This is a genomic window from Natrinema sp. DC36 (assembly GCF_020405225.1).
Taxonomy (GTDB): Archaea; Halobacteriota; Halobacteria; order Halobacteriales; family Natrialbaceae; genus Natrinema.
In genome coordinates, this window is the sequence record NZ_CP084473.1 from 1 (window position 1) to 54,694 (window position 54,694).

Annotated in this window: 64 protein-coding genes and 7 pseudogenes (1 of these 71 cut by a window edge); 45 read left to right on the plus strand and 26 right to left on the minus strand. The window is 54.9% G+C overall.

Annotated elements, in window-relative coordinates; translation table 11 throughout:
- Window positions 1-67 precede the first annotated feature (67 nt).
- Window positions 68-937: a ParA family protein gene (locus LDH74_RS20980; RefSeq protein ID WP_226042718.1), complete on the plus strand. Its 870-nt coding sequence runs from the start codon at window positions 68-70 to the stop codon at window positions 935-937.
- A complete protein-coding gene (locus LDH74_RS20985; RefSeq protein WP_226042719.1) occupies window positions 934-1,350 on the plus strand; it encodes a hypothetical protein in 417 nt (138 codons plus the stop codon). The genes LDH74_RS20980 and LDH74_RS20985 overlap by 4 nt, the downstream gene beginning before the upstream one ends.
- 222 nt (window positions 1,351-1,572) lie before the next feature.
- Here the strand turns inward: LDH74_RS20985 and LDH74_RS20990 are convergent, their stop codons facing one another.
- The 8 genes from LDH74_RS20990 to LDH74_RS21025 are packed head-to-tail and all read right to left on the minus strand — an operon-like array spanning window position 1,573 to window position 4,295.
- Window positions 1,573-2,022 carry a hypothetical protein gene (locus LDH74_RS20990; protein ID WP_226042720.1) on the minus strand — a complete coding sequence of 150 codons (450 nt, stop codon included), beginning with the start codon at window positions 2,020-2,022 and terminating at the stop codon, window positions 1,573-1,575.
- Complete coding sequence (locus LDH74_RS20995; RefSeq protein WP_226042721.1) at window positions 2,019-2,285, minus strand: hypothetical protein; 267 nt, start codon at window positions 2,283-2,285, stop codon at window positions 2,019-2,021. Before LDH74_RS20995 ends, LDH74_RS20990 begins: the two co-directional genes overlap by 4 nt.
- On the minus strand, window positions 2,275-2,742 hold the full coding sequence (locus LDH74_RS21000) for a hypothetical protein (RefSeq protein WP_226042722.1): 468 nt from the start codon (window positions 2,740-2,742) through the stop codon (window positions 2,275-2,277). Before LDH74_RS21000 ends, LDH74_RS20995 begins: the two co-directional genes overlap by 11 nt.
- Window positions 2,735-2,887 (minus strand): ribbon-helix-helix domain-containing protein, encoded by a 153-nt coding sequence (locus LDH74_RS21005; RefSeq protein WP_226042863.1) that lies wholly within the window; start codon window positions 2,885-2,887, stop codon window positions 2,735-2,737. The genes LDH74_RS21000 and LDH74_RS21005 overlap by 8 nt, the downstream gene beginning before the upstream one ends.
- Window positions 2,888-2,942: 55 nt before the next feature.
- On the minus strand, window positions 2,943-3,359 hold the full coding sequence (locus LDH74_RS21010) for a hypothetical protein (protein ID WP_226042723.1): 417 nt from the start codon (window positions 3,357-3,359) through the stop codon (window positions 2,943-2,945).
- Between the two features lie 2 nt (window positions 3,360-3,361).
- Window positions 3,362-3,724, minus strand: coding sequence for a hypothetical protein (locus LDH74_RS21015; protein WP_226042724.1), 363 nt, complete (start codon window positions 3,722-3,724; stop codon window positions 3,362-3,364).
- Window positions 3,721-3,960, minus strand: coding sequence for a hypothetical protein (locus LDH74_RS21020; RefSeq protein ID WP_226042725.1), 240 nt, complete (start codon window positions 3,958-3,960; stop codon window positions 3,721-3,723). Before LDH74_RS21020 ends, LDH74_RS21015 begins: the two co-directional genes overlap by 4 nt.
- Window positions 3,957-4,295 carry a hypothetical protein gene (locus tag LDH74_RS21025; protein ID WP_226042726.1) on the minus strand — a complete coding sequence of 113 codons (339 nt, stop codon included), beginning with the start codon at window positions 4,293-4,295 and terminating at the stop codon, window positions 3,957-3,959. The genes LDH74_RS21020 and LDH74_RS21025 overlap by 4 nt, the downstream gene beginning before the upstream one ends.
- A gap of 113 nt (window positions 4,296-4,408) precedes the next feature.
- Between LDH74_RS21025 and LDH74_RS21030 the strand changes: the two genes are divergently transcribed.
- Window positions 4,409-4,618 carry a hypothetical protein gene (locus tag LDH74_RS21030; protein ID WP_226042727.1) on the plus strand — a complete coding sequence of 70 codons (210 nt, stop codon included), beginning with the start codon at window positions 4,409-4,411 and terminating at the stop codon, window positions 4,616-4,618.
- A gap of 27 nt (window positions 4,619-4,645) precedes the next feature.
- Here the strand turns inward: LDH74_RS21030 and LDH74_RS21035 are convergent, their stop codons facing one another.
- A complete protein-coding gene (locus LDH74_RS21035) occupies window positions 4,646-4,936 on the minus strand; it encodes a hypothetical protein (RefSeq protein WP_226042728.1) in 291 nt (96 codons plus the stop codon).
- A gap of 179 nt (window positions 4,937-5,115) precedes the next feature.
- Between LDH74_RS21035 and LDH74_RS21040 the strand changes: the two genes are divergently transcribed.
- From LDH74_RS21040 to LDH74_RS21075, 8 genes are all read left to right on the plus strand, one after another.
- Window positions 5,116-5,703, plus strand: a complete 588-nt coding sequence (locus tag LDH74_RS21040) for an HD domain-containing protein (protein ID WP_226042729.1) — start codon at window positions 5,116-5,118, stop codon at window positions 5,701-5,703.
- Between the two features lie 44 nt (window positions 5,704-5,747).
- A complete protein-coding gene (locus LDH74_RS21045) occupies window positions 5,748-5,951 on the plus strand; it encodes a hypothetical protein (protein WP_226042730.1) in 204 nt (67 codons plus the stop codon).
- Between the two features lie 168 nt (window positions 5,952-6,119).
- Complete coding sequence (locus tag LDH74_RS21050; protein WP_226042731.1) at window positions 6,120-6,314, plus strand: hypothetical protein; 195 nt, start codon at window positions 6,120-6,122, stop codon at window positions 6,312-6,314.
- A 159-nt stretch (window positions 6,315-6,473) separates the two neighbouring features.
- Window positions 6,474-6,749, plus strand: coding sequence for a hypothetical protein (locus LDH74_RS21055; protein ID WP_226042732.1), 276 nt, complete (start codon window positions 6,474-6,476; stop codon window positions 6,747-6,749).
- Between the two features lie 6 nt (window positions 6,750-6,755).
- Window positions 6,756-7,133 (plus strand): hypothetical protein, encoded by a 378-nt coding sequence (locus LDH74_RS21060; RefSeq protein WP_226042733.1) that lies wholly within the window; start codon window positions 6,756-6,758, stop codon window positions 7,131-7,133.
- Window positions 7,134-7,164: 31 nt separating this feature from the next.
- Window positions 7,165-7,308, plus strand: a complete 144-nt coding sequence (locus LDH74_RS21065; RefSeq protein WP_226042734.1) for a hypothetical protein — start codon at window positions 7,165-7,167, stop codon at window positions 7,306-7,308.
- A gap of 260 nt (window positions 7,309-7,568) precedes the next feature.
- Window positions 7,569-7,784 (plus strand): hypothetical protein, encoded by a 216-nt coding sequence (locus LDH74_RS21070; RefSeq protein WP_226042735.1) that lies wholly within the window; start codon window positions 7,569-7,571, stop codon window positions 7,782-7,784.
- 98 nt (window positions 7,785-7,882) lie between these two features.
- Entirely contained in the window at window positions 7,883-8,596 is a 714-nt protein-coding gene (locus LDH74_RS21075; protein ID WP_226042736.1) for a hypothetical protein, read from the plus strand.
- 514 nt (window positions 8,597-9,110) lie between these two features.
- Here the strand turns inward: LDH74_RS21075 and LDH74_RS21080 are convergent.
- Window positions 9,111-9,563 (minus strand): hypothetical protein, encoded by a 453-nt coding sequence (locus tag LDH74_RS21080; protein ID WP_226042737.1) that lies wholly within the window; start codon window positions 9,561-9,563, stop codon window positions 9,111-9,113.
- 60 nt (window positions 9,564-9,623) lie between these two features.
- Here LDH74_RS21080 and LDH74_RS21085 point away from each other — a divergent pair, with 60 nt between their 5' ends.
- The 5 genes and pseudogenes from LDH74_RS21085 to LDH74_RS21105 all read left to right on the plus strand — a co-directional run bounded on the left by LDH74_RS21085 (window position 9,624) and on the right by LDH74_RS21105 (window position 12,149).
- Window positions 9,624-9,767: a hypothetical protein gene (locus LDH74_RS21085; protein ID WP_226042738.1), complete on the plus strand. Its 144-nt coding sequence runs from the start codon at window positions 9,624-9,626 to the stop codon at window positions 9,765-9,767.
- 150 nt (window positions 9,768-9,917) lie between these two features.
- Window positions 9,918-10,259: pseudogene (locus LDH74_RS21090) on the plus strand (transcriptional regulator); the annotation flags it as partial.
- Between the two features lie 104 nt (window positions 10,260-10,363).
- Window positions 10,364-10,585 (plus strand): hypothetical protein, encoded by a 222-nt coding sequence (locus tag LDH74_RS21095; protein WP_226042740.1) that lies wholly within the window; start codon window positions 10,364-10,366, stop codon window positions 10,583-10,585.
- A gap of 558 nt (window positions 10,586-11,143) precedes the next feature.
- On the plus strand, window positions 11,144-11,710 hold the full coding sequence (locus LDH74_RS21100) for a hypothetical protein (RefSeq protein WP_226042741.1): 567 nt from the start codon (window positions 11,144-11,146) through the stop codon (window positions 11,708-11,710).
- Window positions 11,703-12,149, plus strand: coding sequence for a hypothetical protein (locus LDH74_RS21105; RefSeq protein WP_226042742.1), 447 nt, complete (start codon window positions 11,703-11,705; stop codon window positions 12,147-12,149). Before LDH74_RS21100 ends, LDH74_RS21105 begins: the two co-directional genes overlap by 8 nt.
- 1,308 nt (window positions 12,150-13,457) lie before the next feature.
- Here the strand turns inward: LDH74_RS21105 and LDH74_RS21110 are convergent.
- Window positions 13,458-14,525, minus strand: a complete 1,068-nt coding sequence (locus LDH74_RS21110) for a hypothetical protein (protein WP_226042743.1) — start codon at window positions 14,523-14,525, stop codon at window positions 13,458-13,460.
- A gap of 169 nt (window positions 14,526-14,694) precedes the next feature.
- Between LDH74_RS21110 and LDH74_RS21115 the strand changes: the two genes are divergently transcribed.
- The 4 genes from LDH74_RS21115 (at window position 14,695) to LDH74_RS21130 (ending at window position 18,070) form a co-directional block, all read left to right on the plus strand.
- Window positions 14,695-15,108, plus strand: coding sequence for a universal stress protein (locus LDH74_RS21115; RefSeq protein WP_226042744.1), 414 nt, complete (start codon window positions 14,695-14,697; stop codon window positions 15,106-15,108).
- Window positions 15,109-15,187: 79 nt separating this feature from the next.
- Window positions 15,188-15,697 (plus strand): HPP family protein, encoded by a 510-nt coding sequence (locus LDH74_RS21120; RefSeq protein ID WP_226042745.1) that lies wholly within the window; start codon window positions 15,188-15,190, stop codon window positions 15,695-15,697.
- A gap of 235 nt (window positions 15,698-15,932) precedes the next feature.
- Entirely contained in the window at window positions 15,933-16,964 is a 1,032-nt protein-coding gene (locus tag LDH74_RS21125; RefSeq protein WP_226042746.1) for a hypothetical protein, read from the plus strand.
- A gap of 269 nt (window positions 16,965-17,233) precedes the next feature.
- Complete coding sequence (locus LDH74_RS21130) at window positions 17,234-18,070, plus strand: formate/nitrite transporter family protein (protein ID WP_226042747.1); 837 nt, start codon at window positions 17,234-17,236, stop codon at window positions 18,068-18,070.
- Window positions 18,071-18,480: 410 nt separating this feature from the next.
- Here LDH74_RS21130 and LDH74_RS21135 read toward each other — a convergent pair whose 3' ends face one another.
- The 3 genes and pseudogenes from LDH74_RS21135 to LDH74_RS21145 all read right to left on the minus strand — a co-directional run bounded on the left by LDH74_RS21135 (window position 18,481) and on the right by LDH74_RS21145 (window position 21,076).
- Entirely contained in the window at window positions 18,481-19,002 is a 522-nt protein-coding gene (locus tag LDH74_RS21135) for a GNAT family N-acetyltransferase (RefSeq protein ID WP_226042748.1), read from the minus strand.
- Window positions 19,003-19,068: 66 nt separating this feature from the next.
- A pseudogene (locus tag LDH74_RS21140) lies at window positions 19,069-19,890 on the minus strand (IS5 family transposase).
- A gap of 754 nt (window positions 19,891-20,644) precedes the next feature.
- A complete protein-coding gene (locus tag LDH74_RS21145) occupies window positions 20,645-21,076 on the minus strand; it encodes a universal stress protein (protein ID WP_226042749.1) in 432 nt (143 codons plus the stop codon).
- A gap of 413 nt (window positions 21,077-21,489) precedes the next feature.
- On the opposite strand from LDH74_RS21145, the gene LDH74_RS21150 reads away from it, so the two are divergent.
- Window positions 21,490-22,671, plus strand: a complete 1,182-nt coding sequence (locus LDH74_RS21150) for a tellurite resistance/C4-dicarboxylate transporter family protein (RefSeq protein ID WP_226042750.1) — start codon at window positions 21,490-21,492, stop codon at window positions 22,669-22,671.
- Window positions 22,672-22,717: 46 nt separating this feature from the next.
- On the opposite strand, the gene LDH74_RS21155 is transcribed toward LDH74_RS21150, so the two are convergent.
- The gene (locus LDH74_RS21155; RefSeq protein WP_226042751.1) at window positions 22,718-22,885 is read right to left on the minus strand and encodes a cytochrome b/b6 domain-containing protein; all 168 of its coding nucleotides are present in this window, start codon (window positions 22,883-22,885) and stop codon (window positions 22,718-22,720) included.
- Between the two features lie 206 nt (window positions 22,886-23,091).
- Window positions 23,092-23,916, minus strand: a complete 825-nt coding sequence (locus tag LDH74_RS21160) for a UbiA family prenyltransferase (protein ID WP_226042864.1) — start codon at window positions 23,914-23,916, stop codon at window positions 23,092-23,094.
- 234 nt (window positions 23,917-24,150) lie between these two features.
- Between LDH74_RS21160 and LDH74_RS26515 the strand changes: the two genes are divergently transcribed.
- From LDH74_RS26515 to LDH74_RS21205, 10 genes and pseudogenes are all read left to right on the plus strand, one after another.
- Window positions 24,151-24,366: a PLP-dependent transferase gene (locus tag LDH74_RS26515; protein ID WP_255681007.1), complete on the plus strand. Its 216-nt coding sequence runs from the start codon at window positions 24,151-24,153 to the stop codon at window positions 24,364-24,366.
- 34 nt (window positions 24,367-24,400) lie between these two features.
- Window positions 24,401-24,643 carry a PLP-dependent transferase gene (locus LDH74_RS26520; RefSeq protein WP_255681008.1) on the plus strand — a complete coding sequence of 81 codons (243 nt, stop codon included), beginning with the start codon at window positions 24,401-24,403 and terminating at the stop codon, window positions 24,641-24,643.
- 421 nt (window positions 24,644-25,064) lie between these two features.
- Window positions 25,065-25,367, plus strand: coding sequence for a PadR family transcriptional regulator (locus LDH74_RS21170; RefSeq protein WP_226042752.1), 303 nt, complete (start codon window positions 25,065-25,067; stop codon window positions 25,365-25,367).
- 874 nt (window positions 25,368-26,241) lie between these two features.
- Complete coding sequence (locus LDH74_RS21175) at window positions 26,242-27,147, plus strand: phosphatase PAP2 family protein (protein WP_226040039.1); 906 nt, start codon at window positions 26,242-26,244, stop codon at window positions 27,145-27,147.
- A gap of 193 nt (window positions 27,148-27,340) precedes the next feature.
- On the plus strand, window positions 27,341-27,556 hold the full coding sequence (locus LDH74_RS21180; RefSeq protein ID WP_226042753.1) for a hypothetical protein: 216 nt from the start codon (window positions 27,341-27,343) through the stop codon (window positions 27,554-27,556).
- Between the two features lie 338 nt (window positions 27,557-27,894).
- Window positions 27,895-28,074 (plus strand): annotated as a pseudogene (locus LDH74_RS21185) (hypothetical protein).
- A 562-nt stretch (window positions 28,075-28,636) separates the two neighbouring features.
- Entirely contained in the window at window positions 28,637-29,200 is a 564-nt protein-coding gene (locus tag LDH74_RS21190) for a hypothetical protein (RefSeq protein WP_226042754.1), read from the plus strand.
- 230 nt (window positions 29,201-29,430) lie between these two features.
- Window positions 29,431-30,291 (plus strand): IS5 family transposase, encoded by an 861-nt coding sequence (locus LDH74_RS21195; RefSeq protein WP_226042755.1) that lies wholly within the window; start codon window positions 29,431-29,433, stop codon window positions 30,289-30,291.
- A 213-nt stretch (window positions 30,292-30,504) separates the two neighbouring features.
- Window positions 30,505-33,558 carry a PAS domain S-box protein gene (locus LDH74_RS21200; RefSeq protein ID WP_226042756.1) on the plus strand — a complete coding sequence of 1,018 codons (3,054 nt, stop codon included), beginning with the start codon at window positions 30,505-30,507 and terminating at the stop codon, window positions 33,556-33,558.
- 366 nt (window positions 33,559-33,924) lie between these two features.
- Window positions 33,925-34,416 carry an MOSC domain-containing protein gene (locus LDH74_RS21205; RefSeq protein ID WP_226042757.1) on the plus strand — a complete coding sequence of 164 codons (492 nt, stop codon included), beginning with the start codon at window positions 33,925-33,927 and terminating at the stop codon, window positions 34,414-34,416.
- A gap of 113 nt (window positions 34,417-34,529) precedes the next feature.
- On the opposite strand, the gene LDH74_RS21210 is transcribed toward LDH74_RS21205, so the two are convergent.
- Window positions 34,530-35,714 carry an aminotransferase class I/II-fold pyridoxal phosphate-dependent enzyme gene (locus LDH74_RS21210; RefSeq protein WP_226042758.1) on the minus strand — a complete coding sequence of 395 codons (1,185 nt, stop codon included), beginning with the start codon at window positions 35,712-35,714 and terminating at the stop codon, window positions 34,530-34,532.
- Window positions 35,715-35,913: 199 nt separating this feature from the next.
- On the opposite strand from LDH74_RS21210, the pseudogene LDH74_RS26685 reads away from it, so the two are divergent.
- A pseudogene (locus LDH74_RS26685) lies at window positions 35,914-36,081 on the plus strand (antibiotic biosynthesis monooxygenase); the annotation flags it as partial.
- A gap of 574 nt (window positions 36,082-36,655) precedes the next feature.
- A complete protein-coding gene (locus LDH74_RS21215) occupies window positions 36,656-36,856 on the plus strand; it encodes a hypothetical protein (RefSeq protein WP_226042759.1) in 201 nt (66 codons plus the stop codon).
- 17 nt (window positions 36,857-36,873) lie between these two features.
- On the opposite strand, the gene LDH74_RS26525 is transcribed toward LDH74_RS21215, so the two are convergent.
- From LDH74_RS26525 to LDH74_RS21230, 4 genes and pseudogenes are all read right to left on the minus strand, one after another.
- Complete coding sequence (locus LDH74_RS26525) at window positions 36,874-37,008, minus strand: hypothetical protein (protein ID WP_255681010.1); 135 nt, start codon at window positions 37,006-37,008, stop codon at window positions 36,874-36,876.
- Window positions 37,009-37,359: 351 nt separating this feature from the next.
- Window positions 37,360-38,085, minus strand: coding sequence for a helix-turn-helix domain-containing protein (locus tag LDH74_RS21220; protein ID WP_226042760.1), 726 nt, complete (start codon window positions 38,083-38,085; stop codon window positions 37,360-37,362).
- 80 nt (window positions 38,086-38,165) lie between these two features.
- The gene (locus LDH74_RS21225) at window positions 38,166-39,305 is read right to left on the minus strand and encodes an acyl-CoA dehydrogenase family protein (RefSeq protein WP_226042761.1); all 1,140 of its coding nucleotides are present in this window, start codon (window positions 39,303-39,305) and stop codon (window positions 38,166-38,168) included.
- Window positions 39,306-39,401: 96 nt separating this feature from the next.
- Window positions 39,402-39,809, minus strand: a pseudogene (locus tag LDH74_RS21230) (transposase); the annotation flags it as partial.
- A 333-nt stretch (window positions 39,810-40,142) separates the two neighbouring features.
- On the opposite strand from LDH74_RS21230, the gene LDH74_RS21235 reads away from it, so the two are divergent.
- The 6 genes and pseudogenes from LDH74_RS21235 to LDH74_RS21260 all read left to right on the plus strand — a co-directional run bounded on the left by LDH74_RS21235 (window position 40,143) and on the right by LDH74_RS21260 (window position 44,064).
- A complete protein-coding gene (locus LDH74_RS21235) occupies window positions 40,143-40,418 on the plus strand; it encodes a PadR family transcriptional regulator (protein WP_226042762.1) in 276 nt (91 codons plus the stop codon).
- A 93-nt stretch (window positions 40,419-40,511) separates the two neighbouring features.
- Window positions 40,512-40,817: a hypothetical protein gene (locus LDH74_RS21240; protein ID WP_226042763.1), complete on the plus strand. Its 306-nt coding sequence runs from the start codon at window positions 40,512-40,514 to the stop codon at window positions 40,815-40,817.
- 698 nt (window positions 40,818-41,515) lie between these two features.
- On the plus strand, window positions 41,516-41,746 hold the full coding sequence (locus LDH74_RS21245; protein ID WP_226042764.1) for a UPF0175 family protein: 231 nt from the start codon (window positions 41,516-41,518) through the stop codon (window positions 41,744-41,746).
- 128 nt (window positions 41,747-41,874) lie between these two features.
- Complete coding sequence (locus LDH74_RS21250) at window positions 41,875-42,168, plus strand: PadR family transcriptional regulator (protein WP_226042765.1); 294 nt, start codon at window positions 41,875-41,877, stop codon at window positions 42,166-42,168.
- A 287-nt stretch (window positions 42,169-42,455) separates the two neighbouring features.
- Window positions 42,456-43,423: pseudogene (locus LDH74_RS21255) on the plus strand (hypothetical protein); the annotation flags it as partial.
- Window positions 43,424-43,497: 74 nt separating this feature from the next.
- Window positions 43,498-44,064: a M48 family metalloprotease gene (locus tag LDH74_RS21260; RefSeq protein WP_226042766.1), complete on the plus strand. Its 567-nt coding sequence runs from the start codon at window positions 43,498-43,500 to the stop codon at window positions 44,062-44,064.
- A gap of 385 nt (window positions 44,065-44,449) precedes the next feature.
- On the opposite strand, the gene LDH74_RS21265 is transcribed toward LDH74_RS21260, so the two are convergent.
- Window positions 44,450-44,596 (minus strand): hypothetical protein, encoded by a 147-nt coding sequence (locus LDH74_RS21265; RefSeq protein WP_226042767.1) that lies wholly within the window; start codon window positions 44,594-44,596, stop codon window positions 44,450-44,452.
- 213 nt (window positions 44,597-44,809) lie between these two features.
- Between LDH74_RS21265 and LDH74_RS21270 the strand changes: the two genes are divergently transcribed.
- From LDH74_RS21270 to LDH74_RS21280, 3 genes and pseudogenes are all read left to right on the plus strand, one after another.
- Window positions 44,810-45,364, plus strand: a complete 555-nt coding sequence (locus tag LDH74_RS21270) for a hypothetical protein (RefSeq protein ID WP_226042768.1) — start codon at window positions 44,810-44,812, stop codon at window positions 45,362-45,364.
- Window positions 45,365-45,373: 9 nt separating this feature from the next.
- Window positions 45,374-45,817, plus strand: a complete 444-nt coding sequence (locus LDH74_RS21275; RefSeq protein WP_226042769.1) for a hypothetical protein — start codon at window positions 45,374-45,376, stop codon at window positions 45,815-45,817.
- Window positions 45,818-45,995: 178 nt separating this feature from the next.
- Window positions 45,996-46,469, plus strand: a pseudogene (locus tag LDH74_RS21280) (OB-fold nucleic acid binding domain-containing protein); the annotation flags it as partial.
- An 899-nt stretch (window positions 46,470-47,368) separates the two neighbouring features.
- Here LDH74_RS21280 and LDH74_RS21285 read toward each other — a convergent pair.
- Window positions 47,369-48,202 (minus strand): hypothetical protein, encoded by an 834-nt coding sequence (locus LDH74_RS21285; protein WP_226042770.1) that lies wholly within the window; start codon window positions 48,200-48,202, stop codon window positions 47,369-47,371.
- 887 nt (window positions 48,203-49,089) lie between these two features.
- On the opposite strand from LDH74_RS21285, the gene LDH74_RS21290 reads away from it, so the two are divergent.
- Window positions 49,090-49,950: an IS5 family transposase gene (locus tag LDH74_RS21290; protein WP_226042755.1), complete on the plus strand. Its 861-nt coding sequence runs from the start codon at window positions 49,090-49,092 to the stop codon at window positions 49,948-49,950.
- A gap of 121 nt (window positions 49,951-50,071) precedes the next feature.
- Here LDH74_RS21290 and LDH74_RS21295 read toward each other — a convergent pair whose 3' ends face one another.
- The 3 genes from LDH74_RS21295 to LDH74_RS21305 form a co-directional block, all read right to left on the minus strand.
- The gene (locus LDH74_RS21295; protein ID WP_226042771.1) at window positions 50,072-50,818 is read right to left on the minus strand and encodes an SDR family oxidoreductase; all 747 of its coding nucleotides are present in this window, start codon (window positions 50,816-50,818) and stop codon (window positions 50,072-50,074) included.
- A gap of 79 nt (window positions 50,819-50,897) precedes the next feature.
- Entirely contained in the window at window positions 50,898-51,389 is a 492-nt protein-coding gene (locus tag LDH74_RS21300) for an SRPBCC family protein (protein WP_226042772.1), read from the minus strand.
- Complete coding sequence (locus LDH74_RS21305) at window positions 51,386-51,724, minus strand: metalloregulator ArsR/SmtB family transcription factor (RefSeq protein ID WP_226042773.1); 339 nt, start codon at window positions 51,722-51,724, stop codon at window positions 51,386-51,388. The genes LDH74_RS21300 and LDH74_RS21305 overlap by 4 nt, the downstream gene beginning before the upstream one ends.
- A gap of 942 nt (window positions 51,725-52,666) precedes the next feature.
- Between LDH74_RS21305 and LDH74_RS21310 the strand changes: the two genes are divergently transcribed.
- Entirely contained in the window at window positions 52,667-53,419 is a 753-nt protein-coding gene (locus tag LDH74_RS21310) for a hypothetical protein (RefSeq protein WP_226042774.1), read from the plus strand.
- Between the two features lie 876 nt (window positions 53,420-54,295).
- On the plus strand, window positions 54,296-54,694 hold the 5' portion of the coding sequence (locus LDH74_RS21315; RefSeq protein WP_226042775.1) for a hypothetical protein. The gene runs 234 nt beyond the window's last position; only the first 399 of its 633 coding nucleotides appear in the window; the start codon lies at window positions 54,296-54,298; its stop codon lies beyond the right edge, outside the window.

Here is a 54,694-nt window from a genome sequence, read left to right on the forward strand (position 1 = left end):
AGCACAGCCAGTAACACTGGCCTGTCTGCCGAGTATTTATGTAGGCATAGGCCGACACTCTGCCTGTATGATACCCTACACGGTGTGGTCGGAGGCCGGCGGCGTCGGCAAGACGACGCTCGTCGCGAACCTCTCTCGCGCACACGTCAACCGCGGCCAGAAGGTGCTGGTAATCGACATGGACCCACAAGACGGCGGATTGACCCATCACTTCGGACTCGACGACGACAAGGGAAGCGCCGACGCGGACAATCTCGTGATGCACATGATCGGTCGGCCACGGGGAGACTTCGGCGATCTCGTGCGATCGAGCGAAGGCGTCGATGTAATCCCGAGCCACAATATGCTCGGGACGCTCGACGACCTCCTATCCAAAGCCCAGGAACTCGAGGAAGACACGAACCCGGACCCGGAATACGAGTTTGAAAAGGAACGCCAACTTCGGCGCGTGCTCGTCGACGCTGGCGTCCCCTCGGAGTACGACGTTATCATGATCGACCCGCCCGCATCGGAGGGCCAGCACTTGTACAACGCCGTCTACGCGACGGGCAACCTCCTAATCCCGTTCGAACCGTCCCCGAAAGGCGAGCGGAGCGTTCAGGGATTGCGAGACGTAATCAACGGGTTCGAGGACGAACTCGGCGATATCGACGTGGGCGTAATCGGAACTGTCCCGAATAAGCTCAGTGGGACGAACATCAACCAGAAGTATCTCGATGCGCTCAAGGATGAAGGACTCCCGATCGCGCCGGTATCGATCGGTGAACGTGGGTCCATGCTCGGCGAAGCGTGGGACAACCAGGTATCGATCTACGAGCTGGCAGAGAACGATTCGTACCGCGACCTCCGCGACTACGAGCAACCGACGATCGAGAAATTCGACGAACTAGCGGAGTACATCACCGAACAGTTCGCCGCAACCGAGGCTACAGCATGAAATCAGGCACAACCGATCCGTTCGCGAATGACGACGAGGACGAACAGACAGCAGAGTCAGACAGTACCGACAGTCAGACTGACGAGTCAGACTCGCCCGAACAGTCCGACAGTCAGATGGATCGCACCGACGAAAATCAATCGCCCTCTGGCGGTAATACCAGACAGTTTGACCGGTCAGACTTACCGCGAATACTCGGCCGCGAGAAGGTCAAAGACGACCGCGACGACGTGCATCAACTGTTCGTCTACGAGGACACCGACGAGTTAGAAAAACAGTCTCGCCGCGATCTCGAAGACCGATTCGACGACGACATCTACAAGCTGGACGCTCGAGAGGCGATCTACCGCGCGGGGATGGAGAACTTAGACGACGCCGAGAAGATCCTCCGCGAATGGGGCGCGGATTTCTGACTATCGGTTACTTTTGAACCTGCTGCTTGGGGCCGGCAGCAAAACACCTCTGCGAAGTAAGTCAACGAACAGGAAGAAAAGGAACCACAGGCAAAACAGCTGTGGAGCTAGGTCAAGAGAGACGAAATTACCGATTCCGTCTAGCAGGGCCGTTCCTGTATACATATCTGTACCAACTGGATCATTTGCATTAACTGTATAGGGTGGATGTGGTACGAACAGTCACTCGCCGTCGATTTCTCGTCGAACGAACTCCGGCGCATCCTCGAGACACACGACCCGCGACCGGTGGATCTGACACTCCAGTTCGCGGTCGTCCTCGCCGTAGACGTTCTCGAGGTTCGCATCCATCATCCCGCGGGTGTTCGCAACATGGTCCCACGACCCGCTCGGATAGGTCGACCACAGGTGATACGGCCCGTCGTAACCGTCGTACTCGCCGTCGCGATCGTAGGCGAGCCACCACTCGTGGTCGGTCGACGTTGCGAAGTAGACGGCCACCGCCGCGGCCTCGAGAGCGAGTCGCCACGCTGTCGGTTCGATCTCGTCGTTCCGATTGCGGCCGTCGATTACGCCGACGACCGGACGGACGTCTGCCGACGGCACGAACGGTGTACCAGACGATTCGACGAGCCGCTGGCGGGCCGTGGCGGGCTGGCGGTGGAGACTCATTCCGAATCACCGTCCTCGAGCACTTGCCGTTCCTCCCACTGTCGGGCGACCTCGCCCGCCGACGGGAGATACCACCCGGCGAGCACGGAAACGAAGACGATCAATGCGCCACCGATGGCGGCGGTGAAATACGGGTTGGGAACGTCGTAGACGCCAAGCCCGACAAGGGCCGCACCAACGGCCGACCCGCCGAAGGCCGACCCGACGATTCCGAAGGCAAAGGCCGTCCCGGTCCGATCATGGAGTGGGTCGTTACTTCCCATCCGAATCACCTGCTTGCACGATCTCGAGTTCGAACTCATCGACAGTGCCCGCATCGTCTTTCGAGACGACGCGATACGGCCCACCGTCTTTGACCATGTCGGGTGAGAGTTCGAACGTCACGAGGTCCGGGTACTCTTCTTCCATGAATCGGTCGTCGGATTCTCCCTCGGCGATTTGGTCGTGACCATCGAGTAACAACACCTCATACTTGAGCGGGTCGTAGTCGGCGTCCGTATCGAATCGAATGCCTAGTTGTAGGCCCTGATAGGTCTGGAGTATAATTGACCAGAGCATCTGTGCCTCGAATAGCTCGAAGCCGTGGTACACCTCGCTGTTGCCAACGCCCGCCACGGTGTAGTCGGTGATATCTATCTCGTCGCCACCCTCGTCCCCGCTGGCCGTACACCCCGCGAGTGCGACCGTGCCCGCGGTCGCGAGCAACGCACGTCTACGCATCGGAATCACCCCGCGTTTCCTCAGACACGAGCTGTGCCAGCGCCGCGCGGATCGCTTCGCTTCGATTCGGGAACTCGCCCGAGTCGACCAGGGCGTCGACGCGCTCGAGTTGGGACTCGGTCTCGCGGAAGGTCACCCGGTCCATCGGCTCGCCGGTCGTCTCACGGTCGCGGTGGGTGGTCGTGTGTTGGGTGGACATCTTAGGCGTCACCTCCGTAGAACCCGATGGCCTCGCGGAATGCTTCGACCGTCGCTTCGGGGTCGCAGGTATCCATTTCGAGATAGCACACCCATTCACCGTCGCGGAGTTCGTAGAAGCGCCAGCCTTCCCGATCGACGCGGACCCACACCTCCGCACAGACGGACTCGCCGTAGCGCTTGACTTTCGCTGCGTACTTGCGCTTCTTCGCCGCCGGGAACCGATTCGTTTTCACCTGAACGAATCGAACCGGCCACGGATCTTTCGCGGCGAGTACGTCGATGAACCCGAGCGGGTCGGTATTCGAGTAGGCGTCGACCTTATCGACGTTACCTTTCCCGTAGACGCGACCGAGGATATTGGCCGCCTCGCGTTCGTTCCGTGCGCCCTTTTCGTTCGTGGATTCGGTTGACGACATGATTAGGCCTCACCCTGCCCCACCCAGGCACCGATGAACGACCGGCGTCGGTGTTCGACCGTCTTCAACGGCTCGCCACACTCGAGACAGATATCGTACTGTTTCGTCGTGACGAGTTCGGCACGCACGCGCCGGAGTGGCGTGGCGTCGGTCGCGAGTAACTGGAGTTCGCCGTTTGGACCGGGTGCATGCAGGAGGTATTGACCGTCGCCCTCGAGCGCTTCGATTCGCAGTTTCGGGCCGTAGTATGTCGGAATCCGCTGGAGAACCTCGCAGGCCCCAAGCGTCTCGACGCGGATCTCGTCGGTTTGCTCTGCTCGCATCATGACTGTCTTCGATCCGTGGCTCGTCTCGCCGTCGCTCATGCTGTCACCTCATGCCGAGCGCGGACGTGCTCTGGTAGCTCCGGGTGCCGGGTCATATGCCAGCGCGGGAAGTACCGCCACTTCCGGTAGGTGCCGACGCCGACACTTCGCCCGTCGCCCCACCGATCCGGGCTCGCATCCGCCGCACACGAGCGACAGGTTTTGAACGCCCAGAACAGGTAACTCTCGTCTTCGACGGATTTCCCACAGCGGGTACAGCGGCGATCGTCGCTCATACCGAACCACCGGGGAGCACCGGATTCTCACGTTCGGCGGCGTTCGGTTCGACCTCCCGCCAGACCGTCTCGTGACTCTCGTCCTCGAAGGTCTCCAGTCTCGTTTCGTGGCTGTTCTTTTCCTGTTGGACGCGCTGTTTCACCGAGTAGCGATCCGACGAGCGGCCGGACTTGCGGTATGACCACTCGCAGTCGAGACACTCACCGACGAATACGACGGGCTCGCCGGTACAGTCGATACAGAGGAACCGGCCGCCGGAGACGCCCGCGGTCTCGCCGTCGGCTTCGTGATACTCCCCACACTCGGCACAGTGGCTGCCGCGTTCGTTACTCATCGTTTCCCCCGGAGCGTTCAGTACCCGTATGAAGTGAACGAACAGAGCGTTCAGAGAATTGGTCTGAGATTTCATGCTGGTTGCTTATCTTGAGCAGAAGCGTGCATCCCGCTATGGGTGAATACAGTGACCGCTTAGTGATACTGTTAATCGCAGCTACTGCCCTCATTGGCCTCTTGGTAGGATTGATAGGCAGCTTCGTGGAAGCCTCAATAGGCGGACAAACAGAAGACGCGATATTCGTAGCTCTTGGCGTCTTGCTTCTGATTATATTAGCAGGGATCTGGTTCGAATTCAGAACAACTGAAGACAAAAACGGCTGAACAGTACCGCTCGAGGAGTGTGCGCTGTCACCCATCGATCTCACCCCGCTCCCGCTCGAGTTCCCACTTACCAACCACGTCCACTTCAACGCACGAGTGCGAGCAAATCAGACCGACCTGCCCGCGCAGCACCACGCTGCACTCGAAGTCGAACAGTTCGTGGTATCTGACCGTCTGCCCGTCGGAGTCCTCGAAATACCACTCGAGGCCCGACTCACTATCTCGACACCAGAGGACCTCGCCGTCCCCACAGTCGGCCAGCATCGGGCCGTCGGTGTGTTGCTGTACGCCGCCGGTTCGCTTCGATTCCGTGCTCATGTCTGAATCTCCGATTCCGGCCGTCTCGTGTGTGCGAGCGGCCCGAATCCTATGTATATTCTATGTGAATCTTATGTAAAAGTGTATCCCCGACAGGCGGCACGCTCGGATGGTCGAGACTAGCGAAAACGCTGTCTGTCGGGGGAAGTATTTTCTAGTAGCCTCTCGGACTGGTTTCTATGGCAGACTTATCGGCCGACGAGACGAAGCGACGACTCCCGACGCTGGAACTTATCGACGATAGTGCCACCAAGATGGTCACGACTGCGATCTCGAGTCAAGCGCCGGATTATTTTTGGACGGTCCCCGCAAGCTCATCCGGGTACCATCATCCCGCCTGTCGCGGCGAGCGCGGGCTGTGGGCGCACACGCTCATGCTCTCGACTGTCGTGGACCGACTCGCGGATACCTACGTCGAACAGGGACTCATCGAAAAATCGGAGGTCCCGCTGGCACACGCGGCCGTCGTGCTCCACGACCAGCGAAAGAACGGCGACCCGGCAAATCCCGAACCGAAATCGACGCAAGACCACGAACTCCGAATGGCGCGCGTGATTCGCAACTCGGAACTCGACGTTCGGGTGGCCGACGCCGTCGAGAGCCACATGGGCGCGTGGTACGCGGATACGCAACCCGAAACGCCGCTCGACCAGCTCGTACACACCGCTGATATGGTGGCGAGTACCGAGTCGATCACTCCCGGCGTTCAGGGGCCGATTCCCGAGGAACTCGAGCACTGCAATCTCGAGGCTGTGGATCTGCGATAGTCTGACGGCAGCAGTATTTTGGTACGCGGTTGTGACCCTTTAGTATGGCCGACGACTCAACGACCGTCAACCCCGGCGCGGAGGATATGATTGAGTTCTCAGTCGCTGAGACCGAGTACGAATTTCCGAAATCTCATATCCCAGCGCTGAAAGCGCTGTTCGAATCGATCGAAATTGAGGGTGCTGATGAACCCGATATTGAGTGGTCGGCCAACGGCGTCCGGGCAACGACTGTGGACGAAGAATAGCTACTCTCACCCACTGAATCACGCCCGAAGCGATATTACACATGGCATTGCGTCCCCACACGGCCGGCCGTGGCGACCGGCCGAAAAGGGACATCCAGGGACACCACGGCATCCGCCGTTCCCCCTTTCGGCGATGGAACTACGACCACAGAGCCCCGACTATCGCGTATGTCCGAGATCCCCGACACCGACGACCTCGAGTTGCTGGATACCACCGAGGGAATTGAGTTCTACAAAGACGGCGAGAACGTCGTCGTTTCGAGTGAGTCCATCCGCGCGGGAGAGGACGGCGTCCAAATCACTTACAACTCGCTCGTGAACGCCGTCGTGGAACTGCGAGACCAGTATCGAGAGAGCGAGTGAGTATCTCTCTCACCCACTGAGTTTCACCCAAACCGATATCCCACGGGACATGAACACTCTGCATGGCCGGACGGTCGGCCAAACAGGGAGACGACGCAACCACGGTCCCCGCCCGCTTTCGGCGATGGAACTACGCCCTTCGAGTCCCGACTCTCTCGTATGTCCACGCTCCGAACCCAACAGTTCCGCGGTCGCTCGCCACCCGATCGCGATGGCTGGCAGGTCCCAACAGTGGCTCGTCGAACGACCAACCACGACGGGTCGGCCGTCTGTGCCGTCACGGGCGAGACCGTCCCACTGACCGAGACGCACTTCTACGTGACGCTGCGACGGCAGACGTCGTCACTGACCCGTTCCGACGAGTACGAGTCACTGATTGTCGTCGACGGCGCGCTCGGCGAGCTGGATGAATGGCTCGAGGATGGCGAGGAGTAGGAGTGGATGGTTGAGCTATCGATTCAACTACTCCAGTTCCTCGGAGTACTAATTCCAGTGATGTTTGCGTCGATCCGCTTTGTCCACAATCAGACAGGGGACCAGAGAGTTCTGAAGGGTGAAACTCTCTCAACTACCGAGTCTGAGGACGGCATAACCTCCAAGACGATCCTTCCGTATTCGTCGATTCAGTTAGGTGCCACATTTGTTCTGTTACTACTCTCGCTATTGTTGTTGCTGGCAAATATTGGACGCTACGTGCTTTTAGGGCGGACCTCGGATATTGTCTTACTCCTCGCAATTGGAACTCTTTTTCTCGGCGTGGTTGCACTTGGCATATTCATTCTAAACTCACTTCCCCGGAGCAAAATCGGGTTCATGTAGTTTTTATCGGAAGCCGAGCCCAACCCCGCCGATGCGAACTCCACAAGAAGACTTGCTCGTCGTCGAGGCGTTCGTCGAATACCACGCGGATCGAATGGACGTCCAACCCGAACGGGCGGCTCGAGCGTGGGTGCTGGCCGGCGATCTCGCCGGCCAGATACTGCAGATATTCTAGCGGAGAACGTCTTGATTCAGGGTTTTACCACACGCATCAGCGAAGAACTTCGGACCACCGATCTCCATGACAATCCCGAGCACGATGATGTACCGTTTCCGGGCCATGAATACTATCGTAAGTAAATGAACGCACTCGATTACTGCACAAACGACGCAGTTTACGTCCTCCGGCGCCTTCGTCATCATTTAATAACAACTGTTTTTTAACTGATGGTATGAAAAGAAAAACATAAATACTATTAGTTATGTCTGTAAGTCATGGCTAAGGACCATATCCCCGCCGGTGGCAGTGCTGGACGAAGAAAATTTCTCCAACTGGCTGGAACAGGAATAGCCGGTACAGTTGCTTTTAGTGGTATAACAGCAGGACAAGTTAGTGATGGTGATCAGCCACAAAAAAATGGTTTGTTCGTGACGCAACTGGTGATCCAACGGCGTCACATCAATTCGTTCTTAATCAGTCAACTAGTTTAATGTGGTATGGTGCCGCCCTTCATCCAGTCGGTGATCGGTATGTTCATGACTTTGCACTAACTACCACCCAAGTTGGTACTACTAGCGGTGGAGATGTCATGAATGACCATATTAGTGGCACTTCATGGGAAATGACAACCCTTCAAGGTGGTGATTGGCGTATTTCTCCAAAAATAAGTCAGGATTATTCCGGAGTCGGCCCAAAAAATAACGGCGATTTTGTTCCTGACTGGTTTGAAATACCCTTTGATCTCACTCTAGGAGCGTTACATCCTGCTGTTGCTACCCTCCTTGTCCTTGACGATGTTATGGAAATGACAAAGGTAAGCAATAATCTCCAAGAGAAAAGCGATGGATGGACAATGAACCACACATCGGCAATCATCGGAAACTGGAAAAAGGCTAGCCATTGTCAACGCTTTACAGTTGAAGTTCCGATGGATTATGATCCATATGCAGATCATCTGGAGGTCATATCTAGAGGAAAAGAAAGTGGTATTAATGGTTCTAGTGCTGAGGTAGCTTTCGAAGTATCATTTGGTTCTGATGAATTGAGTGGGCCTATAGTGGGACTACAGAGTACAAGTAGAACGAACCTGAGTGCTGATGGGTCGAGTACTACCCTAGCTCCTGATAAAATTGAACAGTCAGATAAATTCAAGACAAAGATGGTTGATCCCTCTACTCTTCCTTCAAATCTACAGCAGGAGGTTGTTGGGGATCAATCTGAATTAAGTACTCAAGGTACTGTAGATGAAGTGATGTTTATCTCTGAATGGCCAATTGGAATATCGGCCTTCACCAAGAACTGAATAGACTATTAGTGACTTTTTTATTGAGCGGTTTCAGATGTAGGTCTATCTTCAACCCAGTTTCAACTCAACTGACTAGAGAAAAAGTGATGATTATAACACCAATTAGAACCTGCAAATAACCAAATAATTGATACATTCGAACACCTCCACTTTTCATTTCCATTTCCTTAGATACTCCTGGCCAATTTCTAATACGGAATACAATCTGAGGATGTTTTATCCAAATGTAACCCAATGAAATGAACACAACTCCTGCTAATATATGCCAAATCATTTCGGTTACACTACGTCTTTCTTTCTATTAGCATTTTCCATTTCAACGTGTATAACTATTTAATATTTCCCTCTAAGCAGTAGGCGTATTCCTGTTCCCCACTTACAGAGGTAATCGTAAGTGGCGACTGTGGCGTTCTGTTTGTCTGAATACCAATTAAATTCGACGTTGTACCGCTTCGGCCACGAATCCACGGTCGACATGATCGATTTGATTTATGTGTTACAGTAGTAGGAGTCAGCGTTTGGCTCTAGCGTCGACGTAGTGTTGGACCAGGTGCCGGGGCAGCTCAATGACGACTATGAAGTCCATGAGGCTACCTGCCCGTTGAACCTCAACTTCGAAGTTCTTGCGCCCCAATCCCAGCGATCCAGCCAGGTCCTCGAACGACTTGCGCTCAACGGCGGCGAGCCCGACCGATCGACGCCAGGGATGTGCGGCTCGAGTGGCGGGTACTCGACCATCCTCATTTGGAAAGACGCCGCGCCGGTTCCGCAGGGTTACGCCGGACGGAAATATCACGCCCTCCGGTGTGCCTGCCGTCGACAGCGTGAGGACTGGGGTTGAGGGACGGTGAAACCGCTCGCACCGGCGCTCGGCTAGATTCAAGCGTATACTGAACCCGGCGACCGCGTACTCGTCCCGTGTGCCGGCACCGCGCTGGTCGCGATCGACTGTGGTGTTGCTCATTCCCTCAGAGGGATGGAGGAAGCGTGTACAAGCAATACACGCTCTCCAAGACTGATCATTATGCCACTCCTAGACGTATACGAACACACGTTTGACGAAGACGTCCCCCTCTCTCGACAGCCGCCTGTCGGAGACGGGGACAGCGACGAACAGATACTGCCCTACGACCGCCACAACGCAGACAGCAACGCCGAGGAGGATTGATCCTCACCATGACGATTGAAATCCAGAACAGGATGGCGTGGGTGGCGGCGAGCGTGGGGTCGAAGATGGTTGGGGTGCACGGGGAGTGACTTTGAGCGATATATTTTGCCCAGAGGAAGAAATAGGTGTTCCAATTTCGTTGATAGGAGTATGACAGACGATGTCCGTCGCGACGTCCCACCCCCGTTCGATAAAGCATTCGAAGGCGAGGACACGAAGCAGCGCGTGTACGGTGCGGTGTTACACGCTCGAGAGCCGATGACGGCCGCCGAGATCGCCGAGCGGGCAGACTGCTCGGGGGAGTCGGCACGGACAGACCTGTCCTTCTATGCCGACCTCAGCATCGTCATTCGGCATGAGGGCCGGCCAGTCAGATACGAGCGCAACGACGACTATTTCGAGTGGCGGCGGGTCAACAAGCTGGCGCGGGAGAACACTGTCGACGAGTTGCAGGCCCGCCTGTCGGAGTTGACCGACCGGATTGAGGAGTACTGCGGGGAATGATGGATTTTGTACAGAAAAAATGTTCTCCGAGAACTTATAATATGCCGGACCAATGTCGAAATATGCGTTCGAATATGGGAAAGCGACGGCACGTGTCCGACGCAACGTGGCTCAAGCTGAGTAGTGAAACTCTGAACGGGATGATGGTCGCTGCACTCCTTGCTACAGCAGCGTCCTTCTTCCTCATTTCCTCTGGGATGCCCGAAACAGCGATCATACCGATCGTCTCAGTCATCGTCGTGATGGCGGTTGGATTTGCTTTGGTCAAGGTTTTCGAGCATTTCAGAGTTGAAGGAGCACCGCTGACTGCATAAGCCTGGCTTTCAATATGTCCAGAATACCGTTTTCTCGCAGGTAGTTGTAAGCTCGTTTGGCCTTCGGTTTTTCAAAAAACTTGCGCTGATACCCACACGTCGAACAGGAGTAGATAGCTCTCGAGCCCATAGTCATCCCCCGAACGCCCCCGCAAGCCGCTCGCGCATGTACTCACCTGTGACGGTTATGGGCTCGTCGTCGACACGATTGCGGCGTCGCCGGCGTTTCACGCCGGCTTCCAGTGGGACCTGCAGTTCCGTCCGGCTCACGCGGTTCCGAGTCGAACTCGACCATCTCGAGGGCTCGCTACAGCTGTGTGCGAGGTGTAGTCCCGGTTGGCCAGCTACTACTGGACACGTGACCTCAGGAGCACGTCGTGAAGACTGACTAAGTACTGGATGCGGACGTGAGAACATGCTGGAGATTCCTGTTGAGAAAGAAAATACGTCGATAGTTCTGAATAGAGAACGACGTGACTCGCTGAACGAAACAGAAATAATTCAGCATGCGGTAGATATATGGCCGATCATATCGTAGTTGGATGTAGGTGAGCACTGATGGACTTAACTGATACTCCCGGCGACATTCGCGATTCAACTGAGAGTCCGCCTGATTTTACCGAATGGGACTCACCTGAGGAGGTCTTGAAGGGAGGCCCAACACGAGAACGATTGCTCAGTGTTATTTTACAGCTACGGACTCCGACGAAAGTGTCCGAAATCGCAGAGCAAGCAGACTGCGATACTGAGACTGCAAGGGACTACCTTGACTGGTTCACCTCGATGGGAATGACCCGTGAGATTTCGGGGCGACCTGTGAGATACGAACGCAACGAATCGTATCTACAGTGGCGCAGAGTTGAGCAAATCCGAGACCAATATTCTGAGGCAGAGATCGTCAAAGAACTCAAAGAGACGATGAAACAAATCGAGGAATATCGTGCCCAGTTCGATGCCGACAGTCCGGAAGACGTGTCTTTCATGGAGAGCACCAAGGAAGCGTCGGTCGAAGAAGTGTGGGAAACACTGAGTGAGTGGAAAACGCTCAAGCAACGTGCAGAGCTGTTAGATACAGCGCGTCAGAACGGCCATCCCTCGAGTGGCGGTGCCAAAGTCGATGCCTGAACGCCGGCCAGCTGACGACGATACTGCCCCAGAGGTCGGTGGCATCGATACCGACATTCTCGAGCAAATCGGGCTGCATCTTGAACGAACCAACCGCTTTGCAGAGACCGTCTTTCAGCCGGAGTACGCACCGAGTTCAGTCGTCGCAGAATACGACATGGGGTACTTTCCAACTGCTATCGAACGTGCGTATCTTCAGGTCCGATGGTATGAGACAGACGATTTTAACATCCACTACTCCGAACAATACGACACTGAAGACCACTGGGAGTGTCGGTGGGACCGCCATCCAAACGATCACAACACCCGCTCGCATTTTCATCCACCTCCAGATGCAGCGACACCTGGGGACGATGTAGAGTACGCAGAAGACTGGCGAGATATACTCTCGGACGTACTCGGCGACTTAGACGATCGAATCGAAGCGTTTTGGGAATGATAATCGCTAAGACCATTGTCGAGGCACAATTCGCCGACTCAACGGTAACGGGTTTGCTTCCGATAACCATCTTAGATCTTTTTCACTAAGCTCTGAGCTCAAGCAAGCCGCTCTAATTTCGATGTGAGAGGGATCTATCTGATCGACTGGCGCTGTTTATCGCCCCAAAAGCGGTGAAGGGGCTGATCAGTTGTCCTCTTCGGAGTTATCGATGGCAACGAGAGACATCTACACGACGACGTTTGGCGACGGCGTTCAGACGACTGCCCGGACTGTGGCGGCAGCGTACGAACAACTAACTACGAGACGATACGCGAGTAGTTGGGAGAATACTGTTTGGAATTGGAAGGCTTACGATCCAAGATTCTCACGGGTTAACAACAATAGTTGCTGCTATCGGACTTGCGTTGCTTGTTGCTGGAACTACGTATACTGCTGCTGCTGACGGTTCCATGCTGTTACGGATGCTACTTGCCTTTGGAGCGCTTGTCGCTGTTCAACTCCTATTTTTCAGCAGCATCCTCTTCTGGGTGGGTGTCACCGCGCTCGCGTTGATACTATTCAGCATTATCTATAGCAGAGTCAACTAACATATATTTGTCGCTATTGTCAAAATTTATCAAACCGATTTGGTCAACGTTACGGTTATAGAAACACAATGCTAATCAGGTGATCGCCACGTCATGGCGACGGCCAGGCCACGTTGATAGTAGCGTCCTCTTCGCGAAGTACGGCTTGAACTGATCACACAGGTCTCGAACTGTATGAATCGAGCAAGCGGGTGCGACGGATACTCGAGGCTGCACCTGCTTCGAACACCGATGCCAGCTCCGGATCAAATCCGTTATCATCGATACCCATTATACTGGTTCTGGCCGTTCAATATAATAAACAAAGTGTCTCATCAGTCGTACACATATTGTCATACGTCCAATTATCAAGCCAAGTTGTGTTGAATTAGTCTTCAAATATGGATTTAGCCGCAAGGACTATTACATTCGGAAATAGAGGACGGATTGCCCAACAGGGTTTGCACACACCCCTTCGCGTCGCTCTCGATCCGGCGCGCCAGTGAGGACGATCACACGTCCTTATTTCCATTTACTATCCACTACTTAGTAGATTCCAGATCGATCAGTACTTAACAGTAGAAAGTATCACAGTTCCTTTATTCAGAATGTTCCGTGAAGTTCGCGGTAAGTACAGGTCAGACAGGTAACGGAGAAGCGATCAGTCTTACTGCCATCTATTTTCATACTCTTGTAATTTGAACACACCGGTCGACAAGCGAGAGAGCGGCTCAATTTGTCATTCCTCGTCGTCCCTGAGGGCCATCGCCTCCTCAAAGTCGACGCGCGGTACGAACGGGCCGAAGTCGGCGGTTCGTGACGCGATTGAGGCTATTCGGAACGTGTAGACCACCAGGACGGTAAACGGGAGGAAGACGAAGGTGACGACGCCGCTGACGATGAGGACGAGCATCGACGGTGTCCCGGCAGTCTCGATAATCGTCGGATACGTCATCATGAAAATCCCACCCCCTAGCAGCGTCGGGAAGCCGACGACCAGCAGCACCTTCGAGAGGTGCGCGAGTTCGTACTGCATGTACAGCGTCTTGAACGTCTGGCGGGCGATCGCGAGCTGCCCGAGCAACTCGACGAGCGAGTCGAGAGTTTCGAGGTTGTCGGCCGAGAGGTCGTCGGCGTAGTGTGCACGGATCTTCCGGGCCGCGTACAGGTGAGCTCCGTTGAAGTGGCCGAGCACCGCCGACAGCGTATCGAAGGTCCCGAAGTCCGCCCCCTCGAGCGACGCCGAGACGAGTTCGCCCTCGGACTCAACCGCTTTGACGAACTCCCTGACGACGGTACGGTCCGGATCAGCCAGCCGACCGGTGGCCGGGTCTAGTTGCCCGGTTCGATCAATGACGGTGTCGACGAGTAGCTGGAGGAAGTCAGCGGGGGCTGCCGGACTGACCGGCGTCTCCGTTAGCGATTCGACCTTCCGCCGGTAGGTCGCCATCTGCTCGAACCTGTCGGAGAGGTCGCCGGGCCAGCCCAATTCCTGGGAGAGCACCAGCTGGTTGATCGCGAGCACGATCGTGATGAAGGGAAGGGTCCCGCCGACGATCACCGCGACAAGTGTAGTCGCGGTGGCGGGATCGGTGACCGGGATGTACCCGGCGAAACCGATGCTCGCACACGTGGTGAAGACGAACAGCGAGAACAGCGCGGTGATGACGTATCGGTTTCCGTCGAGCAGGAACCACCGTTTGACCGGCGACTCGCGGAGCCGTTCGTGGACGAGGTCGCTCCGGCTTACCACCGCGTCGATCCGTTCGCCCTCGTCAGGATCGGTCGCGTTCGCGTCCGTGGTCATGGTATCGACATCAATACAGTGGCGGAAAAGTGTGAGCGCGGCCGCTGCTCGCTCCGGGATCACCGCGTACCGACGAGGCAGATCGACCGATCGAGGACCGAGAAGGAGTCGGAACGTCAACGGAGGTTCCGGGCGACGACTGAAGGCCCCCTCGGTCGTAGGGTCTAGTATGGACAGTCCCGATCACGTACTTGTTCCGATGGACGACTCCGAGCCGGCGCGAGCGGCCCTCGAGTACACGCTGGCGGTATTTTCGGCCGAGGTGACCGTCGTCCACGCGGTCGACGACCTCGAGGCGGCCTACGCCGGCCGCGCGCAGGTGACGAGCGACGGGGATGACGCTGACAAGCCCGACTTCTTCGCCGACGTGAGCGAAATCGCTGCCAAGCACGACCGGTCCGTTGGGACGGTCGTCATCGAGGGCACGTCGGCGGACGCGATCCTTGAGTACGCCGACGCCAACGACATCGATCAGATCGTGATGGGCAGCGAGGGTCGATCCGGCGTCTCCCGGATGTTGTTGGGCAGCGTCGCGGAGGCAGTCACCCGTCGGGCGACGGTGCCGGTGACGATCGTCCCGTAGGCGACGGCGTCCGATTTCGGTCGCGTCGCCCGGCACGCCGAATCATCGATATTTTGGCCTCGAGCCCTCACTGTCTGCTATGGACGATCAGTTGGGGACGACACTCCATACCGGCCTTCTCATCTCGACAACGGCACTGATGGCGTGGCTCTCCGGCTTGCCGATGCTGTTCCCGAGTCTCGGGCCCTCGGCGTTCGTGCTCGCTCTGTTTCAGGACAGCGACGCGACTGCGCCGCGGCGGGTGATCGGCGGCCACGCCATCGGCGTCGCCGCTGGCCTGCTGGCCTATCACTCGCTCGGCGTCACGACCTCGATCACGGCTGCGGCTGAGCCCGGATCGCTCGAGGCTCTCGCGCTCGGCGCAAGTGGCGTCGTCGCAACGACGCTGACCGCGGGCGGGATGCTCGTGACCGACACCCGCCACCCGCCGGCCTGTGCGACGACGCTGATCGTCTCGCTGGGCCTGCTCTCGGGTCCGTTCGAGGGGGCGCTGATCGTCCTCACCGTTGGCGTGCTCGTCGTCGCCCACCAGCTCCTGCTGGCGACCGAACGCGCCGGCGCGCGCTATGAGCAGAGGCTCCGGTCGTAGTCCGCTGTCTTCCCATTTTCGTCTCCAATTCCCTACCAGTGGTTGGTAATTCGGTTTCTGTATTTAGAGTGGTTTGTGAAACCCATGTTCAGTACAGATGCGTACTGGTCGCGAATCATCCTATCTGGTAGCCGTGATGTCTGTAGCTCCGTGCTATCAGTGAGCAGTGGAACAAGGGACGGAACGCCAGTAATTCTACCATGATTATTTCCAATGACACCCTGTAGCAGTCACTGTGTCTGAATCAGAGAATATCTCGCCAGTGGATTCGGTGACCGACCGCCTGATGCGGTGGATATTACTTACCGGTGATCGATTCCGAATCACCGTCGCTATCACTGGGTTGGTTTTCGCCATTTTTCTTCTGTTCGGGTTCACCGGATTCATTTCGCTATCCGTCTCGGAACGGGCTGTCTGGTTTCTCAGCGGGACGATGAGCGGTCTCCTCACGCTCATCGCCATCGCCGTTGGTCTCAATCAGATCGTTCTCTCGCAGGAATTGGGCTCGCTCGATGATCTGTACGACCGGACGAAGGGAACGTTCGATGTCCATCAGCAAATCGGGGATACCACGAACGTCTCCGTGAGTTCACCACAGGCGTCAGAATTTTTCCTGCAATTTTCAAACGCCATCAACGACCGAGCGGGGGAGCTCGAAGCGGCGGGTGAGAAAGCCACCAACGAACAACTGCAAGAGGAGATCAGAGACTATACCGAAACACTCACCGAACAGACCGACAACATCAGCGCCGATCTCGAAGACCTCGGTTTCGAGCTGACCGATACACTGATCGTCCTGCTTGATTATCACGATTCGTGGCAACTCCACACGGCGCGTCGTCTCGATGCCACGTACCAGAATGAGCTTTCGGAGACCGCGATCGAGGCGCTCGACGAATTAGGGGATCTCTTCTTGGAGCTCGACGCCGCACGCGATTATATCAAATCGTTGTGGATACAGCGAGAACTCGCAGAGCTGTCGCGAATGATGCTGTACACCGGACTTCCGGCGGTCATCGTCACCACACTCGGCATCTTTATCGCCCCAGAAATACCCGGTTTCACGATTGCACGCCCGATCATTGTCGTCTTCCTCAGCGCGACCGTCGCTGTCTCTCTCGTACCGCTTTCGGTCCTTCTCGCGTACGTGGTGCGTATTGCGCTCATCGCCCAGCGAACGGCAGCGTTCGGCCCCTTCATCCCGGAAGACGAACAGCAGCGAATCAGTGGTCAGGTCACGACGGAATCACAGAAATTGGACGAGTAATACCGTGAGGTGTGGACAGCGATTATTGACTGAAGTGGGATCTCCCGCTGCTCCGTTGGCACGGTGGCGGCGATCACCGTGGGACTAAACAAGCGAAGATCTCGATTAGCTCTGTATTTTATCAGTAGATAGTAGCAGGTTCCTTTATTCAGAACATTCCGTGAAGCTCGCGGTGAGAAATGGATTTGTTGGTTATTCTCGGGCTTCTCAGCTAACTCCATAAACACCCAACTTCAAGCCCGTCCCACTGAAATCAATTTAAACAGAAAATGGACGCAGAGTCTGATGAGCCGGAGGGCGCTTCACTCTCGTATAGAAAGATCCTTGAACGGGAGATGGAAAGTGCACTTAAGGAGATTAATCGCCCTCCCAAAGGCGTGTTTCTCTCCGCCTTGTCGGCAGGGCTCAACCTGAGCTTCGGTGCCTTACTCATGGCGATGGCACTGACCTTTTCCGGGGGATTCGAATCAAAATTGGTACAGCAAGTCACGTTAGGGGGTGTGTCTTCGATTGCGTTCTTGTTCGTCGTCATCGGGCAAACGGAACTGTTCACCGCCCATTCAACGATGGCCATTCTACCGGTACTCGATGGACGAGCGACAATCGGCGAACTATGTCGCGTCTGGAGCGTCACATTCGTCGCAAATCTCGTCGGCTGCGCGCTATTTGCTGGTCTAATCACTCTTGTTGGCCCACCATTGGGAATCATCAACGCAGACGCCTTCGGAACATTAGCGTCTGCATTGCTCCCATACTCGTGGTGGGTAATCTTCCTGAGTGGGATGATTGCTGGCTGGCTAATGGGGTTAGTGACGTGGCTGTCTGCGGCTAGCCGGGACACGGTCAGTCGAATTTTCTTCGTAATTATCGTCACAGCGGTCATCGGCTCGGGACCCTTCCATCACAGCATTCTCGGAACGACGGAAGTCCTCTCCGCGATATTCTTAGGACAGGATGTCACTCTCGGTGAGTACAGCCACTTTCTCCTCTGGACGACATCCGGCAACATCGTAGGCGGAGTCGTCTTTGTCGGGCTACTCAACTATGGACATGTAGCGCTAGCCGGTGAGAAACAGGATATTGAATTCGAAGCAACAGAAGAGTAACCCCCAACTATCGCTCTGTATTCAACAGGCCGATTTTGACGGCATCCAGAGAAGCAGAGTCCTGTACCGGTAACTGTACTATCTGTACTAAGCGATTAGGCTGCCCTCTGAGTGGGCGTCATTCCATGCTACATTCGCGCGCTGCATGCAGCAACGCCTTCACCAACTACTCAACCACTGTCAGGATTGACGTGACCGATACAGAGGATGGATGCAGCAATCCGACTCCATTAGTTCCAACCAGTCTGCGATGAATCAGCCGTGAGAACAAACCTGCTTGGCTCTGTTGAAATCCTCTTCTTTAGGGACTTATCCACGTAAATCTACTGTACACTACGCGTACGTATTGACCACGGAAATTTTTATCAGGTCAAAGACGAGTTTACAGAGCCTCGTAAGATACAGCGCGCTTATCGCTCAGATTCTAAGAGGCCGAATCGGTACTCATCGACATATCTGTCGTAGCCTAACCAATGCTCTCGAAGTACGCCTTCCTGCTGGAAACCCAACTTCTCCAAGACTCGTTTGGATCCCTCATTGTCTTCGACCGTCCGCGCCCAGACCTTGTGCAGGCCTAGTTCATCGAAGGCGTGTGCCAGACAGAGTTCGGCGGCTTCCGTTGCATACCCGTTCCCCTGCTCGTCCGGCGTAATCCAATACCCGAGTTCAGCATTCCGTCCCTCCAAATCGACGTCAATGAGGTACGCGCTCCCGACGGGCGTTTCCTCCCGATAGGCAAGAAACGCATGAAAATCGTCGGCTTCTTCAATTCTTTGTTTGATGTCCTTTGGTGTGATGGGGTTGCGAATATCCTCGAACCCGCCGTGTCGCATGGACGGGTTCGTGAAATGGCGCGCTACGAACTCATAGTCCTCCGGTTCCAATGTGCGTAGCGTCAACCTTCGCCCTTCGAGGAAGACCGGTCCCGGCATACGTCAGATATCAAATGAAGACTATATAACTCATGGGGCTGGGAGACTCACCCTCTGTACTGGTCATTAGATGGCTCGGTCAAGATTGTGGACGATACACGCAAGGGCGAGTTCACGAAACTGCTTCCACCAGCGTCGTGAACGGACGAATGCACCGTATTTTCGCTTGAGACGGGAGTTCACCGTTTCGCTCTGGCTCCGTTGGCCGTAGAGTTCAGTATCCAGTCGGGCGTTCCATGCTTTCTGCAGTGATGAGAACTCACGGTGTTTGATTAGCGGACGAATCGAATTTTCGCGGGCCATCCCCCGAATCTGCTGATCATCGTATCCCTTGTCTCCAAGTAGAACTTCGACTTCAGATGCGTTGCGGTTGATGAGTGATGGTGCGATCTGCGTATCGTGTTTTCGGGTCGTTGTAATGTGGAAATTGAGGATAGCGTTCGCTCTGGTATCGACTAAGAGCGTGACTTTCAGCTGCTGAATCGTCAACTTCGCCCGTTACGTGTAGTGCTTCGAGGCGTGATTGCGGTCAAACCCCGAGGCGTCAATCCCCACAATACCGTTAGTCGGGAGCAGTGAAACAGAGAGATTGAGTAGCACTCGCCAGACTGCCATATCAAGCCTATCGAACGCTTTGCACAGCGTTGATTGGGCAGGAAGTTCAGTGAGGTTGATCGCGTTTCGAATACGAGGCATCTCGATGAGTTCGTCGAGGAGTGTACGATACGTTGTGTTCTTCCGAACTTTGAGACAGAGGAGAACGATATGCTGATGGAGCGTGTAGCGTTGTTTCGAGAACTTCGAGGAGTATCGAGCCACGGCACGTTGAGCTAACTGAAATGCTTCCTCGACAAACCGGAGCAGCCGTGACTTCGGGGGAGTCTGCATTCGGTCACACTACTGGCTAAACGTGTATCTTCTCAATGATTCCAACAGATCCTAGAAGGAACAAAAACGAATTCGGTTGGATTACAGTGGAAGAGACCAATCGTGGCCACAATCTGTGCACTCGAAGTCTGCTATTGTCCTCCCCCAGAGACGTATTTGTCCATTTGTTCTCCAAGCCCGTCATCGCATTTGGGACAACGAGCACTGATCACTCTTTAAAGACTGAAAAATTTCCTACCTTGTTATTTCTTTGGTGATCATTTTGGGTAGTACATCTCTCAGAACTCTCAGACTACTCTACGATAACTGTCTCACTTGAACTGAGCGATCTCCATCTTCACAAATTGAGGCGAATCTCGTGCTACAATCGCCGGCTGTATCCAACAGACGACTTTTGGTAGATTTTAGAGAAGTCAATAGCTGATCCGGCAGCTGGCTCGCCTGCACTGATCAGCGTAATCTCTCCAAGATGGGGTAAAGCGAAACGCAGCGACCTGCTCACTACAGGTATGAGCAGAGCCAAGCCCACGAGGTGCAGAGTTAGATAGGAAAATTATTTTCCCAACCAACTTTCTTAGTTATATGGCGTAAAAGCTACACGACTGAATATACTGCCTCTCCTGTGAGAACGCGAATATCAGCCTCCTCGCGTATAACACCATATTTAGTCTCCAGTGCTACGCTTGTTGAGTCACGGGCGAGTTCGAGTTAGGTAATTCTCCACTTCACGAACTCAGTACGGAATGAAGCCACCTTATCGAACTACAGTTACCGACAGCGGGGCTTTGCTGACAACTGTAGTTGCAACGGTACCAAGCAGCCTGTGTAGTGGACCGGGTTTTGGCCCCCCATGACCACCCATTACGACATGATCAATGTTACTTGTATCAATATAGGTGAGAATCGAGTCTGCCGGTTCACCAGTTTCGACTGCTGTTTCGATTGATCGATTCACAGCCTCACTCTGACTACGAGCGCGCTCAATCAGTCGATCAGCTCGGGTATAGGCTTCATCGAGCCGGGAATCCTCTACTTCTAAAACGCCTCCTTCACTCATGTGTGTATCAAGTGGTGTCACGACATTCAAGACGGTAATCTTACAGTCGAATACCTCAAGGGCATGTTCGAGAGCATCCTCAGCCAAGGGCGAACCATCCAGTGGAACAAGAACATGTGACGGGGCCATAGCTCCTGTTCAACGACGAGTGTATTGTATCTCACCCGGTAGTCTACTCTCGATTATTCCTATGACTGTCAATATATGCACTACCTGTACTGAACGATACCTATGTATGTTCTCTGAACTGTATACTAATCAATTTCAGTACATGAAAGAGGATAATCGATTTTCCGATAACAGGGTTAACACATATGGATGTACTATCCCGGAAAGCAGAGGATACTCAAAGTTATCCGTGAATGCGTGGAGGGAGGATAGCCATCGCTTGTGACAGGAGCTGTTGATCGAGACATTTCGGACTTGAATGAAGAACGAGGACGTTAGCTGCGTCTCAATTCTCAAACGTTGGTGACCTAGTAAGGAACGATAGTCACTTCTTTGCTGCCAAGTGAGTGAAATACGACCGAATATTTGATAGTATGAGGAACAACGACCACTTTGGGAACGACGCTTCTGAATCCGCTTCGTCGGCCACGAGCAGTCCCGCGACGACGCTCCGTGAACTCGATCCGGCGTACTTCGGGCTCGTTATGTCAACGGGAATCATCTCCATCGCGTTCCACGAGCTAGGGATCGAGACGATCTCATGGCCGTTCGCGGTGTTCAATCTCGTCTGCTACATACTCCTGATCGGCCTATTTGCATTCAAAGTAGCACTATTTCCAGGGCGTATCGTTGCTGAACTCCGCGATCGTGAGCGCCACTGGGGGGCACTCACGTTTATCGTTGGGACCAATACTGTCGGTGTACAGCTCATCCTGTTCTTCGAGGCGATTGGAATTGCGACTATCCTGTGGCTGACGACTGTCGTCGCAACACCGCTTCTGCTCTATTACTTGTTCACGACGGAGTTCATCGGCACCCGGAAATCGGCCGTGAGTGAACGCATTGACGGTGCCTTCCTCCTGGTTATCGTCTGCATGCAGTCGCTTGCGGTTCTGGGTGGGTTACTCTCGACCGAGCTCCCGTCGTACGCGGCTGATATCGTCCTGTTGAGTATGGGCTACTTCGGCGCAGGGTATGTGCTCTATTTCGTTATCGTCACGGTTGTGACCTACCGGCTTCTCGAGGGGAGTGTCCGTCCGGCGGACTGGACGGGTCCGTACTGGATCACGATGGGGGCAGCGGCAATCACGACGCTGGCTGGGTCGACGCTCGGGCCACGCCTCGAGTCGGTCGCCGCTTGGGAACCGTATGTGCCGGTGATTCTCGGCGTTACGTTCCTCGCGTGGGCGATTGCGTCGTGGTGGATTCCGTTGTTGCTCGTCATTGACATCTGGAAGTTCCTCACCGGTGACATCGAGGACAGTCCACCGGTATGGGTTGTCCTCGTTCCTTGGTCGCGGCTGGCGTTCGGTCAACGCCTGCACGTGTACGATCCGGCGGCGTGGGGACGAGTCTTCCCGATGGGGATGTATACTGCTTGTACGTTGAATCTCGCCGGGATCCAGACGTTCAGTGCGCTCCGAATCGTGCCCGAGTTCTGGGGATGGTTTGCGCTGGTTGTCTGGGCGCTTACGCTCCTCGGTGCGATCAGAGCGTCGGGACGCGCGCTGTTGCGGACGACGTTCGGTGCGATCGAGACCACTGGTTCACCATAGTTTCGGTCAAATGGTGAGTGTCAACAGCAAAACAAGGGTGTAGATTTCAGATGTCCGCGCTGCTGGGATAATAGTGGAGGACGTCGTCGCTCCAGTAGAATTTCGGGTGGCTCATGAGGATCTTGTACCCACTTCGGAACAACAGGATGGTGAAAAAGAAGTTGAACCAATGCGTGATCCGGAGCCACCAAGGGTACTCGAGACCAGTCGCCATAGTCATATTGTCGGCCGGCTGTACAATAAGACTGGTCTCTGCAGTTAACCTTCTCGGAAACGTTATGAATTCGTATAGTGTGACTCGCCCTCGAGCAGCCCGACGAGGTTATCCGTCAGATCCATGGGCTACACACTCCATTATTATGATCTTGTGTTGGTCTGTCGTACTTGGTACCGTTTCCACTCCTAAAAGATTGAAACATCCTACCAGACGAGCCACTCGGTTAACAACACGATGACCATAAGGAATACATGTTCGCCGTCGACGACAAACCCGTAGTATAATGGGCCGCGGTCCGACGTTGCGAAAGGGATATACATACTGACGTATGCGTTCATCGCGAGTACAACTAGGTACCGTCGCGGGAGCATGCCAGCTGCTATGAGGAGGACGACTGCAGCGGCGATAACGCCTGTGGCAACCAAAGAACTGATACGGGCCCACCCCGGACCGAAGCGGTTGGGGACTGTCAAAATTCCCTCTGCGTGGTCCCCCTCAATGTCTTTTATGTCGAAGATCACTGCAGCGATCGTGATCATAGTCGTGATATAGACGAACAGAAACAGAACCTCGAGTGAGCGGAGTTGGCCGTAATAGTAACCGACGCCCAATGGGATCGTGCCCCAGGCGAGACCGACAACGAGATTTTTCACGAAAAATAGTCGTTTGACGCCGCCGACAGAATACAGTAGGACGACCACCAGCGGTAGGAATAGGTATGCAGCCCCAGACAGGCCGAGCGTAATCGCAACGCCGACAGCGGCGATGTAGAGCGCAATACCGGTGACCAGCCAGTACCGACCGTACCGCTTCGTAAACGCTGCACGCTGGGGGACATTCTGCTTGTCCTCCTCGATGTCAGTGAACCGATTGACTGTATAGACGAACATCGTAGCCGCGAAAACGATAAACAGTGGCAGCGGCTCAAGCGGAAGATTCGCAAGAAAGATCGTCGTGACGGCGACACTGACCGTCGCCAGTGAGATGAAAAGGTTGCTATGAACCAGGAAGCGAAGGACGGAAATTATCAATGACGTCAAGCCCCTCCTCCACTGTATTCTGGTTGGATTATGCACGGAAAGCCTCGTATACCCTATGGAGAGGCTGACTTTGAATGCTGTGCCGGCCTCGCACGAAGTTGGGCGACACCACCGTGTAGCTGGAGCCGGTCGTGAGCATTGTTCGACTTAGGGCTGATCGGGTTCTCGTATGATCATTACGCTTCGTTTTTGAATACGCGGATAGTCGACTCGTGTAATCATATGGTGGATCCAGATAACCACCCGAAACATGGTACCCACTTCAATTGGACTAACATCGGTGCGACCAATGCCGGCGACGTCGTCTCGCCGATCCACCTTTCAACGACCCACGATATGCACAGTCCTAATGACTCGAATCACGGCTACAAGTACACCCACTTCGGAAACCCCACGCGTGACGTCCTTGAGGACCGGCTCGCCGAGGTGTGTGGCTGAACATGCAATTGCATGTGCGTCCGGAACCGCTGCGATGGCAGCGACCTGCCTGTCAGTCGTCGAGGCCGAAGATCACGTCGTCGCCTTCGACGGAATCTACGGCGGGCGGCGGTTGCTCTTCGAGGATCTGCTCGTCGATTCACTCGACGTTACACTCGACTACGTGGATGCGACGGATACGGATGCCGTCGCCGCGGCAGTTACCGAAGATACGCGTTGGTTTGGATGGAATTACCGACCAATCCGTTACTACAGCTTTGCGACCTCGAAGCCGTAGGCGTGATCGCAGCGGACGTCGGTGCGACGTACGTTGTCGATAACACGTTTGCAACACCATACTTCCAGCGACCGCTCGAGCACGGGGCTGACGTCGTCATCCACAGTACAACGAAGTATCTGAACGGCCATAGCGATTCGATGGGGGTGCTATCCTGACTGACGACGATGAAATAGCAGATTCGGTGCGGCACACACAGGCTTACAACCTCGGTGGAACGCTTGCTCCGTTCGACTGTTATCTCACCCTCCGTGGTCTCCGGACGTTCCCACTTCGAATGGATCATCACGAAACCAACGCCGCCGAACTCGCGCGGTACCTCAACGATCATTCCGCAACGGTACAGATCAATTATCCCTGAAGCGCGTTTTCTTTCACCAGTTCTCGGAACGCTTATAGCACTATACTCAATAATTTCGATATGTACGATTTGACTGCCTTTCAGCGTGATGTCTTGTATGCGATCGCCGGCCAAGACGAGCCCCACGGGCTTGCGATCAAAGACGAACTCGAGAAGTACTACGAGACAGAGATTCATCACGGTCGGCTGTATCCCAATCTCGACGAGGTCGTCGACAAGGGCCTCGTCGAGAAAGGTGAACTCGATAAGCGAACGAACTACTACACGATCACTGCCCGCGGCCAGCGCGAGCTTAGGGCCCGACGCGAGTGGAAAGACCAGTACGTCGATGGATTCGACTCAATCACGAAGCTAAACCGCTGAAACAGCATCTGACGCGTGAAAATTTGGCCGTTCAACGGTTCGTTCGGGTATCGGGGTTGTCGAGTACCCCTACGGTAGGTGCCCCTAAGGGGGCAGGGCAATTGCGCGGCGCGCAGAACGCACGCCGCGCTAGCGGAAAGTAAGACTGGCCGATTTGGGACAGTACAACGGTGCTGCTCCACTAGTAGGAGAGGATGGAACCTCGATAATGATTGTTGTCAAGTCTGCTTAGGAGGGAAGAGATTGGACTATGACCGAACGGCAAGTACAGGTAACCTACCTACCAGTAAATTCGAAATCAGTGCCGCCACAGTCTGGGCAAGAATCCACTCTCATAGGTTCTGGCTCAGGAGAATCTTCAGCAAGAAGAACAAACCTGCAGCCACGGCACTCTATAAACTCCGTAAGAGCGGCCATTTTTCGTAGTGTGATTTATCAGGACTTTCCTGATAAGGCTTCACCTTGCCTCTGAATTTTCCGTTTATAAATTTCAGATTCTAACCAGGAATTGCCGACCCGAAGTAGGGATTTTGGAGTGATATCGGCCTCGTACTGGTGAAAGTAGTAAGTACAGGTGATTTATGTTCTGTAACAGCATATAATGCATTGGCGGCCTCCACAAGTGGTTGGAGTCTTGGGAGCGTCTGAGGCCATCGCTCCCACTAATTTCTAATAGCGGGTGAATAGCTTCTCCGTGTTCTGATACCAGTCTACCGTTGAGTTCGCAGCTGAAGTTACCGAAAGCGCTGCGTCTGAGAACACAGACAGAGCCGGACAGTCAATTGTGATTAGCGGTCAGTACAGACGAAGCGCATATCGATCAGTACAGACCAAGGTCTTAACGGAACTGAAGCCGATATATTCTCGTACGAGTATGTTCGGAGGTGACCGTGGTCTCGGGCTGGCCGAGGTGCTTCACGAGTCAGCGTCAGAACCCGTTCTTATAGTCTTCGCTCTACTAACCCAGCTCGGCGACGTTTGGTTTCTCTTCCTGTTGGGGGGTCTTCTGTACGTCGCCGGCGATCAGTTTCCGCGGTGGGGGATCGATCGGCGGCGTGGCCTGTTTGTGCTCGGTCTCCTACTCACGTACGTGGCTCTCATCGGGGTGCTCAAGCATTTCTTTCTGCTCCCTCGGCCCCCGGGAGCGGGTGAGCCACCCGTCATTGCGTGGCTTCCAGCCGTCTTCCAGGGCGTGTTAGCTTCGATCGCGACTGGGTCGGGCCCCGGATTTCCGAGTGGCCACGCCTTCGGGAGTACGATCGTCTGGGGTGGGTTCGCACTCGTCGTCTTCGAAGACAAATTTTCGCCGGGGTGGCTCGGAGTCGCAGCCGTCGTCGGTCTCGTCTCGCTCTCACGACTTATCTTGGGCGTCCACTATCTCGTTGATGTCGTAGTCGGGGTCGGTTTCGGAGTGGTGGTGCTGGGTGTGCTCTACGTGATCGCCGATCGAGGTACTGCCCCTGCTCGAGTACTCCTCATCGCGGTCGGTGCTGGCGCCCTGGGACTAATCCAGGGAGCCACCTTCGAGAGCGTGGCCGCGCTCGGAAGTGGCGTCGGCGGGTGGCTCGTCTGGCGTGGCATCGCCGATTCAACGCCCGCTCACCCGTCAAACCGCCGAGAGGCAGCTGCTGGATTCGTTGTGTTCGGATTGGCAGGCGGTTTCTTCGCGCTGATGTATGCTGTCGAACCGCCACTACTGGCCACGTTTTTCGGCTCCGCGATCGCCGTCGGTGGGGCCGTTATCGCCCCTTTGGCCGGTGAGAAACTCCTTGATTGGTGAGGTGCGTGACTACGCGGCTAAGAGGAAGCCAGGGCGGTCGTATCCATGGACGAACAATACGCATCTGTAGTTACCGAATTGTACGTATCAGTTTCACGTCCGATTCTACGGGACCGCAAGGGCCGCCCCGATACCGGTGGGGCGTCTGGATGGTTCCAGGACCTCAAGCAGGCCCGCGACGAACTACTCAAGGATGACTGACTCAGACTGCCATTCCAGCATTCGGATCTACGAGCGTTCATCGCCCGACGACTACGACTTTACGGCTGGTGGCGCAGCTGCGCTCCTCGAGCACGTCAACACCGAACACGCCGGGGAGTATCAACGGGAGGACTGGCCGGCTACCGACATCGCCCAGGAAGAACGGCACTTGGACGAGGACGACAACGACGGATCGACCGATAAGTAAACGAGGCTTCTCTTCCGTTCATCCGCTGGTAACATCGTTGTTACCAACATATCCAGCCAATAGAGTTATTCGAGAACGGACCCGAGATGATGATGACGAGGGGGAATGGGTTCTAGTCGTTGCCCGACAGAATCCGCCCGACCCGAGACATACGGTCCCTCGTCTTCCGAGATCGGATCACGTTCCGACGTGAAGCCAATAGCCAAATTGTCAAACCTGATCTCGGACCCACCCAAGTCGATACCCATTGACGTTGGATGGGGGCTCAACGCTGACATCCCCTGTCGGCGTTTCTGCGACGCGAGAATTTATATACGGAGCCGCGGCCAACGCCGGCGATGTCCCCCACCAATCGTCGCGAAGGTCTCTTGATCGCCGTCGAACTGACCGAGTTCAGCGTTCACGACGAGGATGCCGATTCCGAACTCGCCGAGCACGCCTAGCAGCTGGCCGCCGATCGCCTCGTCGATCACGATGTTGGACCTGCCGAAGCCGTCGACGCGCTCGAGATCGGGTAACTATCGCTAAGCGTATAATCGCCTCGAGAAACCTCAAAAGGCCGCCCGGATGGGCGCAGGGGGATGGCCGCCGGACGGAATAAGGACAAGGTCCAGGGTTGGGTGCTGTTTGGATCGTGTCGCGCGGTGGGAACGCGACAGTGAATATGTTCGTCCGGTCCTATATCAATCCCGCTCCGATTCCAAGTGTGTTGGAACTGTCCTCCTGATCCATTCAGATCCCGCCGAGTTCGGGAAGCTACTCTTCTGTAAGTTCGAGTTCGACACACCAGCGTTCGCCCTGGTAGCCGGTGAACGACAACTGTCAGTTCTGGATGAGATACGCCCCTGCTTCGAAGCCGGCCGCTTCCGGCGCATCGATCGTCATCGTCTGGGTGCCCCCACTCGAGTCCTCGACGAAGGACTTGCCGTCCGGAACTGATCGCTTGAGGAGCGAATCTGAAGGAACGGAGACCGCTCGTTCCAGTCAGAAACTGCTCTCCTCCACCAACAACTCGCTCTCGATAATCGTTTTTTCGCGCCTGATGGGTGAGGCGCGACAATGTGTGCCTCGAGAGTACCCATGAGTACAGATCGACCGATCCATCGCGAGCAACACCAGGACCACCACCATGATTGCAACGACACCAGTGACCGAGAGCGACGCTATTCCGGCGACGTCGCTCAACTGAAAAGGCACGAACTCGTCGCCATCGACGAGTGGCTGCCAGGTACAGATCCAACACCGTACGAGATCGACCTCACCGATGGTTGTGAGTACCGCACACGGTACTGGCGCTGCCGGAACTGCGGCCAGGAGCGAAATCGTCGTAGCCAGTTCATCGACCACTGTGAAACACCAGATCCACCGACCCCACTCGAGGCCGGTGGCTACTCGATCGAGGATTCGCGAACCCGGCGTGCATTGAGCGAGGAGATGGACGTCCGGTTCGCTAGGGTGGGCTCGATCTACGAGGTTGTCAGCGAGAGCGGGAACACCTACGAAGTCGACGTTGAGACGGAGACGTGTACCTGTCCTGATTGTGAACAACGCCAGCCCACTGGTGGGTGCAAGCATCTCAGACGTGTCGACCTCGAGATCCGAACTGGGATCACCCCCGCTCCGGATGGAACGTTCAATCGATAACAGTAGTTGGTAATACGATTTCTTAATTCAGAGGTGGGCAGGAAACCCGCGTTCAGTACAGGTGAAGGAGTTACCAGAGTGATTACCAACCTCTCAGAAGGATGCCAGAAATGGTGTACTGAATACAGAGAATGGGCCTTGTTTAGACGCTCAAACTTCAGCTGTGTAGAGCCGATCGTATTAGTATCGTCGTGCTAGTAGATCCAGGGAAATGCCAAATCTACTAGGAAATGAAGCGGGACGAGTTGGGTGTGCAAACCAAGACCGCCCGCTTCACGAAAACCGTTGTATCGCTTGCTCAAAAAGCCGTCGCTGGAGATCCTGAACCGGCCTATCGTCCGGGCAAGGACGGATACGCTGATTGGGTAATTCTCGCCGTTCAGGGGTTGAAAGAGTATCTCGGACATCCCTACAGGAAACTGCTCGATGTCCTTAAAGAGATGCCGCGAGTTGCGAAAATGCTTGAGCTGACGGCTGAGACGTTGCCGCACTTCTCGACTGTTTGTACACGAAAACAAGAAATCCCGATGAAGCGGTGGCGAGCAATTCTTGATTCTTCGGTTGACTTGTACGAACTCGGTGATATCCAAGCAATCGACGCAACCGGCGTCGATCGCGTTCAGGCCAGCCAGCACTACGCAAAACGGACGGACTATACGTTCGAGGCAGTGAAGACGACGCTGCTCATCGATTGTGAAACCAGTGCGATTATCGACATACATTGTTCGATGAAACAACCGCATGATACACAGGTCGGCTGGCAGGTGTTAGTGCGGAATTTAGACGAATTGACGACTGTCGCTGCCGATAAGGGCTACGACTGGGAGGAGCTTCGTACGAGGTTGCGTGCGGAAAGTATCATACCACTGATTCCGAAACGAGATCCTGGGTTGCGGGGTTGGGCGAGAAATTCACTCATCAAGGATCGGGCGTATCACCAGCGTTCGAACGCTGAATCGGTGTTTTTCGGGCTCCGACGCAGATACGGTGATACGCTCTGGTCGAGAACCTGGTTCGGCCAATTCCGTGAACTTGTCATGAAATCAGCCGTCCGCAACATCGAACGCGCCATCGAGGACTCACACCTGTGAAATTACGCGTTCAAACAAGGCCCAGAGAATGAGTTTAGCTCAGTGGCTCCGACAACGGTGCCCTCAGGAGACCCGCTCACCAAGCGCAAGACTGATGCCTGAAACCCAAAACGAGAGAGCAACCCGTCATCTCACGGTATCTAATCCAAGAGCGGTTCCAAACTCGATCAGTACACGACGAACTTATCCAATCTGGGATTCACCATAGTTCATATGAGCGATCAAGCAGGGTCTCCAGGGGGCGGATTTTGGGCGGACGCTGCCGGCGAACGTGCACTCGATCACTATGCCACGCTCGTTAATATGATCGACGATGGCATCTATCAGCTTGACGCCGAGGGGCGGTTCATCGCGGTTAACGACACCATTGTTGAATTAACCGGCTACTCTCGAGAGGATCTCCTCGGCGAGCACGCGTCACTCGTGCTAATCGACGAGGAGGTCAGTCGTATCCAGCACGAGATTGACCGGCAGCTCACTGACGACCGCCAGAACGAGGCTATCGAGTTCACAGCCTTGACGGTTGACGGCGACACGATCCCGTGCGAGTTGGAGATGCACCTCCTCGTTGAGGACAGAACGTTGCAGGGGTCCATAGGGATTGTGCGCGACATCACCGAGCGCAAGCAGGCGGAACGCGAACTCCGACAGGAACGCGATCTCGTCAAAGGAATCGTCGAGACCAGTCCCGTTGGAATCGCAGTCGTCGACGCCGATGGCGAGGTGACCTTCGCCAATGAGCACGCCGAGGAGATATACGGTCGCTCCCGCGACGAGCTCGGTGGTTTCTCTCACGACGACCCTCGTTGGGATCTCGTCAACGAGAACGGTGAGCCGCTTGAGACCGGGGAAGCACCGTTCGACCGCGTGGTCACGAAGGAAGAGGCGATCTATGATCAGGTCCTCGGCCTTCGCAAGCCCTCCGGTGAGCGCGTGTGGGTGTCAGTCAACGGCGCCCCGCAACGGAACGAAGACGATGAACTGGAACAGGCCGTATTCGCGTTCGAGGATGTGACTGAGCAACGCGAAAACGAGCGCAAACTCGAGAAGAGCGAGCGTCGGTACCGGACGCTCGTCGAGAACTTCCCGAATGGATCGGTGGGAATGTTCGACGAGGACATGCAGTACACCGCCGTTGGTGGACAACTTTTGAATACGCTCGATATGGAGCCGGAGAACCGAATCGGGAGCACCATCCACGAACTCCATCCGGACAGCCTCGTCGAACAAATCGAGCCATACTTTCAGGGCGCACTCGAGGGAGAGACCGATACCTTCGAGATCGAATTCGAGAGCCGACACCTCCACGCACACGCTCTCCCGGTTAGGGACGCCACAGACGAGGTGTTCGCCGGTATGCTCGTCGTCTGGGATGCCACCGAGCGCAAGGATCGCGAACGCGAACTCAATCGAAATAAGGAACAGTTCGAGACTCTGTTCGAAGTGCTCCCGGTCGGTGTCGTCGTCGCGGAGGCTAACGGGGAGATAATCAAGGCCAACGATACCGCACACACTATCTGGGGCGGGGACGTGTTCGACGCCGACTCCATCGAGGAGTACGACCAGTACCCAGTTCGATGGGCTGATTCGGGCGAGCCGGTCCCCCCGGAGGAGATGACGCTGGCCCGCGTAGTCGATGGTGAGGAGGTGACCGAGCCAGACATCTTCGAGATCGATACTACTGACGGCAAACGACGGATCATCCGAGCGGAGGGCATGCCGATCCGGGACGAGACTGGCGAGGTGATTCGCGGAGTCGTCACCCTGAGCGACATTACCGAGCGCAAGAAGGCCCAGCGTCAACTCGCAGAATCTGAGCGACTCTACCGCACATTGGCCGAGAACTTTCCGAACGGGACGGTCGGCGTCTACGACCACGACCTCCGGTACATGCTGGCGGCAGGGGAGAAAGTGGGAGGTCCCGCACCCAGCGCAGAGGAAATCGAAGGGACACGAATGCCAGAGCTATACCCCGACGATGCCGTGGCGGATCTCGAGCCGTTGTTCCGGACTGCCATCGAAGACGGCGAGACCGGAACTATCGAAACCGAGGTCGTCGGTCGTGACTGGCGGGTGTGGGCCACGCCGTTACGGGATGCGGACGGCGAGATATACGCCGGATTGAGCTTCGCCCAAGATATCACCGAGCGCAAGGAGCACAAACGCGAACTTGAACGGGCGCTCGACTTGCTCGAGCGGACTGAGCGCATCGCGGACGTTGGCGGTTGGGAGATCGATCCGCAGACCCAGGACGTGTTCTGGACTGACCACATCTTCGAACTCCTGGAGGTGCACACCGATGAGGAACCGCCCCTGGACGAGGCGCTCGACATGTACCACGAAGCGGACAAGCCGATTGTCGAGGAGGCCATTGAGGACGCGCTCGCCTCCGGAAACCCCTTTGATATCGAGGTGCGGCTACGGACAGCAGCTACCGATGAGATACGCTGGCTTCGACTTCAGGGGGCTCCGGAGACCGTCGACGATAAGGTTGTCTCGTTCCGCGGGGCGGCTCAAGACATCACCGAACGTAAACAGCGCGAGCAGCGACTCGAAGAACTGATCGCCAAGCTCGAGGAATCCAACGAACGCCTCGAACAATTCGCCTACGCCGCCTCCCACGACCTCCAAGAACCCCTACGGATGGTCTCGAGCTACCTCCAGCTGTTAGAAAATCGCTATGCTGACGACCTCGACGAGGACGCGCAAGACTTCATCGAGTTCGCGGTCGACGGTGCTGACCGAATGCGCAACATGGTCGAGGGGCTCCTTCAGTACTCACGAGTCGAGACACGGGGTGACAACTTCGAGCCAGTCGATCTGGACGCCGTCATCGCGGACGTCTGCGATGATCTTCAAGTTCGGATCAAGGAGGCCGATGCTGAGATCACCGCTGACTCGCTGCCCCATGTCGACGGAGACGAGGAGCAGTTGCGTCAAGTGTTCCAGAACCTGCTGGACAACGCCATTGAGTACAGCGGCGATGAACCGCCCAAGGTGGACATCTCAGCCGAACGAAACGGGTCTAAATGGGTTGTCTCGGTCAGCGACGAGGGGATCGGTATCGAGCCGAAAGACACCGACCGCGTCTTCGAGGTATTTCAGAGCCTCCACCCCCTAGACGAACACTCCGGTACCGGGGTCGGGCTCGCGTTGTGCGAGCGCATCGTCGAACGTCACGGCGGCGACATCTGGATTGACTCCGTACCTGGAGAGGGGACGACATTCTCGTTCACACTACCTGTGGCGAGTGACCACGAAGGGTAGACTATCTATAATAACCGGTTTCTTAAATTCGGTTTATACCGTGCAGAATGATGAATACATACTCACTATTCAGCAGGGCTCGTCAGACATCACCTGAAACTGGTAGGAACCCCAGCAGTCACTTCGCACACGTAGTTACCGTTCAGTACTGGGCAAACAGTTACCGGAACGCTCTTCGATCTCCGCAAGAACTGTCAAAATTGACCTGCTGAATACAGAGGATGAGTTCAGCGGGGCGGCTTCGTTTGTTTCACTCGGTAGCCAATGAACCAGCAACCCAGTATGATTTTCGGACATACCTCTGGGTTACTTGTCAACAATACCCACATCCGAGTGTTTATACTGTGCTAAACGCGCATAGCACACATGACCGGGAATGGCACTGTCGAACGAATTTTTATCGCACCTGAAGCCGAAGCGGAGATGGAAGAACAGACCGACGTTGAAGCAGTTGCCGGAAAGGGACTCCGAGGTGATCGCTACTTTAGCGAGATTGAGACGGGAACCTTTGTCGAGTGGGAGCCAGATGAGGAACGCCATGATGGGTACGACCTCACGTTGATCGAGCAAGAGGCTGTAACAGCAATCGAACGTGAAGCGGAAATCGAACTCGCACCGGGAGAACACCGACGAAACATCGAAACCCGTGATGTCGCACTCAACCATCTCGTTGGACAACGATTCCGAGTCGGTGACGTCATCTGCCGAGGAGATCGACTGTGTGAACCCTGTAATCATCTTCAGCGCATCACTCAGGACGGCGTATTGCAGGCACTCACTCACCGAGGTGGACTCCGAACGGACATTCTCGAAGATGGGATGATTCGCCCCGGAGACGTAATCGAACCGCTCGAATAATCTGCACTCTCTCGTTTAGATACAATTCATATTCCCGCTGTCGGCTGCCATATCTGGTGGACAATCGACGCGCTTGCGGATCGGGACAGTCGGGAGGAAAGGGGAACATGTACCTATGGTAGCGCCTTCTGGAAGTCTTCGCAGAGGTCATCGGCGTCTTCGAGGCCAACGGATACCCGGACCAACGTCTCGGGAATCTCCGCTGAATCCTCACTACGACTGAACTCGTCGGGGATCATTAGTGACGGTACCTCAACAAGGCTCTCGGCCCCACCAAGACTAGCCCCCGGCGTGAATACCTCAAGTCCCCCGACGAACGCCTCAAGTTCGATGAGTGTACCATCAAACTCGAAGGACAGCATCCCGCTGTACCCCGACATCTGCTCACTCGCAAGATCGTGTTGCGGGTGGCTCTCAAGACCCGGATAGTGGACACGAGCGACCCGGCCGTGGCTTTCGAGGAACCGGGCAACTACCATCGCGTTCTTCTCGTGATGTTCCATCCGCGCGGGAAGCGTCTTGATGCCTCGCGCAACGAGGTAGCAGTCGAACGGCGAAAGCATATTCCCAAGCCCAACCCGCTGCGTGAACGCTAATTGCTCGAAAACCCCACTGTCGTCGGTGATAACGGCACCACCGATCGAGTCGGAGTGCCCGTTGAGATACTTGGTGGTGCTGTGAACGACGACGTCAGCACCCAGTTCGAGTGGGGCTTGGTAGTACGGACTCGCAAAGGTACTGTCCACACCGAACAGAGCATCATGGTCATCAGCGATGTCGGCTATCGTTTGGATATCGCACAACCTAATCAAGGGATTCGACGGTGTTTCTGCCCAGATCAAGTCAGTGTCCGCGTCGACTGCATCGGCGACGTTGTCGGGGTCACAGGCGTCAACAAAATCGATGTCAACGCCGAGATGTCCGGCCATGTGTTCCGTGAGCAGTTTTTCGGTTCCGCTATAGATGGTATCCGAAGAGACGACGTGGCCTCCCGGGGGGACCAGTGACAGCATTGTCGTCGATGTGGCAGCCATTCCGGAGGCGAACGCCAACCCATGTTCGCCGCCTTCGAGGCGGGCTAACTGCTCTTCAAGAGCTGCCCGCGTCGGATTGCTCTCGCGCGAATAGTCGTGTTCATTGGCGTCCTCCCCGCTGGCCCACTCGAACGTAGTCGAAAGGTGGATCGGCGGGACGATGTCGTTCGTTCCATCTCTGTGAAGATGCGTTTCGGTTTCAGCTGCGCCGACTGCGATGGTTGCGAATCGATTCCTGTCGGACTGGCTATTGTGTCGTGTCATCAGATACTCACCACGGGACCCGCTCGGACCCGATTTAGAGGGGGGTTCATAGGAATGTTCTCAGTTGCAAAGGATAGGCGTGAAGTTCCCGGCGAGGGTGGCCAGAACCCAAACCCGACTTGGGCGTGGGTCAGCGAGTCATTGGTTGCTAACCGTTGTATGCTCCGAGTGGAAGCGTCTTGTTCGTGGGCGAGTGAAACACTACTGGGAGTCGTTGGACGCAATCGAGTCGTTTGGAGCGGATGCGGACCACAAACGCGCGAAACAGCGGTGGATGGAGTGGTACGATGCATATGAGGTCACCGTTACGAAAGTCATTGAGACATATGGAAGTAGGTTCGGTGACGATGCGACCCCACTCGTGTAGGGGATCACCGACTGGTTTGATTAGTGAAGTCCGCAAGCGGACAACGAGTTCTTCCCTGTACCGGCCAATTCAATAGCCCCGATCGAAACCTCCTGTTTCTGCAAGATACGCGCCCTGTATGCAGCACAACTCGCCAGACATCATTTGAAAAGGGTAGGATCCTCAGCGGTCACTCTACATCTGGAATTACCGAATTAGGCGATCCGGTTTCAGGAATCTTTCTGAATAAAGAAACCGTGCCACTATCTACTGATACACTGCGAGTTGAACTGGTCGTTCGCTCGATACGGTTTGTCGCCCCGAAAAGGGGTGTGGGGGTTCAACTGAAGCCCACCGCAGCAATCCATGCGAACACCTGATGTAGCAACAGCGTCGCCAAACGCAGAGACGACTCAGTTCCTGAAGCGAGGTGTCGCCAGATGACCGACGGCAACGCGTGCCGAATGCCGAGGTGTTCGGCACCCACTCGCGATCAGGCAGGATACACTGGCTGGTTCTGCTCAGATAGCTGTGAGGTCCGGTACGAACACCTGCAGGCGGACGCTCGAGATATGGCTCAGGAGGCTGCACCCTGATGCTCAAGCAGATCGACCACCGTGGCAAGCGCTTCACGATCGATGACAACGATGTCGTCGATGGCGAGAGAATCGACCGCTGTCGTCGGGCAGACGCCCTCGAACGGCAGGCCCAGCAAGAGCTTCGCGGACTCGAGCGTGCGAAAGCGGTCGCTGGGCCAGCTGGTGCGAATCCCGACGTCGAGGTACTCGATCGATGACGCCAGACGAGCCCGATCTACAGGACGTCCCTGAGTTTGACCGAGCTCATGGTGTCGACGATCCGGTTCCCGACTCGGCGTACAGTGATCAGGGGTCTCACCCAGAGCGTGGCGCCGTGGATAGTGGTCAGATTCCCGTCGACGATCTGCATGAGGCACTCCTCGCGGGCGTGAGTGAGGATACGCTACAGCGGAGGGGTGCGGGAGCTAATTCACAAAATCATAGATGTTTATCCGATATCACTGATACTATCACTCAATGCGCCGACTTACTGCGGTCGCGATCGCGGCACTCGTTCTCGTTTCAGTTCTAGCTGCTGGTTCAAGCGTGGCGGCTACCACCGCGACAACGCAACTCAGAGACACTACAACGGGAATTTCGTATGGGCCGGTCACTGACAGCAATATCGAGAATTTCGGCTCTGTTGAAATCCTATTAGTTAGACACTATTTATGGTAAAACGGGTGTTAGGTAGATCGCCGAACACAGCTTTCGAAGGACACTATGCGAGTCGCGTCAGACCGTTTCTCCCTAGTAAGACCGCCTCCACCTTGTGAAGGTGTTCGTGGAGCGTTGATGTGGTAATTTCCAATTCATCCGCCAATTCGCCAGCTGTCGTTTCCTTCGGGTACTCGTAATACCCCTGCTCACGAGCGAACTGGAATACCTCTAACTGGCGCTTCGTGAACTGATCCACCGGAAGTGTGGTCGGCGCAGTTCCAGGGCTCTGCTGCTTCATACTCCGCACATTAATCTCCGCACTCATCTGCTCACGAACCTCATCAAGCTTGACCTGAACCGTCTCCCGGTCATGGTTCGTTGCGAGACTCCAATACTCCCGCCCACCCCGAATGTCGATCGGTCCTGTACACACGAACCCACGAGAGGTGAGCGGCTGGCTGATCTGCTTTCGCCCATCGTGAACGACAAGGAGCTCGCGCGTTGCATTTCCTGGCTTCGGAATCGAGGTCTGCCGGAAGCCAGACGCCATCTGGGAGACAGAATGAACATTTTCAGACGCGCGAATGGCCTCAATTCCCTCTGTAACCGATTCGTGATCGTCCGCGTAGATTGTGAAGAGCGTCGTAACCTCGCTGCCAGTCATATAGATTCCATAGCCGAGAATCCCGACATCGAGACGCTCCGTAATTTCGATCTCCCAGCAATCAGGGTACCAGAGGTCGATAGATACATGAAGCGCTTCGTCAGATCGCTCAGGAGATGTCATCGTAATCGATTGTAGTTTAGAACTCTATTGACAACTGGATAACGGTTCCGTGAACAGTGAGACACAGCTGCTCGATTGCCTCAGTCGTCGTGTTGCTCGAAGGCTGCCTCAGCGAGCGTGTTCTTGTGACCTTCGTTCGGGCCGCCGGCAATCGTGAGGAGTTTCGCATCACGCAGATACCGCTCGACATCGTGTTCCGTAGTGTAACCGATACCACCGTGGAGTTGCATTGCCTCGTTAGCGTTGTCCACGGCGGCTTGTGTCGCATTGATTTTCGCCATACTGAACTCGCGTGTGACGTCGTGTCCGCGATCTGCACGGTCGGCTGCGCGGAGGGTGAGCAACCGGGCGGTATCGACTCGTTCGGCCATCTTGCCGACTTCCCAGCCGACTCCTTGGAAGTCGCTGATGTGCTGGCCGTACTGCTCACGACTGCTCGTATAGGCCACCGTGTCTTCGAGGGCAGCGCGGGCGATACCGACGCCGCGAGCGGGGACATTCACGCCAGTATGTAGCTCTCCACGCTGGACGTAGCCTTCGCCCTGTTCGCCGATGAGTCGATCATCGGGAACACGAACATCCGAGAGAGAGACGCGCGGGGACTTCACACTGTTCGCGCCCAGCGTCTCCCACACCGTCTCGACTTCGAAGTCGTCGGTCGGGACGAGAAACGTACTGATGTTGTGTGGCGTGTCCTCATCGGGACCGGTCTTCGCGTACGTGAGGACGTAGTCCGTATCGAAGAAGTTCGTCACCCACTGCTTATGGCCGTTGAGAACCCACTCATCGCCGTCACGTTCGGCGGTAGTCTCCATCTCCAGTTTATTACTCCCTGCGTTCGCCTCACTCAAGCCGAGAGCGCCGACAGTGTCGAAGGACGCCATCTCGGGGAGGAAGTCCTCGCGCTGCGCCTCGGTTCCGAAGCGCTCGACGACTTCCGCAACTCCGAGATGGAGTCCGATGGTGCTCGCCACGGACATCAGCCCAGCCGATAGCTCTTCGATCACTAACGCGAGCTCGACGAAGCCTTCGCCCCGTCCCCCGTACTCTTCCGGGATCGTCACGCCCGTCAAACGGCGTTCGCCGAGTTCGTCCAAGATCGTGCTCGGATACTCCTCCTCCCGGTCAAGGTCTCTCGCCTTTGGTTCGATCTCTTCTTTTGTGAACACCCGAACCTCATCTCGAAGAGCCCGTTGATCCTCGGTCAGGTCAAACCTCATATGTCATGGGGGGTGTCCATCGCCGAGTAAACCTAGGACCTGCTATAGCAGGCTATCTGGGGAACATCCGTGACGGGGACAATCTGTATCTACCGATTAGAGTGATCGGTCGAGGTTGTGCGTGAGGCAGGTGATGGCGAGTTCTCGAAACTGTTTCCACCAGTGGCGTGAGCGGATGAACGCACCGTACTTCCGCTTGAGGCGAGAGTTAACTGTCTCCTTCTGACTTCTCTGTCCGTAGAGGTCAGCGTCAAGTCGAGCGTTCCACGCTTTGTGGAGCGACGAAAACTCGCGGTGCTTGATAAGCGGGCGTAGATTCTCCTCGTGGGCTAACGCTCGAATCTTCTGGTCGTCATAGCCCTTGTCACCGAGGAGAATCGCCACCTCACCGGTGTTCCACTTGATGAGTGACGGTGCGATCTTCGAGTCATGTTTTCTGGTCGTCGTCACGTGAAGATCAAGGATGGCATTCGCTCTCGTGTCCACGAGAAGTGTGACTTTTACAGAGCCGTCCAGTCGGGCCGCACCCACAGTAGCAGAGAAGGCAGAGACGAGACCACTCGAGTGGCTGCTCAGTTCGACGCGATTGTGGCGTTGTTCGTCCCTCACGAGAGGTCGAAGGACAATATCTCAGGAATAACTCTTCATTCTTGCACCTAAGCCAGGTAGGTACGCTATCCACAGTTGGTAAACGAACCACCCTCCGCTACAATTTTCACTATTTGATTGAGCGTAAAACATATCCACCAGGGCACAACATTCTACCTTCACAGTGCGAAGACATACAATACTCCGTTGAAAGAAGTCAAATGCAGCATCGTTGAATACTCTCGTAATATGGATGACCTCACCGGCTTCCAACGAGACCTCCTGTACGTGATCGCAGGCGCCGACCGCCCGTCCGGCCAAGGTGTCAAGGAGAATATAGATGAGTATTATGAGAGCGAGATCAATCACGGCCGGCTGTACCCAAACCTCGACACGCTTGTCAACAAGGAGTTGGTCGAGAAGGGCGAACTCGATCGACGGACGAACTATTACGCGATCAGCGACGCAGGAGAGCAAGCAATCCAGAGTAGACGAGAGTGGGAAGATCAGTACGTCGAGTTGTAGTCCAACCCATATTCGTTCGTTCGAGAGCGTTGGAAATTCCGACCGTTTTGCCAATGATAAGGCTTATACTGGCAAAATTGAGTCTACCACTGTATGCCAAGTGAGAGAACGATGACAAATATCGTTACAGTAATCGGTCGTGGAGTGCCATCCAACTACGAAATTAGCGTCGATGGTGATATCGAACCAGTTGAGGCTGACCCGCTCGAGAAAACCATAGTAGTCTCGGAACATGCTGTCGAGGGGACGATCGAAACCGGAGTCCAACGGTTCCGGTTTTCTGGAGAACTGGCGAACGTGCATGTTCTCGATTGGAACGGAACCACTGCAGCCGAATCACCGAGCACACCGGAAGTCCACATCGATTACGGCGTCCCCGTCCGGAAGAACAACAGCTAGTAAATCCTACGGAGTTGTCTGAGAAAGCGCTTGCTGCTCGAGCGGTGGCCCATCTGCACGGCCTGGTTGTTTCCGGTAGATCCTGTTGCTATGAGCGCAGCTGCTAGTCGCAGCCACGGGCCAACTCGGTGGCGACCTTCGACGTTCCACGCGAGAGCGTACTTGAGAACCGAGGAAACGTGCAACCTGAATATCCCCTTCGGGGAATCCTCGCCCTTTAGGGCGGGGAGGATGTCAACTACAGAAACACAGGACCGGATCATCACGAAACTCGATGATGTCGTGTCCTCGGAGTGGCGCGAGCCAGCTGACTTCCTTAAGCCATTGACTAATTCGCCGTACAAGAAGTTACGAGTTGGGACCTATCGACTGGGGTGTCGACTCCAATCGGAAGAACGCATCGTACGCGTAGAGAGTGTTCGGAAGCGAGATGGAGCGTATTCAGCGGATTATTAATAAATAGATGACACTAATAGTGTGGAGACTTCAACGATAATACCGGAGTGAAACGTTCTAATGGTTACTATAGTCCTCGCTTCTTGGATCGATAGCTGAGCTGGGCACTCGTAGTATGGAGTAGCAGCCTCTCGAAACACACTCGTTACTGGCATATTCAGGAATTGCCAGTCAACTCAAATCGGCCACGCCAGACGAGGACACACTAATGACGCTGCCGCTCGAGTACACACCTATAACCCGTGACAACTGATCATTGCAGCCCCCATATCGACCACACTGAGGAGTTCGCCACTACTATCGGGTTCTACGTTCTCGGTGAAATTTTCCTTGGGAAGGCTGCAGAGCGGGCTGGCGTTACCCGCTGGGAGATGACAGAGATTCTCACTGAGGCCGGTGTTGAGGTTCGCTTTGGCCCACAGACCATGGACAACCTCGAGGATGAGGTCGAGACAGCACTCGACAGTGAATGAGCGAGTCGTCCGCTGTGATTTTGTCAGAATCTGAGACTCGTTTCTCACGCACATGCTGTCCCTGAAGCGCGCGTTTTCCTTTCACCAGTTCTCGGAACCCTTATAACACCATATCCAATAATTTCGATATGTACGATTTAACTGGCTTTCAGCGTGATGTCTTATATGTGATCGCCGGCCAAGATGAGCCCCATGGTCTTGCGATCAAAGACGAACTCGAGAACTACTACGAGACGGAGATCCATCACGGCCGGCTGTATCCCAACCTCGACGAAGTCGTCGACAAGGGTCTCGTCGAGAAAGGTGAACTCGATAAGCGAACGAACTACTACACGATCACTGCCCGCGGCCAGCGCGAGCTCGAGGCCCGGCGCGAGTGGGAAGATCAATATGTCGATGGATTCGACTCGAGCGACGAGTAGCTAGTTCGGCCAGCTATCGGAGGACGGCCCCTTCCTCGTGCGAATACGCCGTTTTCTCGGAGGATACGCTGGCCAGTTCTGCTCGGAAGTTATGAAGTCCGATATGACTATCTGCAGGCGGACGCTCGAGACGCGGCTCAGGAAGATAGGTACTGATGCTCGAGCAGATCGACCACCGTGGCAAGCGCTTCACGATCGATGACAACGACATCGTCGATGACGGGAGAATCGATCGCTGTCGTCGGGCAAACGCTCTCGAACGGCAGGCCCAGCGAGAGCTCCGCGAACTCGAGTCGTTTACAGAGGTGTCACCGTCGGGAACAGGCTATCACGTTATCGTCCGGGGGTCTCTCCCTGGAGACCGGAGTCGACGTGGATCCGTCGAGATGTATGAGACAGCACGGTTCTTCACTGTGACTGGTGACCATGTCGAGACAACACCACTGCAGGTAACAGAGCGACCTGCTGCACTCGAGAGCGTGTATACCGAGTATATCGCCGAGACAGAGCCGTCTCACAACGAGACTCAAGTAGGAATACAGCAGGCTTCTACGCATGAGACCAGCCAGAGCGTGACGCTTGAGGATGAAGAACTGCTTGAGCGAGCGCGGAACGCATCGAACGGCGAGAAGTTCGAGCGGTTGTGGCGTGGCTCGATTGCCGGCTACGAGAGTCAGTCGGAAGCAGATATGGCGCTGTGTTGTTTGCTGGCGTTCTGGACCGGTGGTGACGCTGCTCGAGTCGACCAACTTTTCCGGCAGTCAGGACTGCTTCGAGACAAATGGGATGAGGTCCATTACGCGGATGGATCAACATACGGCGAGAAGACCATCGACCGAGCAATCGCGAACACAGACGATGCTATGATCCTTCGAGCAGCAAGGCGTCGCGTGTGAAGCAGACGGGGAAGCAAGGGCAGACGACTATACAGGAACCCGCTCAAGATGGACAGTCATCGGCAACTGAGCAGACCATTGGTGGGACTGAAGGGACGCGAGCAGCGTATCTAGCCGAGAAAAACCAGTTATTGAGTGAGCGTGTGTCTGAGCTCGAGGCGACGCTCGAGCAAAAGAACGAGCGTATCGATGAACTCGAAGCGACCAATCGAACGCTTCGCGATCGATTGGCAACTTGTGAGGAACGACTTGAGCAGCACGATCAGCGTTCAGAGCGCGAGACAGACATTGATTCGTCTCTCGATCACGGTTCGCTCTGGACTCGTGCAAAGCGGTTCGTCGTCAGAAGAAAGAAGTAGCTCTGATGGACACTCTGTTCGGCTTCCTCCTCACAGAGTGAGCTGACTTCCAAAAGTGGACTGAAAACAAGCTAATGTACCAACCGAGCGAGATTTGGTCTGTTGCGGTGTTCCTTCTTGCAAGGATGGTCGCGATGTCGGGAACCTTCTTTCGGACCCATGTCGCAACACAACCCTTGAACGAGCGAGAACGCACTGCATGTGAGATAGGTGCCGACCGAGATATTGCATTTCGAGTAGTTACTGGTGAGTTCGGACAGACGATCAACGGAATTGCTGCCGGCGTCTTTCCGGCTTACAAAGTCATTCTAATCAATGAGCACTCGTTTGAAGCACTTGACGACGAATACATCGCAATGATTGCAGCTCATGAGCTAGGGCACGTCAACGAAAACCATGCAGTTGTCTCCCTGGTTGGGACGGTAGTGCTAACAGCTCTGTCTCTCTTCTCTTTTCGGTATTTTGTGCGGCACCACTGGATGCTGTTTCTGATTGTCGGTAGCGCAGTGCTCGTTGGACGAGTTGTCTTTGCGTGGGCTCGTCGACAGTTAGAGTATCGGGCAGATAGATACGCAGCCAAGCTTCTCGAGGGTCCACACCAAATTGCCAATGGTTACGCGCACTCAGAGACATCCGGATGACAGAGATGGCTGATGAACAATCCCCAGGAAGGCTATACGAGAGAGCTATACGCCGAATCCGCCACTGCTGGACACGCATATTGTCTACACACCCCCGATAGACGACCGAATTACACATATTGAGCGACTGGAGCCGGAACGCTGACTGACTAGTGCAAGGACGGCTCTCAGAGAGATTCGTAGCGTTCGGTACAGTCAGGGCTGCGCACATCCTAAACCGTCTCATCGGAGTGTTTTCTCGCCCCGGGATGGGGGCGGGGCGATCGAACCTGAGTGACAGCACCCACGAGACCGTGGTATCGATCGAGCACCAGTCCACCGACAGCCCACTGAACCACCCTGGTCCGGCCTCAAGTTGCGCGTTCCGAACGATCGGAGTCGAGAGTCACTCATTTCGTTCGTCGAGTGTGTTCTCGTCGAACTCACGCATGCAGACGTCGGTGCTGAGTATCGGTCGTCGAACGTCTGGGGAATTAAACTGACGCAGTACATCGCTGCCGATACGGTTGGCGAGAGCTTCAAGAAGCGCCATTACGACGAACCAACGCGGGAACTACGAACAGGTCGACGGACCAGCAAGAGGTAGTCACCAGCTGTCGGTACTCCAGCCTGTTGTTGGACGTAGGTCACTGACTCCAGTACGCATCACCTAGTATCTTCGACTTGACTGTGCTTCCAGCATCAGGGTGCAAAATAATTCTGACCGATACTAAACTATTAGTTCACAGAGGTCATAAAGCGAGCAATGAGCGACCGATCACAGGTGTGGCCAGAAGAGATGGATAGTGCAGACCGTGTCAGGCATGTCGCCTTAACGCGAACGGCACCACGGAATGCTGGCTGGATCGCTGAAGAGGCGGATGTCTCGAGAGATACGGCTGTTAAATACCTTGATCGGATGGCTGATCAAGGAGAGCTCGAGGCCATTGAAACAGCCGACGGCACATGCTACAAGCCCGACGAGATCACGCAATTCCTCCGTGAAGTTCGGTCCCTTGCTGAAAAGCAGTCAGTAGACGAACTCACTAATGAACTGCATGCGATTGGTGAGGAAATCGACTCGTGGAAGTCAACGTATAATGTTGAATCTCTCGAAAAACTTCGACAGAGCATTGGACATGAAGATCTGTCAGCTGCCGATCGACGCGAGCGCCTCGAAATGATCGAAGAATGGGAATACAACATTCAGGTGCGTGAAGCACTTCAGCTCGCGATCAGCCTTCAGAGTTCACTAACGCGACTTGATGCAGATCCGCGTCTCGCAAATCGTGGTTCAGACACGCTTCCCCAAGAGGGCTAAGAGGAGACGATGGTACTCTTTCTTGCTGGAGGCCGAGGATTCACTCGGCGCGAAGGACTTCGTCGCCTTAAAGAACGACTCGAAAAAGAACCGGGGTTTTCTGATGTTCGGTATCGACCATCTCGACTCCGTCCTCGATCTGTCGTTGCTGACGTCGAGACTGAGATATTCTTAGGCGAAGAATTCCCACGGCAGCAGGCCACCTTCGAGGTCACATGGCGGCCACGTGCCGACATTGATGTTCAGCGTGTTCAGTGGGCTGATGACGTAGTCAGCTTGGGATGGCACAAAGACGATGATCACGAAGAACTTGGGACAACCCATTTCCAGATCGAGACCGATGAGGAATTAGCCCACGAACCAGGGCATCTCGAAGCAGAAGCGCCGATAAGCTTTCTGGAAACCTGCCTTCAGCGACTTCCTCCAAAACTCGAGGAAACGATTCCAGAGTGAACTCGGTTACTCCCGATCGAATGGTTGCCTCATATCTGTATGCACCTTCTGCTTCTGATACGGTCCCTCTGACCGTACTTCCAGCAGCGAGTTCTTGGCGCCATGAGGCACATTCAGATATTTGGGTGAGACGGATTGGATGATTCGGTAACTATATGTGCGAATGTAGCGCGGAGAAACACGATCACAACTAGCGGCCATGAACGAACAGTCGATGCGGTTGGCCGAAAAGCTCGATGGCTGGTCTCGAGCAGCAATCAGTCGGCGGCTGGCCGAGGCGGTCGTCGACGGTCAGGATCTCACGGGTGCAGTCGTCAGTGTATTCGAGGAGTTGCAGACAGCGCCACGACAGATCATACCGATCGGGAAACTCAAAGAGGTGAGCCGACAGAAGGTGAGCATTGAGGGACGTGTCGAGACACTCTGGGATCCATCGCATCCAAGCATCGCACAGGTCGGGCTCATAGCCGACGACAGTGGCCAGGCTCAAGTGACGATCTGGGAAAAATCAGGAGCGCCGTGGATCGAGGAAGGCGAACAAGTACGCATTCATGGGGCTGCACGGAACTGGTACGAGGGACGTGTCTCCGTGGCCGTTACCGGATGGAGCACGATTCAATTCCCCGTGCGCGGTCGATGGTGGGATGCGTAAGTGGGTGACCTGGTTTTCTTTTTGCTTCTGCCAGACCGACCCAAACCCCTCCTCCCCACCCTCCGCTCCGTGCTCGCTCGAGAAGACTCACTGTGTTCGTCTTCCCAGTTCTCGTTCGCTCTGCTCACGAGAACTTCGCTGCGCGCGCAGCCGCAACCTCGAGAGTTTTCAAATCCCGCAAGGGTAAAGCGACGCTCGAGTCAGTCAATAGCGTGAGAGTCGGTGTTTCAAACGGCCCTTTGCCGGGTTGAAGTACACAGTTTGGCGAGGCGGACAAGATTGAACTCAAGTTCTGAATAGCCCCTCGTTCAGCATTAATCACGATCACACTCTCACAGATTGCTGACTGCGATTTGATTGATCAGAACGCCAAAAAGAAAGGATGGATATACGAATTAGCCGTTGAGAAATTGGGCTCTGTTGAAACCCTCTTCTTTAGATACCTAATCCCGTGAAACTACTGCTCACTCTACGTGCGAATATACTATTTGGAAACATAATTCCTATATCGAAGGTTCTCTCCCCTCACAGCCACGGTAGCCTTTTTACATCAAGGTATCGCCTATGTATTACATTTCCAGTACTATGGAATGTCATTTAGAGTACGTTGTGCGATTTATTCAATTATTTGATATTTCATACTGTAGCGCCTGATGAATAGGACCTCAACAAAGCCTAATGCGACTATTCTGAAGGTACGTACACGTACATTATAATCGCGCCTATCGAAGATCCGATACCGATTGCAATACTGTTTACCAGTGCTTCTATTAAGCCCCGCCCCAATAGCATCTGGATCGGTGTTGCTATGAGCAGGGCGAGTAATAAGAGCCCAATAGCGACGGTTACAATCTTCATGAGTGAGTCATGTTAGAATTGGAACGCCCTATAGTATAAATTTAACAGTAACCCTCATATTCACAGGCAAACGTTATGTTCTGAACAGGGGTACAAGCAGTTCCCGATACCATACTATTAATAGTCGGTATGATTGCGCAGAAGCTCGTCGCGATCGCTCCACAGATGAGGGAACTCTGAGGGCCGGTGAATCCCGCCACTGCGCAAGCCGCTAGTGATCCTAGACCACACCCCAGACTACAGAGAATGTCTCCAATGCCTGTGCAAATGTCGCACTCCAGCGATTGGGTCGTGACAGTTCCTCCAACATCGCTTGGCCCATTAGCTAGTGAAGTTTTGTCCTTCTTCGGCTCGATCAGACGACTTTCGCTTTCGATAACGCCCTGCTCGTTGGATTCGAAGACGGTAAGATGTATATTGTCACCGGACGGTTGATGATCAAGCACCTGTATTAAGCCTCGAACCTCCTGCGATTTGTTGTCCTGAGCCAACGCGAACTTAATTGTCTCGTGAGGGCTCTTGCCACCAGTCTTGTTCACGTTATATTTGACAACAGTCACCGGCGAGCCCGATTCCAACTCAACGACTGCCGCCTCTACGTCATCACTAACCGGGACAGCAGACAACTTGTCACGGAGGACCTCCTTGAATTTCTCAAATTTGTCTGTTGCACGAAGCTTCCCGGCCATCTTGCGAGCTTCACCGCTTGACAGTTTTTCTGCTCTCTCAGAGGACGAGCTAGACTTCGCTTTAGCGTTGCTTGACATCCCCAAGCCGGCGATACTGGCTCCTGCAGTTGCTCCCAAACTATTCAATACCGCGCGGCGGTTGATTGTCTTCGAAACTTCCGTAGGTCGCTTATCTTCTTTCTTCATCTAATTTGATATTTGTATACTTGGCTATAAATGTTCCCAATATTACATTTATTTACCTTCCCGCTAGTAATTACCTGTAGTTTTAGGTAGATCCGCATAGTAGCTAGTATATATTGAATTATAGCTGAGAATAGTGTATTTATAATCTGCTGGCTCTGTTAAAACCCTCTTCACGCCTTGTAGTTTCGTATAGCAATTTCAGCCATCAGTAACCTGGAAGTTGAGGCCGCGGATGTCGAATATTGGGATGAAATTTTGGAAGAGATTGGTCAAATACCGACTGAACAATATTTGGATGCGGAATCACTGTAGGAGGCAGTCAAACAAACAGAGGTCAGTACGTGTGTCTTGTTATCAGCCTCTTCGAAATCGTCTACCTGGATGAAAGAGGGGAGACCGCTTCAAATGCCCCTAAGGAGGCAGGGCAATTGCGCGGCACGCAGAGCGCGCGCCGCGCTGCTGGTAAGACGAACTGGCCGATACAGAACGGTACAGAGACGTTACAGCGGTGATAGCCGTGGATGGGACCGTGCTAACCAGAACTAGCGGGAGATCGCTCGAGCGGACTTCCTGTCTCAGCGGGCCGTGTCCCCAAGGGGACTGAGCCAAAAAATTACAGTGCTCCACCCCTCCTCCGCGCGAAAAATCTCCAGTTGATCCAAACGAAACGGGGGTGCGGTTATATCGCAATTTGGCAGCTTAGTCAGTGTTCAATGCTGGTAAAGTAGTGGCAGAGCGACAATCGATTTATCTGGGAGATAGCAGAAACCGCGTGCTGAATACAGAGGATAGGCCTTGTTTAGACGCTCAAACTTCAGCTGTGTAGAGCCGATCGTATTAGTATCGTCGTGCTAGTAGATCCAGGGAAATGCCAAATCTACTAGGAAATGAAGCGGGACGAGTTGGGTGTGCAAACCAAGACCGCCCGCTTCACGAAAACCGTTGTATCGCTTGCTCAAAAAGCCGTCGCTGGAGATCCTGAACCGGCCTATCGTCCGGGCAAGGACGGATACGCTGATTGGGTAATTCTCGCCGTTCAGGGGTTGAAAGAGTATCTCGGACATCCCTACAGGAAACTGCTCGATGTCCTTAAAGAGATGCCGCGAGTTGCGAAAATGCTTGAGCTGACGGCTGAGACGTTGCCGCACTTCTCGACTGTTTGTACACGAAAACAAGAAATCCCGATGAAGCGGTGGCGAGCAATTCTTGATTCTTCGGTTGACTTGTACGAACTCGGTGATATCCAAGCAATCGACGCAACCGGCGTCGATCGCGTTCAGGCCAGCCAGCACTACGCAAAACGGACGGACTATACGTTCGAGGCAGTGAAGACGACGCTGCTCATCGATTGTGAAACCAGTGCGATTATCGACATACATTGTTCGATGAAACAACCGCATGATACACAGGTCGGCTGGCAGGTGTTAGTGCGGAATTTAGACGAATTGACGACTGTCGCTGCCGATAAGGGCTACGACTGGGAGGAGCTTCGTACGAGGTTGCGTGCGGAAAGTATCATACCACTGATTCCGAAACGAGATCCTGGGTTGCGGGGTTGGGCGAGAAATTCACTCATCAAGGATCGGGCGTATCACCAGCGTTCGAACGCTGAATCGGTGTTTTTCGGGCTCCGACGCAGATACGGTGATACGCTCTGGTCGAGAACCTGGTTCGGCCAATTCCGTGAACTTGTCATGAAATCAGCCGTCCGCAACATCGAACGCGCCATCGAGGACTCACACCTGTGAAATTACGCGTTCAAACAAGGCCCAGAGGATATATTCAGCAAACGGGAGTCGCTCGTTTCACGTCCTCTGTGGTAGAACAACGGTGGTAGCGAAGCGAAGTCGTCGTTAGTCTGTGATACACTTAGTCCATCAGTGCACCACAGGAGATGTTGACCTCCGTTGCAGTCATAGAACGGGCTTTGTCCGAGGCGACGAAGGCCGCAACACTTTGCACGTCTTCCAGTGTCGCGGCTCGACACAGCAAGGTTCCGCTCTCGATGTCAGCCACGATTTTGTCACGTCCTGAAACCTCCTCGGGAATGGTTTCGGGAATGCCTCCGGTTTTCAGGGTGACAACTCGAACGCCGTGTTCTCCGAGTTCGACTGCCCATTGTCGGCGAAGGCTCTCTAGAGCGTCAAGAGCGACCTTGAAGCCGCCCAACCCGGACGGCGTCTGGGAACCCCCGCCGCCGAACGTCAGGATCACGCCGGATTCTCGCTCGATCATGTGCCGTGCGGCCGCCCTCGTCGTCAGGAACTGCGTTCGCGTCGCAGTCGTGATCGGCTGGGTGAAGTCCTCGACCGAGATGTCAAGCAACGGTTCCTGGACGTCCCCGTACGTGACGAGGTTGAACGAGACGTCCAAGCGGCCGGTCTCTTCGACCACCCCGTCGACGAACTCGTCGACGGCCTGCTCGTCCAGGGCATCGACGATGGCAGTGTCCACGTCACCACCGTGTGAACGAATCTCGTCGGCGACGGCGTCGAGCGTCGCCTCGGTTCGACCGGCGAGGAAGACCCGGGCCCCTTCACGAGCGAAGGTGCGGGCGACGGCGCCGCCGATCGACCCGCCAGCGCCGTAGATCACTGCGACCTTGTCTTCCAGCATCACTTCGATCCCCTGCTGGTGGCCGATGAGGCGTCGAGTACGGGCGGGAGTGCCGGTTCCGGGGCAACCGGTTCGAGCGTCACGATGTCCCCTCCACCAGTTCTGCGAGGTTCGACAGCGAGTCGGTCCACCCTTCGTTAGCGTCACTCGGTGGGATGGCCTCGGGGATTCCCTCCTGGCGGGCGGTGACCTCGGTTCCCTCGGGGACAGCCTCGAAGGTGACCGTCACCGTCATCTCGCCGGCCATCTCAGGGTCGTCGGTCTCGAATTCGTCCGTGTAGACGATGCGTTCGCCGGGATCGAGCTCCAGGTAGGTGCCGCCGAAGGTCGAGCCGTACTCGGCGAGCTCCTCGGTCTCGCCCGTGAACGTCATGCGGTACGTCCCGCCCACCTCAGGTTCGAGGTGGTGGACCTCGGCGGAGAAGCCGGTTGGCGGGAGCCACTGGGCGAGCTCGTCGGGATTAACGAAGGCCTCGTAGACCCGCTCGGGAGACGCCTTGATGACGCGGCTCACAGTCATGCTCTGCTTGTCGGTCTGCTGTCCGTCATCGCCGTTGCCGTTGCTTGTCATTGATCTTCTTCCTCCAAGTGGATGGCCAGCGCGTCGAACCGGTCCTCCCAGAAGACGCGGTACCGGGTGAGCCATCCAAACGCGGCGCTCAGGGGCGCAGCGTTGAGGTGGCAGCGGCGAACGCGGCCGTCCTTCTCAATGTCGATCAGGCCGGCGTCCTCCAGTACATGGAGGTGCTTCGAGACGGCGGCGAGGGAGACGTCGTGCGGTTCGGCCAGGGCACTGACGCTCTCTGGTCCGTCGGCTACCCGTTCGAGGATGTCCCGACGGATGGAGTGAGCTAGCGCCTGGAAGACGGCGTCGAGATCGAGATCATCCGGCAGTCGTTCTACCATCCGGTTGAATGGATGGCGGGTGAATACTTAACCCTTTGGTTAAAAACCGTTGTCGGACAGCCTACCGGTTGTTCGCGGGATTGTTAGCAGTTTCACGATGATCACTACGGTGCCATCGACGGTAGTACACGTCAGTAACGTGTGAAGAATAAAGGCACATCGACCTGCTCTACGAGAACGTCTAGAACGGGGCAACCCTGAAACGACCGACAAACTCGTCCACGGTACTTACCGACTTGATTAGCTCACATCAAGAGGCCAGTAACCGATACGCGCGCTGTATTCAGCACGACTCTGGCAACATCACCGATAGCTGGTAAAAGTGCCAGCGTTAGATACGCATGTCTTGGTATTAGCCTACTCAAAATCGTCTACCTGAACGAAAGAGGAGAGATTGCCGTAAATGCCCCTAAGGGTGCAGGGCAATTGCGCGGCACGCGCTCTGCGCGCCGCGCAAGTGAAAAATTGAACCGGCCGATTCGAGACAGTACAACAGCTCTCACCCTCTGGTAGGAGAGGGTGGGACTTCGATAAGAAGTGTTGTCGAGTCTGCTTAGGAGGGTGAGAATTAGACATAACCGAGCGGTAAGTACAGGTGCTTATTGAACGCTGGACGGTCTATCAGGACTGAAAGATATCCGGGATCGCGTGCTGAATACAAGACGCGAATGTGGCACGTGCTGAGAGGCAATCAATGTGGAAGAGTGAATGCCCAGTGCATAGCGTGTACTGCTCACTAATTGGCCAACCAGCGGTACGTTGATCCCCTGTTTAGACCAGACATTATCCTACTAAATGAACATACGCGTTTTTCTCTCGTATGCAGTCCATATCTTCTATTATCCGCCACGTAATATTTGAAGGGTAACAATCTGCCGACATTTTTCAACTTGCTGGTGCTGGCCGAAGTATACTGTCTGTGGGGGCCAACGATATTAATTGATGTCAAGTAAGCCAGATATGATCGCTCCATACGGGGAGACGGCCAGACACGAAGAGAGTAGGAGGGGCGAGGAGGAAATGGCGACCAGCGATGAGGAGAGAATGACTACTGAGAAGGGGGAATCTCGTTCCCGTCTAATTGAGGTAGTCACTCTCATCGGCCTTGGTTACGTACTCCGAGATTGGTTTGATTCAGTAAGCAAAAAGGTCCGTTCTGAGGGGGACAGCTCCTCAAAGCAGGGTCATGGAGTCACTGACACGATCAAAAGTCGTACGTGGGGAATGACCCACGGTGCGGCTGATCAAGCCCAGAAGGGTGGTCAAAAAGTAGCAGAAAAGACGGAGGGGACGACGGAGAACGTCGCCAACCAAATTAGAAAGTCCAGCGAGGGAGTCAGCGATCAGATCGAAGGGGGAAGCAAACAGATCGGTGAGATGGTCGAAGAAGGTGGTGAGGAGGCAGGTGAGATGCTCAAAGGGGCGGGTAAGATTCTCGAAGAGGCGGGCAAAAAGCTCGAAGAGGGTGGTGAGGAGACCGACGAGATGGTCGAAGAAAGTGGCGAAGAGACAGCTGAGATGGTCGAAGAAGGTGGTGAGGAGACAGCTGAGATGGTCGAAGAAAGTGGCGATGAAGTAGGCGGGACGCTCCGAGAAGGCAGTGAGAAGACTGGAGAAATGCCCGAAGAAGGGGAAGACGATGGTGGGGACACGAGAGAAAGATGGAGGGACGGCGGGGAAAAAAAGTCGAAATGAGTGATGAGGAAAGAATAGTAGAATTTATCCGTCAGACTATATTAAAATAGGAAACTCCCGAGATGTCGATATATCGGAGTTGATTCACCCGAAAAATCACATTCGGACAGACGTAAGATCGAGTAGTAACACCGGAACAAGCTGGTAATACACGCATCCCTGTACTTGCCGCGAGGTCCATACAGATTTTATCTGAATAGAACTCTGAGAACCAGACTTCGATGTAACTGCCTGTCCTCGCCTGTTGAGAGAACCGATTTTCCGAATATGAATACGAGCGATAATCGACTGTGTTCATATTGTGGCAGCTGTTGTTGAGATCGGGACTTCAACTGCGACAATCGGGACGGTCCCCGGTGCCTTCTTAATAGACAATCGGAGTTCCCGTTACCGGAAAATTCCACAATTCCCGATTCATGTTCACGAGTATGCCCCTAAGGGGGCAGGGCAATTGCGCGGCGCGCAGAGCGCGCGCCACGCTCGCGAAAAGCCAAACTGACCGATTCGGGACAGTACAACGGTGCTGCGCCATCAGGAGGGGAGGATGGGACCTTGATAACGAGTCTTGTCAAGTCCGCTTACGAGGGAAGAGATCAGGCTATGACCGAGCGGTAAGTACAGTAAATTGATGTAACGCTGCGAAGCCAACAACTCCACCAGAACCATTCGAGATGCAGAGACAGCACGATTCTCAAGCGGCACTCCCAGTTCATCGCCATGCATGGGCAGAGTACCCGTGATTTGGAAAGATCTACATTCGGCTTCTTCACGTGGTGGTATTGGAACCCTCTGACGATCCCAATAAAGCTAGCATTTCGGTCTTTGCCCCACAAAGGATCAACTTCAATATGTGTATCCGGCGATAAGGAAGAACTGATGACGGAAGATACGACCCAAGACTTCCCCGCAAGCAAAGCAGCACAAGCGCTCTCAAAGATTGAGGGATATGACGAAACTCTGACCGCACGCGTGTTTGGATTGAACCTCATGGTGTTTGCGCTGGCGATCGCAGCGATTCCGATCTCCTATACGGCGGCCGACCCGTGGCTCTCCACACTCGAAAACGGCTCACTGGCACTTTCGATCCTCTGGCTCCCATGGATCGCTGGCGCAGTCGTCATCACGACAATGCTCTGGTCCACCCACTCGATCACACTCGGTCAGGACCACAATTCACTCGGCGGAGGCGCCCTCGGAATCGGATTCACCATCCTGTTCTTCGCGATCGCAGCTGGCGTCTCCCTCATCCTTGGCTCTGGGGCAAGCATCTACATC

Coding starts and splice junctions, on each gene's coding strand:
- LDH74_RS20980 (WP_226042718.1), top strand. CDS start 68: ATGATACCCTACACGGTGTGGTCGGAGGCCGGCGGCGTCGGCAAGACG.
- LDH74_RS20985 (WP_226042719.1), top strand. CDS start 934: ATGAAATCAGGCACAACCGATCCGTTCGCGAATGACGACGAGGACGAA.
- LDH74_RS20990 (WP_226042720.1), bottom strand. CDS start 2,022: ATGAGTCTCCACCGCCAGCCCGCCACGGCCCGCCAGCGGCTCGTCGAA.
- LDH74_RS20995 (WP_226042721.1), bottom strand. CDS start 2,285: ATGGGAAGTAACGACCCACTCCATGATCGGACCGGGACGGCCTTTGCC.
- LDH74_RS21000 (WP_226042722.1), bottom strand. CDS start 2,742: ATGCGTAGACGTGCGTTGCTCGCGACCGCGGGCACGGTCGCACTCGCG.
- LDH74_RS21005 (WP_226042863.1), bottom strand. CDS start 2,887: ATGGACCGGGTGACCTTCCGCGAGACCGAGTCCCAACTCGAGCGCGTC.
- LDH74_RS21010 (WP_226042723.1), bottom strand. CDS start 3,359: ATGTCGTCAACCGAATCCACGAACGAAAAGGGCGCACGGAACGAACGC.
- LDH74_RS21015 (WP_226042724.1), bottom strand. CDS start 3,724: ATGAGCGACGGCGAGACGAGCCACGGATCGAAGACAGTCATGATGCGA.
- LDH74_RS21020 (WP_226042725.1), bottom strand. CDS start 3,960: ATGAGCGACGATCGCCGCTGTACCCGCTGTGGGAAATCCGTCGAAGAC.
- LDH74_RS21025 (WP_226042726.1), bottom strand. CDS start 4,295: ATGAGTAACGAACGCGGCAGCCACTGTGCCGAGTGTGGGGAGTATCAC.
- LDH74_RS21030 (WP_226042727.1), top strand. CDS start 4,409: ATGGGTGAATACAGTGACCGCTTAGTGATACTGTTAATCGCAGCTACT.
- LDH74_RS21035 (WP_226042728.1), bottom strand. CDS start 4,936: ATGAGCACGGAATCGAAGCGAACCGGCGGCGTACAGCAACACACCGAC.
- LDH74_RS21040 (WP_226042729.1), top strand. CDS start 5,116: ATGGCAGACTTATCGGCCGACGAGACGAAGCGACGACTCCCGACGCTG.
- LDH74_RS21045 (WP_226042730.1), top strand. CDS start 5,748: ATGGCCGACGACTCAACGACCGTCAACCCCGGCGCGGAGGATATGATT.
- LDH74_RS21050 (WP_226042731.1), top strand. CDS start 6,120: ATGTCCGAGATCCCCGACACCGACGACCTCGAGTTGCTGGATACCACC.
- LDH74_RS21055 (WP_226042732.1), top strand. CDS start 6,474: ATGTCCACGCTCCGAACCCAACAGTTCCGCGGTCGCTCGCCACCCGAT.
- LDH74_RS21060 (WP_226042733.1), top strand. CDS start 6,756: ATGGTTGAGCTATCGATTCAACTACTCCAGTTCCTCGGAGTACTAATT.
- LDH74_RS21065 (WP_226042734.1), top strand. CDS start 7,165: ATGCGAACTCCACAAGAAGACTTGCTCGTCGTCGAGGCGTTCGTCGAA.
- LDH74_RS21070 (WP_226042735.1), top strand. CDS start 7,569: ATGGCTAAGGACCATATCCCCGCCGGTGGCAGTGCTGGACGAAGAAAA.
- LDH74_RS21075 (WP_226042736.1), top strand. CDS start 7,883: ATGAATGACCATATTAGTGGCACTTCATGGGAAATGACAACCCTTCAA.
- LDH74_RS21080 (WP_226042737.1), bottom strand. CDS start 9,563: ATGAGCAACACCACAGTCGATCGCGACCAGCGCGGTGCCGGCACACGG.
- LDH74_RS21085 (WP_226042738.1), top strand. CDS start 9,624: ATGCCACTCCTAGACGTATACGAACACACGTTTGACGAAGACGTCCCC.
- LDH74_RS21100 (WP_226042741.1), top strand. CDS start 11,144: ATGGACTTAACTGATACTCCCGGCGACATTCGCGATTCAACTGAGAGT.
- LDH74_RS21105 (WP_226042742.1), top strand. CDS start 11,703: ATGCCTGAACGCCGGCCAGCTGACGACGATACTGCCCCAGAGGTCGGT.
- LDH74_RS21110 (WP_226042743.1), bottom strand. CDS start 14,525: ATGACCACGGACGCGAACGCGACCGATCCTGACGAGGGCGAACGGATC.
- LDH74_RS21115 (WP_226042744.1), top strand. CDS start 14,695: ATGGACAGTCCCGATCACGTACTTGTTCCGATGGACGACTCCGAGCCG.
- LDH74_RS21120 (WP_226042745.1), top strand. CDS start 15,188: ATGGACGATCAGTTGGGGACGACACTCCATACCGGCCTTCTCATCTCG.
- LDH74_RS21130 (WP_226042747.1), top strand. CDS start 17,234: ATGGACGCAGAGTCTGATGAGCCGGAGGGCGCTTCACTCTCGTATAGA.
- LDH74_RS21135 (WP_226042748.1), bottom strand. CDS start 19,002: ATGCCGGGACCGGTCTTCCTCGAAGGGCGAAGGTTGACGCTACGCACA.
- LDH74_RS21145 (WP_226042749.1), bottom strand. CDS start 21,076: ATGGCCCCGTCACATGTTCTTGTTCCACTGGATGGTTCGCCCTTGGCT.
- LDH74_RS21150 (WP_226042750.1), top strand. CDS start 21,490: ATGAGGAACAACGACCACTTTGGGAACGACGCTTCTGAATCCGCTTCG.
- LDH74_RS21155 (WP_226042751.1), bottom strand. CDS start 22,885: ATGGCGACTGGTCTCGAGTACCCTTGGTGGCTCCGGATCACGCATTGG.
- LDH74_RS26515 (WP_255681007.1), top strand. CDS start 24,151: ATGGTGGATCCAGATAACCACCCGAAACATGGTACCCACTTCAATTGG.
- LDH74_RS26520 (WP_255681008.1), top strand. CDS start 24,401: ATGGCAGCGACCTGCCTGTCAGTCGTCGAGGCCGAAGATCACGTCGTC.
- LDH74_RS21170 (WP_226042752.1), top strand. CDS start 25,065: ATGTACGATTTGACTGCCTTTCAGCGTGATGTCTTGTATGCGATCGCC.
- LDH74_RS21175 (WP_226040039.1), top strand. CDS start 26,242: ATGTTCGGAGGTGACCGTGGTCTCGGGCTGGCCGAGGTGCTTCACGAG.
- LDH74_RS21180 (WP_226042753.1), top strand. CDS start 27,341: ATGACTGACTCAGACTGCCATTCCAGCATTCGGATCTACGAGCGTTCA.
- LDH74_RS21190 (WP_226042754.1), top strand. CDS start 28,637: ATGAGTACAGATCGACCGATCCATCGCGAGCAACACCAGGACCACCAC.
- LDH74_RS21195 (WP_226042755.1), top strand. CDS start 29,431: ATGAAGCGGGACGAGTTGGGTGTGCAAACCAAGACCGCCCGCTTCACG.
- LDH74_RS21200 (WP_226042756.1), top strand. CDS start 30,505: ATGAGCGATCAAGCAGGGTCTCCAGGGGGCGGATTTTGGGCGGACGCT.
- LDH74_RS21205 (WP_226042757.1), top strand. CDS start 33,925: ATGACCGGGAATGGCACTGTCGAACGAATTTTTATCGCACCTGAAGCC.
- LDH74_RS21210 (WP_226042758.1), bottom strand. CDS start 35,714: ATGACACGACACAATAGCCAGTCCGACAGGAATCGATTCGCAACCATC.
- LDH74_RS21215 (WP_226042759.1), top strand. CDS start 36,656: ATGCTCAAGCAGATCGACCACCGTGGCAAGCGCTTCACGATCGATGAC.
- LDH74_RS26525 (WP_255681010.1), bottom strand. CDS start 37,008: ATGCAGATCGTCGACGGGAATCTGACCACTATCCACGGCGCCACGCTC.
- LDH74_RS21220 (WP_226042760.1), bottom strand. CDS start 38,085: ATGACATCTCCTGAGCGATCTGACGAAGCGCTTCATGTATCTATCGAC.
- LDH74_RS21225 (WP_226042761.1), bottom strand. CDS start 39,305: ATGAGGTTTGACCTGACCGAGGATCAACGGGCTCTTCGAGATGAGGTT.
- LDH74_RS21235 (WP_226042762.1), top strand. CDS start 40,143: ATGGATGACCTCACCGGCTTCCAACGAGACCTCCTGTACGTGATCGCA.
- LDH74_RS21240 (WP_226042763.1), top strand. CDS start 40,512: ATGCCAAGTGAGAGAACGATGACAAATATCGTTACAGTAATCGGTCGT.
- LDH74_RS21250 (WP_226042765.1), top strand. CDS start 41,875: ATGTACGATTTAACTGGCTTTCAGCGTGATGTCTTATATGTGATCGCC.
- LDH74_RS21260 (WP_226042766.1), top strand. CDS start 43,498: ATGTACCAACCGAGCGAGATTTGGTCTGTTGCGGTGTTCCTTCTTGCA.
- LDH74_RS21265 (WP_226042767.1), bottom strand. CDS start 44,596: ATGGCGCTTCTTGAAGCTCTCGCCAACCGTATCGGCAGCGATGTACTG.
- LDH74_RS21270 (WP_226042768.1), top strand. CDS start 44,810: ATGAGCGACCGATCACAGGTGTGGCCAGAAGAGATGGATAGTGCAGAC.
- LDH74_RS21275 (WP_226042769.1), top strand. CDS start 45,374: ATGGTACTCTTTCTTGCTGGAGGCCGAGGATTCACTCGGCGCGAAGGA.
- LDH74_RS21285 (WP_226042770.1), bottom strand. CDS start 48,202: ATGAAGAAAGAAGATAAGCGACCTACGGAAGTTTCGAAGACAATCAAC.
- LDH74_RS21290 (WP_226042755.1), top strand. CDS start 49,090: ATGAAGCGGGACGAGTTGGGTGTGCAAACCAAGACCGCCCGCTTCACG.
- LDH74_RS21295 (WP_226042771.1), bottom strand. CDS start 50,818: ATGCTGGAAGACAAGGTCGCAGTGATCTACGGCGCTGGCGGGTCGATC.
- LDH74_RS21300 (WP_226042772.1), bottom strand. CDS start 51,389: ATGACAAGCAACGGCAACGGCGATGACGGACAGCAGACCGACAAGCAG.
- LDH74_RS21305 (WP_226042773.1), bottom strand. CDS start 51,724: ATGGTAGAACGACTGCCGGATGATCTCGATCTCGACGCCGTCTTCCAG.
- LDH74_RS21310 (WP_226042774.1), top strand. CDS start 52,667: ATGTCAAGTAAGCCAGATATGATCGCTCCATACGGGGAGACGGCCAGA.